This window comes from Buttiauxella sp. (genome assembly GCF_049686335.1).
GTDB lineage: Bacteria > Pseudomonadota > Gammaproteobacteria > Enterobacterales > Enterobacteriaceae > Buttiauxella.
The window spans coordinates 173,015-230,685 of the sequence record NZ_JBAVHX010000004.1; the positions used below are offsets into that span (position 1 = coordinate 173,015).

Annotated in this window: 51 protein-coding genes (2 of these 51 running past the window's edge); 32 read left to right on the forward strand and 19 right to left on the reverse strand. The window is 50.6% G+C overall.

All coding sequences use genetic code 11. The annotated features are described in order from the left end of the window. The 4 genes from rstA to tus all read left to right on the forward strand — a co-directional run. Nucleotides 1-635: the 3' portion of a two-component system response regulator RstA gene (gene rstA / locus WBL83_RS01125; protein WP_424587412.1), read on the forward strand. 94 nt of this gene lie to the left of the window's left edge; 635 of the gene's 729 nt are visible here — the last part of the coding sequence; the start codon falls outside the window, past its left edge; it ends in the stop codon at nucleotides 633-635. Nucleotides 636-1,118: 483 nt separating this feature from the next. Next, nucleotides 1,119-3,248, forward strand: a complete 2,130-nt coding sequence (locus WBL83_RS01130) for an EAL domain-containing protein (protein WP_424587413.1) — start codon at nucleotides 1,119-1,121, stop codon at nucleotides 3,246-3,248. 184 nt (nucleotides 3,249-3,432) lie between these two features. Next, nucleotides 3,433-4,749, forward strand: coding sequence for a two-component system sensor histidine kinase RstB (gene rstB / locus WBL83_RS01135; protein ID WP_424587414.1), 1,317 nt, complete (start codon nucleotides 3,433-3,435; stop codon nucleotides 4,747-4,749). A gap of 99 nt (nucleotides 4,750-4,848) precedes the next feature. Continuing rightward, nucleotides 4,849-5,778 (forward strand): DNA replication terminus site-binding protein, encoded by a 930-nt coding sequence (gene tus, locus WBL83_RS01140; protein ID WP_424587415.1) that lies wholly within the window; start codon nucleotides 4,849-4,851, stop codon nucleotides 5,776-5,778. Nucleotides 5,779-5,796: 18 nt separating this feature from the next. On the opposite strand, the gene fumC is transcribed toward tus, so the two are convergent. Both fumC and fumA read right to left on the reverse strand, forming a co-directional pair. Continuing rightward, a complete protein-coding gene (gene fumC, locus WBL83_RS01145) occupies nucleotides 5,797-7,194 on the reverse strand; it encodes a class II fumarate hydratase (protein ID WP_424587416.1) in 1,398 nt (465 codons plus the stop codon). A gap of 87 nt (nucleotides 7,195-7,281) precedes the next feature. Then, nucleotides 7,282-8,928, reverse strand: coding sequence for a class I fumarate hydratase FumA (gene fumA, locus WBL83_RS01150; RefSeq protein WP_424587417.1), 1,647 nt, complete (start codon nucleotides 8,926-8,928; stop codon nucleotides 7,282-7,284). Between the two features lie 238 nt (nucleotides 8,929-9,166). Here fumA and manA point away from each other — a divergent pair, with 238 nt between their 5' ends. The 3 genes from manA to WBL83_RS01165 all read left to right on the forward strand — a co-directional run bounded on the left by manA (nucleotide 9,167) and on the right by WBL83_RS01165 (nucleotide 12,721). Beyond that, nucleotides 9,167-10,339 carry a mannose-6-phosphate isomerase gene (manA, locus tag WBL83_RS01155; RefSeq protein WP_424587418.1) on the forward strand — a complete coding sequence of 391 codons (1,173 nt, stop codon included), beginning with the start codon at nucleotides 9,167-9,169 and terminating at the stop codon, nucleotides 10,337-10,339. A gap of 256 nt (nucleotides 10,340-10,595) precedes the next feature. Next, nucleotides 10,596-12,143 carry a YdgA family protein gene (locus WBL83_RS01160; protein ID WP_424587419.1) on the forward strand — a complete coding sequence of 516 codons (1,548 nt, stop codon included), beginning with the start codon at nucleotides 10,596-10,598 and terminating at the stop codon, nucleotides 12,141-12,143. A gap of 206 nt (nucleotides 12,144-12,349) precedes the next feature. Beyond that, on the forward strand, nucleotides 12,350-12,721 hold the full coding sequence (locus tag WBL83_RS01165; protein WP_424587420.1) for a glyoxalase superfamily protein: 372 nt from the start codon (nucleotides 12,350-12,352) through the stop codon (nucleotides 12,719-12,721). A gap of 89 nt (nucleotides 12,722-12,810) precedes the next feature. On the opposite strand, the gene WBL83_RS01170 is transcribed toward WBL83_RS01165, so the two are convergent. Further along, nucleotides 12,811-13,845 (reverse strand): Mal regulon transcriptional regulator MalI, encoded by a 1,035-nt coding sequence (locus WBL83_RS01170; protein WP_424587421.1) that lies wholly within the window; start codon nucleotides 13,843-13,845, stop codon nucleotides 12,811-12,813. A gap of 226 nt (nucleotides 13,846-14,071) precedes the next feature. Here WBL83_RS01170 and malX point away from each other — a divergent pair, with 226 nt between their 5' ends. The 4 genes from malX to add all read left to right on the forward strand — a co-directional run bounded on the left by malX (nucleotide 14,072) and on the right by add (nucleotide 18,578). Then, on the forward strand, nucleotides 14,072-15,658 hold the full coding sequence (gene malX / locus WBL83_RS01175) for a maltose/glucose-specific PTS transporter subunit IIBC (protein ID WP_424587422.1): 1,587 nt from the start codon (nucleotides 14,072-14,074) through the stop codon (nucleotides 15,656-15,658). A gap of 41 nt (nucleotides 15,659-15,699) precedes the next feature. Beyond that, nucleotides 15,700-16,872, forward strand: a complete 1,173-nt coding sequence (locus tag WBL83_RS01180) for a MalY/PatB family protein (RefSeq protein ID WP_424587423.1) — start codon at nucleotides 15,700-15,702, stop codon at nucleotides 16,870-16,872. Nucleotides 16,873-17,009: 137 nt separating this feature from the next. Continuing rightward, a complete protein-coding gene (gene iraP / locus WBL83_RS01185; RefSeq protein ID WP_424587424.1) occupies nucleotides 17,010-17,345 on the forward strand; it encodes an anti-adapter protein IraP in 336 nt (111 codons plus the stop codon). 231 nt (nucleotides 17,346-17,576) lie between these two features. Next, entirely contained in the window at nucleotides 17,577-18,578 is a 1,002-nt protein-coding gene (add, locus tag WBL83_RS01190) for an adenosine deaminase (protein WP_424587425.1), read from the forward strand. A 29-nt stretch (nucleotides 18,579-18,607) separates the two neighbouring features. Here add and WBL83_RS01195 read toward each other — a convergent pair whose 3' ends face one another. Both WBL83_RS01195 and WBL83_RS01200 read right to left on the reverse strand, forming a co-directional pair. Beyond that, the gene (locus WBL83_RS01195; RefSeq protein ID WP_424587426.1) at nucleotides 18,608-19,606 is read right to left on the reverse strand and encodes a bile acid:sodium symporter family protein; all 999 of its coding nucleotides are present in this window, start codon (nucleotides 19,604-19,606) and stop codon (nucleotides 18,608-18,610) included. 122 nt (nucleotides 19,607-19,728) lie between these two features. Continuing rightward, a complete protein-coding gene (locus tag WBL83_RS01200; RefSeq protein ID WP_424587427.1) occupies nucleotides 19,729-20,439 on the reverse strand; it encodes a YnfC family lipoprotein in 711 nt (236 codons plus the stop codon). Nucleotides 20,440-20,615: 176 nt separating this feature from the next. Between WBL83_RS01200 and WBL83_RS01205 the strand changes: the two genes are divergently transcribed. The 10 genes from WBL83_RS01205 (at nucleotide 20,616) to clcB (ending at nucleotide 31,006) form a co-directional block, all read left to right on the forward strand. Continuing rightward, entirely contained in the window at nucleotides 20,616-20,918 is a 303-nt protein-coding gene (locus WBL83_RS01205) for a DUF1161 domain-containing protein (protein ID WP_424587428.1), read from the forward strand. A 232-nt stretch (nucleotides 20,919-21,150) separates the two neighbouring features. Next, nucleotides 21,151-23,592 (forward strand): selenate/tellurate reductase subunit YnfE, encoded by a 2,442-nt coding sequence (gene ynfE, locus WBL83_RS01210; RefSeq protein ID WP_424587429.1) that lies wholly within the window; start codon nucleotides 21,151-21,153, stop codon nucleotides 23,590-23,592. Between the two features lie 10 nt (nucleotides 23,593-23,602). Continuing rightward, nucleotides 23,603-24,220, forward strand: a complete 618-nt coding sequence (locus tag WBL83_RS01215; protein WP_424587430.1) for a DMSO/selenate family reductase complex B subunit — start codon at nucleotides 23,603-23,605, stop codon at nucleotides 24,218-24,220. A 1-nt stretch (nucleotide 24,221) separates the two neighbouring features. Further along, on the forward strand, nucleotides 24,222-25,079 hold the full coding sequence (locus tag WBL83_RS01220; RefSeq protein WP_424587431.1) for a dimethyl sulfoxide reductase anchor subunit family protein: 858 nt from the start codon (nucleotides 24,222-24,224) through the stop codon (nucleotides 25,077-25,079). 47 nt (nucleotides 25,080-25,126) lie between these two features. Next, nucleotides 25,127-25,765, forward strand: a complete 639-nt coding sequence (gene dmsD / locus WBL83_RS01225; protein ID WP_424587432.1) for a Tat proofreading chaperone DmsD — start codon at nucleotides 25,127-25,129, stop codon at nucleotides 25,763-25,765. Nucleotides 25,766-26,119: 354 nt separating this feature from the next. Then, a complete protein-coding gene (gene osmY / locus WBL83_RS01230; RefSeq protein ID WP_424587433.1) occupies nucleotides 26,120-26,836 on the forward strand; it encodes an osmoprotectant ABC transporter permease OsmY in 717 nt (238 codons plus the stop codon). Between the two features lie 22 nt (nucleotides 26,837-26,858). Continuing rightward, nucleotides 26,859-27,761 carry an osmoprotectant ABC transporter substrate-binding protein OsmX gene (gene osmX, locus WBL83_RS01235; protein ID WP_424587434.1) on the forward strand — a complete coding sequence of 301 codons (903 nt, stop codon included), beginning with the start codon at nucleotides 26,859-26,861 and terminating at the stop codon, nucleotides 27,759-27,761. A 9-nt stretch (nucleotides 27,762-27,770) separates the two neighbouring features. Then, a complete protein-coding gene (osmW, locus tag WBL83_RS01240; RefSeq protein ID WP_424587435.1) occupies nucleotides 27,771-28,418 on the forward strand; it encodes an osmoprotectant ABC transporter permease OsmW in 648 nt (215 codons plus the stop codon). Continuing rightward, entirely contained in the window at nucleotides 28,418-29,563 is a 1,146-nt protein-coding gene (osmV, locus tag WBL83_RS01245) for an osmoprotectant ABC transporter ATP-binding protein OsmV (RefSeq protein ID WP_424587436.1), read from the forward strand. Before osmW ends, osmV begins: the two co-directional genes overlap by 1 nt. Before the next feature lie 138 nt (nucleotides 29,564-29,701). Then, nucleotides 29,702-31,006: a voltage-gated ClC-type chloride channel ClcB gene (gene clcB, locus WBL83_RS01250; RefSeq protein WP_424588011.1), complete on the forward strand. Its 1,305-nt coding sequence runs from the start codon at nucleotides 29,702-29,704 to the stop codon at nucleotides 31,004-31,006. On the opposite strand, the gene bioD is transcribed toward clcB, so the two are convergent. The 3 genes from bioD to WBL83_RS01265 all read right to left on the reverse strand — a co-directional run bounded on the left by bioD (nucleotide 30,959) and on the right by WBL83_RS01265 (nucleotide 34,055). Beyond that, complete coding sequence (gene bioD, locus WBL83_RS01255; RefSeq protein ID WP_424587437.1) at nucleotides 30,959-31,654, reverse strand: dethiobiotin synthase; 696 nt, start codon at nucleotides 31,652-31,654, stop codon at nucleotides 30,959-30,961. The genes clcB and bioD overlap by 48 nt on opposite strands. A gap of 157 nt (nucleotides 31,655-31,811) precedes the next feature. Next, nucleotides 31,812-33,029 (reverse strand): sugar metabolism global transcriptional regulator Mlc, encoded by a 1,218-nt coding sequence (mlc, locus tag WBL83_RS01260; protein WP_424587438.1) that lies wholly within the window; start codon nucleotides 33,027-33,029, stop codon nucleotides 31,812-31,814. A 117-nt stretch (nucleotides 33,030-33,146) separates the two neighbouring features. Beyond that, nucleotides 33,147-34,055 (reverse strand): LysR family transcriptional regulator, encoded by a 909-nt coding sequence (locus WBL83_RS01265; RefSeq protein ID WP_424587439.1) that lies wholly within the window; start codon nucleotides 34,053-34,055, stop codon nucleotides 33,147-33,149. A 213-nt stretch (nucleotides 34,056-34,268) separates the two neighbouring features. Here WBL83_RS01265 and WBL83_RS01270 point away from each other — a divergent pair, with 213 nt between their 5' ends. Then, nucleotides 34,269-35,519, forward strand: a complete 1,251-nt coding sequence (locus tag WBL83_RS01270) for an MFS transporter (protein ID WP_424587440.1) — start codon at nucleotides 34,269-34,271, stop codon at nucleotides 35,517-35,519. A 74-nt stretch (nucleotides 35,520-35,593) separates the two neighbouring features. Further along, complete coding sequence (locus WBL83_RS01275) at nucleotides 35,594-37,078, forward strand: carboxypeptidase M32 (RefSeq protein ID WP_424587441.1); 1,485 nt, start codon at nucleotides 35,594-35,596, stop codon at nucleotides 37,076-37,078. Nucleotides 37,079-37,130: 52 nt separating this feature from the next. Here the strand turns inward: WBL83_RS01275 and hxsC are convergent, their stop codons facing one another. The 4 genes from hxsC to WBL83_RS01295 all read right to left on the reverse strand — a co-directional run bounded on the left by hxsC (nucleotide 37,131) and on the right by WBL83_RS01295 (nucleotide 40,763). Beyond that, complete coding sequence (gene hxsC / locus WBL83_RS01280; protein WP_424587442.1) at nucleotides 37,131-38,336, reverse strand: His-Xaa-Ser system radical SAM maturase HxsC; 1,206 nt, start codon at nucleotides 38,334-38,336, stop codon at nucleotides 37,131-37,133. After that, nucleotides 38,333-39,790: a His-Xaa-Ser system radical SAM maturase HxsB gene (hxsB, locus tag WBL83_RS01285; protein WP_424587443.1), complete on the reverse strand. Its 1,458-nt coding sequence runs from the start codon at nucleotides 39,788-39,790 to the stop codon at nucleotides 38,333-38,335. The genes hxsC and hxsB overlap by 4 nt, the downstream gene beginning before the upstream one ends. A gap of 215 nt (nucleotides 39,791-40,005) precedes the next feature. Beyond that, complete coding sequence (gene hxsD / locus WBL83_RS01290) at nucleotides 40,006-40,395, reverse strand: His-Xaa-Ser system protein HxsD (RefSeq protein WP_424587444.1); 390 nt, start codon at nucleotides 40,393-40,395, stop codon at nucleotides 40,006-40,008. Nucleotides 40,396-40,442: 47 nt separating this feature from the next. Continuing rightward, entirely contained in the window at nucleotides 40,443-40,763 is a 321-nt protein-coding gene (locus WBL83_RS01295) for a hypothetical protein (RefSeq protein WP_424587445.1), read from the reverse strand. A gap of 315 nt (nucleotides 40,764-41,078) precedes the next feature. Here WBL83_RS01295 and asr point away from each other — a divergent pair, with 315 nt between their 5' ends. Next, nucleotides 41,079-41,402: an acid resistance repetitive basic protein Asr gene (asr, locus tag WBL83_RS01300; RefSeq protein WP_424587446.1), complete on the forward strand. Its 324-nt coding sequence runs from the start codon at nucleotides 41,079-41,081 to the stop codon at nucleotides 41,400-41,402. A 359-nt stretch (nucleotides 41,403-41,761) separates the two neighbouring features. Next, entirely contained in the window at nucleotides 41,762-42,568 is an 807-nt protein-coding gene (locus WBL83_RS01305; protein ID WP_424587447.1) for a trypsin-like serine peptidase, read from the forward strand. Between the two features lie 34 nt (nucleotides 42,569-42,602). On the opposite strand, the gene mdtI is transcribed toward WBL83_RS01305, so the two are convergent. Then, nucleotides 42,603-42,932 (reverse strand): multidrug/spermidine efflux SMR transporter subunit MdtI, encoded by a 330-nt coding sequence (gene mdtI / locus WBL83_RS01310; protein ID WP_424587448.1) that lies wholly within the window; start codon nucleotides 42,930-42,932, stop codon nucleotides 42,603-42,605. Beyond that, nucleotides 42,919-43,296 carry a multidrug/spermidine efflux SMR transporter subunit MdtJ gene (gene mdtJ / locus WBL83_RS01315; RefSeq protein ID WP_424588012.1) on the reverse strand — a complete coding sequence of 126 codons (378 nt, stop codon included), beginning with the start codon at nucleotides 43,294-43,296 and terminating at the stop codon, nucleotides 42,919-42,921. Before mdtJ ends, mdtI begins: the two co-directional genes overlap by 14 nt. Before the next feature lie 530 nt (nucleotides 43,297-43,826). Between mdtJ and WBL83_RS01320 the strand changes: the two genes are divergently transcribed. Then, nucleotides 43,827-44,861: an AI-2E family transporter gene (locus tag WBL83_RS01320; protein WP_424587449.1), complete on the forward strand. Its 1,035-nt coding sequence runs from the start codon at nucleotides 43,827-43,829 to the stop codon at nucleotides 44,859-44,861. 45 nt (nucleotides 44,862-44,906) lie between these two features. Here the strand turns inward: WBL83_RS01320 and pptA are convergent, their stop codons facing one another. Together pptA and WBL83_RS01330 are read right to left on the reverse strand one after the other, a co-directional pair. Further along, the gene (gene pptA / locus WBL83_RS01325; protein ID WP_424587450.1) at nucleotides 44,907-45,137 is read right to left on the reverse strand and encodes a tautomerase PptA; all 231 of its coding nucleotides are present in this window, start codon (nucleotides 45,135-45,137) and stop codon (nucleotides 44,907-44,909) included. 61 nt (nucleotides 45,138-45,198) lie between these two features. Further along, the gene (locus tag WBL83_RS01330; protein ID WP_424587451.1) at nucleotides 45,199-45,951 is read right to left on the reverse strand and encodes an arylamine N-acetyltransferase family protein; all 753 of its coding nucleotides are present in this window, start codon (nucleotides 45,949-45,951) and stop codon (nucleotides 45,199-45,201) included. A 133-nt stretch (nucleotides 45,952-46,084) separates the two neighbouring features. Between WBL83_RS01330 and WBL83_RS01335 the strand changes: the two genes are divergently transcribed. The 4 genes from WBL83_RS01335 (at nucleotide 46,085) to pqqU (ending at nucleotide 54,429) form a co-directional block, all read left to right on the forward strand. Then, nucleotides 46,085-47,191: a LacI family DNA-binding transcriptional regulator gene (locus WBL83_RS01335; protein ID WP_424587452.1), complete on the forward strand. Its 1,107-nt coding sequence runs from the start codon at nucleotides 46,085-46,087 to the stop codon at nucleotides 47,189-47,191. A 112-nt stretch (nucleotides 47,192-47,303) separates the two neighbouring features. Next, nucleotides 47,304-50,399: a beta-galactosidase gene (locus WBL83_RS01340; RefSeq protein WP_424587453.1), complete on the forward strand. Its 3,096-nt coding sequence runs from the start codon at nucleotides 47,304-47,306 to the stop codon at nucleotides 50,397-50,399. Nucleotides 50,400-50,607: 208 nt separating this feature from the next. Next, nucleotides 50,608-52,089, forward strand: coding sequence for an L-asparagine permease (gene ansP, locus WBL83_RS01345; RefSeq protein WP_424587454.1), 1,482 nt, complete (start codon nucleotides 50,608-50,610; stop codon nucleotides 52,087-52,089). Nucleotides 52,090-52,308: 219 nt separating this feature from the next. Beyond that, nucleotides 52,309-54,429 (forward strand): TonB-dependent receptor PqqU, encoded by a 2,121-nt coding sequence (gene pqqU, locus WBL83_RS01350; RefSeq protein ID WP_424587455.1) that lies wholly within the window; start codon nucleotides 52,309-52,311, stop codon nucleotides 54,427-54,429. A gap of 62 nt (nucleotides 54,430-54,491) precedes the next feature. Here the strand turns inward: pqqU and tonB are convergent, their stop codons facing one another. Continuing rightward, nucleotides 54,492-55,211 carry a TonB system transport protein TonB gene (tonB, locus tag WBL83_RS01355; protein ID WP_424588013.1) on the reverse strand — a complete coding sequence of 240 codons (720 nt, stop codon included), beginning with the start codon at nucleotides 55,209-55,211 and terminating at the stop codon, nucleotides 54,492-54,494. A 224-nt stretch (nucleotides 55,212-55,435) separates the two neighbouring features. Here tonB and WBL83_RS01360 point away from each other — a divergent pair, with 224 nt between their 5' ends. Both WBL83_RS01360 and WBL83_RS01365 read left to right on the forward strand, forming a co-directional pair. Further along, complete coding sequence (locus WBL83_RS01360) at nucleotides 55,436-55,732, forward strand: YciI family protein (protein ID WP_424587456.1); 297 nt, start codon at nucleotides 55,436-55,438, stop codon at nucleotides 55,730-55,732. Between the two features lie 145 nt (nucleotides 55,733-55,877). Then, nucleotides 55,878-56,552: an SOS response-associated peptidase gene (locus WBL83_RS01365; protein ID WP_424587457.1), complete on the forward strand. Its 675-nt coding sequence runs from the start codon at nucleotides 55,878-55,880 to the stop codon at nucleotides 56,550-56,552. A gap of 77 nt (nucleotides 56,553-56,629) precedes the next feature. Here the strand turns inward: WBL83_RS01365 and arsC are convergent, their stop codons facing one another. Next, the gene (gene arsC / locus WBL83_RS01370) at nucleotides 56,630-57,055 is read right to left on the reverse strand and encodes a glutaredoxin-dependent arsenate reductase (protein WP_424587458.1); all 426 of its coding nucleotides are present in this window, start codon (nucleotides 57,053-57,055) and stop codon (nucleotides 56,630-56,632) included. A 12-nt stretch (nucleotides 57,056-57,067) separates the two neighbouring features. Next, nucleotides 57,068-57,671: the final stretch of an arsenic transporter gene (locus WBL83_RS01375; RefSeq protein ID WP_424587459.1), read on the reverse strand. It continues 686 nt past the right edge of the window; 604 of the gene's 1,290 nt are visible here — the last part of the coding sequence; its start codon lies beyond the right edge, outside the window; its stop codon occupies nucleotides 57,068-57,070.

Here is a 57,671-nt window from a genome sequence, read left to right on the forward strand (position 1 = left end):
GCCGTGGAGATTGTGCGGAAGCGACTATTGCGCAACATCGTCCGGACCTCGTGCTGCTCGATGTGATGCTGCCGGGTAAAGATGGCATGACGTTGTGCCGTGATTTGCGCCCGCAGTGGGATGGCCCGATTGTCTTACTCACCTCTCTGGACAGCGATATGAACCATATTTTGTCGCTCGAGATGGGGGCTAACGATTATATTCTTAAAACCACCCCGCCTGCCGTTCTGCTCGCACGTCTTCGTCTACATCTGCGCCAGCGCGTTTCTGCACAACAAACCGTCGAAAGCAGCACCAATGCGCTTAAACCTCACAAAGCGATGCGCTTTGGCACATTGTGCATCGACCCGGTAAATCGGCAGGTCACTTTGGGGAGCGAAACCATTACGCTCTCAACAGCGGATTTCGATTTGCTGTGGGAACTGGCTACCCATGCAGGACAAATCATGGACCGCGATGCATTGCTCAAAAACCTGCGCGGCGTGACATACGACGGGTTAGATCGCAGCGTGGATGTGGCGATTTCTCGCTTGAGAAAGAAACTCTATGACAGCGCCACTGAGCCTTTCAGAATAAAAACCGTGCGCAACAAAGGTTACCTGTTCGCTCCTCACGCCTGGGAGAGTGAAGCCTAAGCTTGTGAAGGTGAAATGCTTCACTTTTGAACTCATCACCTATTGAGTCAACGACGCGTTTTCGGAAATGACACTGCTTATGCCGAATTCGCGTCCTGCATATTTTTCTTCCCAACACAGGATCGATTAATTAAGTCCCACGGACTATAGAAACAATCACGTGCGTTATGATAGATTCCACTACAAATAATCTCACCCTTAAAAACACAGATTAATATTTCATAAAAAGAGTGAGTTTATTATTTTAGTGCGTTTATTTTGTTACCAGGCTGTGCTTTATAAAAACAAGACAACACCATTATTGATACAACTCTTTTATTTGTTGTAGGCATGTTATTAACAATAATTAAAAAAGACTATTAAATGCTTTATTTTGGACATTGATAACTTAAATACATGTAGAAAAATAGACAATTTCAGTACCGCCTTTAAAACCAAAATATGGGTTTCAAAACTCAGTGACTTGCTTAAAAACAACCCTTAATGAGCTTAATTGCTTTAGGTAATTTTGTGATAAAAGAGTGGCTTCACAACAACATTCTGCGTCGTTTAAATAACAGCCAGGTCAAGTTATTAAACAATCGCTATGCCAATGCCATTATCGCCAGCACCATGGCTATCGTTCCGATTTCGATTGTACGAGGGCTTGTGATCACGGCTTCGGTAATCTGTGACACTGCGGGATTTAACCACGCCGCCGTTTGGTTCATGCAGTTGCAGATCGGTTTTTTGGCCCTGGCACCGCTGGTGATGAACATCTATATCGCCGTGCACTGGGCTGTGAGAAATCGTAGTTCCCAAATTTACTGTATTGCCCTTAGCATCAGTACTCTGATGATTTTCCGTCGCATACTGGATGATAATGCCCAGTTTTACCTCGACATCAGTATTCCCATGGCGCTGGCATCAGGACTCATCGGCAATGTGTTGCAGGAGATCGTCAGTAAAAAGCTGCTCAAAATCCGTAAATGGAATGATAACAATAACGTTACGGTAATCTCCTTTTTTGCCACGCTGGGAATTATCGCCCTCTTTAGCAGCATCATAAAATTAGGTGCTGATATTTATGTCGCAAATGCGATGCATTTCTTTAGCTCTTTGTCAGTCTATTTTTATCCGACCGATTTTTTACACGGCATTTCGTATGTCTTATTGCGCAGCGTGCCCTGGTTCTTTGGCCTGCACGGTTATTATCTATTTATGGACATTGATGTCGCGTTTAATGCTGCGGCAAAAGTTAACATCAGCGAATGGCATGCGGGACATAGCGCGCTCAATATTCTCAGCCCTGTGTTCTATGACATGTGGTGTAATTCTGGCGGTACCGGAAATACGCTCAGCCTGATTATCTGTATTTTAATGCAGAAAAAGAGTCTGCACCGACGCTTACTGAGTATCGCCGCCCCGATGGCGCTGTTTAATATCAATGAACCACTGATTTTTGGCTTCCCGATTGTCCTCAATCCGGTAATGATTATTCCCTTTGTTCTGACGCCGTTAATGGCCTATTTGTTGGCATACGGCGCGACCTGGATGGATTTCATCCCGCGCATTTCCGAAATCGTCAGTTGGTCAACACCGGGTCCACTTAAAGTGTGGTTAGCCAGCGGCCATTCAATCAGCGCCGTCATACTTTATCTGCTGCTGCTCGTCCTTGGGGTGGTTATTTATCGCCCGTTCGTCAAAAGCTCGTTCAGCCAGTCTGTAGCTGCAAACACTAACCCGGATTTGCTGACGGGTGAGATGAAAGTCAATCCTCCGGCTGACTTCGAGATGGTGCCAAATTACACCCATGTTGTTGAGCACAACAGCCATTTAGAGGCCCAGCGGCAAATTGAGAAGCTGCAAACCAGTGGGCAATTCATCCTCTATTTCCAGCCACAGGTACGGATTGCGGATAACAAAATTGTCGCCCTTGAAGTGCTGATCCGCCACCAAAGCGACTCCGGGAAAATCACTCCACCTGTATTTCTGAAATACTATGAGCAGACCGGCATGATGCCGGAGATTGATTTCTGGGTGATGGAACATGCCCTGGATTATGTTCGCGAGCATATGTCAGACAGCGAAGCAATGACGCTATCAGTGAATATTTCACCTCAGACGCTGATCGACTATCGGCTGCTCAGCGTAGTTCGCAAGGTGATGGCGACTCCCCTGCCGGCTGGCTGGAGCCTGGAGTTTGAGATAACCGAATCACAAAAGGTTCAGGATCCGGTTCGGGTTGCTGACGTGCTGGAAGAACTGCGCGGTCTGGGGATCAAGATTGCCCTGGATGACTTTGGCTCCGGATACTCAACGCTGCATTATCTGACACGCTACCCGCTGGATAAAATCAAACTCGACCGTTCCATGGTGCTGGGTTTAGCTAAACCGGACGGATTTAGTTTCCTGCAACAGGTCGTGAAATTATGCGCGGTGATTCAGTGTGAAATCCTGATTGAGGGTGTGGAAACTCAGGATGAATTAGAACTGGTGCAAAAGGCCGGAATCGAGTTGTGTCAGGGTTTTCTCTTCTATCGCCCGCTACCGGGAAATGCGGTTTGCCCGTTGCTGAAGGAACCTCGCCCGCAATCCGTTCACACTCTTCAACCGATTACCGTTGCGGGGTAGCGCCCTCCTTTCACCAGGGATATTCCTGACTTCTGCATGCCAGATATTGTAAGCAGGGACAAACCCTGCTTACATAGCCAGCCAGATGGGGCATGAAGACGCTACCACGACGTCGCGCTTGTCCCCATAGCGATCCTGTTTTGCAGGATGCTGCTACAACCAACTGATAAGCCGGTGATTTTCGTTGAAAAAGTTATTTATTCAGTTCTATCTCTTGCTGTTCGTCTGCTTCCTGGTAATGACCATGCTGGTTGGCCTGGTGTACAAATTCACCGCCGAGCGTGCTGGCCGTCAGTCGCTGGATGATTTAATGAAAAGCTCGCTGTATTTGATGCGCAGCGAGTTGCGAGAAATCCCACCGCGCGACTGGAACCGCACCATCAAAGACCTCGACCTTAACTTGTCGTTTAAGCTACACATCGAGCCGATAGACAAATTCAGGCTCGATGAAATGACCATGCGCCATTTGCGCGATGGGGAAATTGTCGCCCTCGACGATGAATACACCTTTATCCAGCGGATCCCGCGCAGCCATTATGTTTTGGCCGTCGGTCCGATTCCCTATCTCTTCTTCTTGCATCAAATGCGTTTGCTGGATGTCGCGCTGATGGCGTTTATCGCGATCTCCCTCGCCTTCCCGGTCTTTATCTGGATGCGCCCGCACTGGAAGGACATGCTGAAACTGGAAACGGCAGCGCAAAGATTAGGCACAGGGCATCTTGATGAGCGTATCCATTTCGACAGTGCTTCAAGTTTTGAGCGATTAGGCGTGGCATTTAATCAGATGGCTGACAGCATCAACGCGCAAATTGCCAGTAAGAAGCTGCTAATTGACGGCATCGCTCATGAGTTGCGAACGCCGCTGGTGCGCCTGCGTTATCGCCTCGAGATGAGCGACAACCTGACGGAAGCCGAATCGCTGGCGCTAAACCGTGATATTGGTCAGCTCGAAGCGTTGATTGAAGAGCTGCTGACTTACGCCCGCCTCGACCGCCCACAAACCGAGTTGCAACTGGCCAGTGTGGATGTCCCTCGCTGGCTCGACGAACATATCGCTGATGTGAGAATCATTCATCCTCAGCTCGATATTCAGCTCGATACCCCGTCAGCGGGTAATTTTGGGTTGATTGATCTGCGCCTGATGGAGCGTGTGACCGACAATCTGGTCAATAACGCGCTGCGTTACAGCAAGGAGAAGTTGCGAATCAGTCTGTGGCTCGACAACAAAACCGCGATTTTGCAAGTTGAGGACGATGGCCCGGGCATTCCAGCCGAAGAGCGTGAGCGGGTATTTGAACCGTTCGTTCGCCTCGACCCTAGCCGTGACCGTGCCACTGGCGGATGCGGATTAGGACTTGCGATCGTTCATTCTGTCGCGACAGCGATGGAAGGTTCGGTGGGTGTGGATAGTGGCGCACTGGGTGGCGCGCGCTTCCGTTTTAGCTGGCCAATCAAAACTGAATCCCCTTTAGCATTAGCATCCGTCACACCTCGCCGCTAAAAATCCATTTTCCCCTGCCTGACCATCACAACGCCGATGGTCAGGTTTGTTTCCCTGTGTTATAAATCAATAAGTATGTTGTAACTAATGGGTGACAGAATGGCAAAATATGATTTGATTGAGCGCCTGAACAGTACCTTCCGCGAGCTTGAGCGCGATTTACATCAGCTTCGTGAGCAACTCGACAGTTACCGACTATTGGTTGGCCGTGTGTTCACCTTGCCGACCGTGGAGAAAGGGAAGGAGCATGATGCCGTCAGCAAAATAGAAGTCACGCAGTTACTGAGTCGAGCGGCCCATCAGGCCACCCTTTCCCACTACACACGATTGTTTATCCAGCAGCAGTCGGAGAAAACCAGTAGCAAAGCCGCTGTCCGCTTGCCTGGGGCTGTTTGTTATCAGGTTGATGAGACAGAGCGCGAGCAAACGCTGGCTCTGATTGAGCGCATTAATCTGCGCAAACAAGAGTTTGAAAACATTGTCAGTGTGGAGTCAGGTTTAGCCAGCGTGCAACGTTTTGAATGGGTGCATCGCCAGCTTCCAGGGCTAATCACGCTCAACGCTTATCGCACTATTACGTGGCTTGATAACCCAACCACGCTCAATTTTGGCTGGGCGAATAAGCAAATCATCAAGAACTATTCGAAGCGTGAAGTTATCGACATCCTTGAAAAGAGCCTGAAAGCGAACCGCGCCGTGCCTCCGTATACTCGCGATCAATGGGCGGAACAAATTACGCGAGAACTCAATGATATCAGCCGTTTGTCGGATTATACGCGTCTGAAAATTAAGCGCCCCGTCAAGGTACAGCCTGTGGCTCGCGCCTGGTATCAGGCACGCAAAAAACAGGTGCAACATGCCTGCCCTTCGCCGCTGATCGTATTGTGTAATCCCGACAACGGCGAGACGCTGCCAGATATTGGGGAGTTACTGAATTATGATGCGGATAATATTCGCCATCGCTATAAGCCGGATGCGCAACCCTTGCGGCTGGTGATCCCGCGCCTGCATCTGTATTGCGAAGAATAGAAGCAGGCGCGATAACGCTTACTGTTTCATGCTGCCGACCATCTCTTCCGGGCGCACCCAGGCATCAAATTCGTCTTCGGTGAGATAACCCAGTTTTAAGGCTGACGCCTTCAACGTCAGCCCTTCTTTATGGGCTTTTTTGGCGATTTCTGCGGCCTTGTCGTAGCCGATATGTGTGTTAAGCGCCGTCACCAACATCAGCGATTCATTGAGTAATTGCGTAATCCGGTCACGATTCGGTTCGATTCCCACCGCGCAATGCTCGTTGAAGCTTTCCATGCCGTCAGCCAACAAACGCACCGATTGAAGGAAGTTATGAATTACCATCGGGCGATAAACGTTAAGCTCAAAGTTACCGGAAGCACCACCCATATTGACCGCAACATCATTGCCCATCACCTGGCAACACAGCATGGTCATCGCTTCACACTGGGTAGGGTTGACCTTTCCGGGCATGATTGAGCTGCCGGGTTCGTTTTCAGGAATAGCGATCTCGCCAATCCCGCAACGCGGCCCTGAGGATAACCAACGCACATCGTTGGCAATTTTCATTAACGATGCCGCCAGCCCTTTTAATGCACCATGGGAGTGAACCAGCGCATCGCAAGTTGCCAGCGCTTCAAATTTATTCGGCGCAGTGATAAACGGTTGGCGCGTTACCTCAGCCAGTTCTTTTGCGACGCGTACCGCGTATTCAGGATGGGTATTCAGCCCGGTTCCCACTGCCGTCCCGCCTAATGCCAGTTCTGCCACGTGCGGCAAACTGTTGTCGATATGTTTGAGGTTATGTTCAAGCATCGCCACCCAGCCGGAAATCTCCTGGCCGAGAGTTAACGGTGTCGCATCCTGCAAATGGGTACGGCCAATCTTGACGATGTCGCGGAAAGCCTCAGCCCTGGATTGTAACGTCGCTTTTAGCACATTTAATTGCGGGATAAGCTGTTCGCGTACCGCAATGACTGCCGCAACATGCATCGCTGTGGGAAAGACGTCATTGGAACTTTGACTCTTATTCACGTCGTCGTTGGGATGAACTTTGCGTTCCATCCCGCGCACGCCGCCAAGAATTTCGCTGGCACGATTTGCCAGTACTTCGTTCATATTCATGTTGCTCTGAGTCCCAGAGCCTGTTTGCCAGATGGCGAGCGGGAACTCGTCGGGATGTTGGCCTGCCAGCACTTCATCGGCCGCCTCGATAATGGCTTTCCCTCGGGTGGGTTCCAGCAAGCCGAGATCCATGTTCACCTGCGCCGCAGCCCGCTTGGTTAACGCCAGTGCGTGGATCAGTGCTGTCGGCATTTTCTCTGTGGAAATGCGGAAGTGCTCAAGAGAACGCTGGGTTTGTGCGCCCCACAATTTATCTGCCGGGACGTCAATTGGGCCCATTGAGTCTTTTTCACTACGAACGGTTGCCATTTCTTTCTCCTTAGATTTGAGCCGTCCTCCAAAATAATTCGATGAAGGAGGATAAAAAAAACCGCCCTTATGGGCGGTTTGAGAGAGTTACTTCACGCATCGCGTACATTGCGAGGCGTGTATTTTCTGGAAGAAGTCATTGCCCTTGTCATCGACCAGAATAAACGCCGGGAAGTCTTCGACTTCGATTTTCCAGATAGCTTCCATCCCCAGTTCAGCGTATTCGACACAGGTCAGGCTCTTGATGCTTTGTTGCGCCAGAACTGCCGCCGGGCCGCCGATACTACCCAGATAGAAACCACCGTGTTTGTGGCAGGCATCGGTCACTTGTTGGCTACGGTTACCTTTCGCCAGCATCACCATACTGCCGCCATTGGCTTGCAGCAGATCGACATAGGAATCCATACGCCCTGCGGTTGTTGGCCCTAATGAGCCTGATGCATAACCGTCTGGGGTTTTGGCCGGACCTGCGTAATACACCGGATGATCCTTGATGTATTGCGGCAAGCCTTCGCCGTTGTCGATACGCTCTTTGAGTTTAGCGTGGGCGATGTCACGTGCCACAATAATCGTGCCGCTTAACGAAAGACGAGTAGAAACAGGGTATTGCGACAACTGTTTTAAGATTTCACTCATCGGGCGATTCAGGTCGACTTTAATCGCCTCACCTTCCCCCGCCTGGCGCAGCTCCTGCGGAATATATTTGCCAGGGTTATGCTCGAGTTTCTCAATCCAGATACCGTCACGGTTGATCTTCGCTTTAATGTTGCGGTCAGCGGAGCACGAGACGCCCATACCTACCGGGCATGACGCCCCGTGGCGCGGCAAACGCACAACGCGAATATCGTGGGCGAAATATTTGCCACCAAACTGCGCACCCAGTCCCAGATTCTGCGCTTCCTTCAGCAACTCTTCTTCAAGCTGCACATCGCGGAACGCCTGGCCGTGTTCGTTACCTTCGGTTGGTAGCCCGTCGTAATATTTGGTGGACGCTAGTTTGACCGTTTTGAGCGTAGCTTCAGCTGAAGTCCCGCCAATCACAAACGCGACATGGTACGGCGGACATGCGGCGGTACCGAGGCTACGCATTTTCTCGACCAGATAATCTTTCAGGCGGCCTGGGCTTAGCAGCGCCTTGGTTTCCTGATACAGGTAAGTTTTGTTTGCTGAACCGCCGCCTTTGGCGATGCAGAGGAATTTGTACTCGGCACCGTCGACGCTGTACAGGTCGATTTGCGCTGGCAAGTTGGTGCCGGTGTTGACCTCTTTATACATGTCCAACGCGGCGTTTTGTGAGTAGCGCAGGTTATCTTCGATAAAGGTGTTGTAGACGCCGCGAGAAAGCGCTTCTTCATCACCGCCGCCGGTCCAGACACGCTGACCTTTTTTACCCATAATGATTGCCGTGCCGGTGTCCTGGCAGGTCGGCAGAATGCCTTTCGCAGCGATTTCGGAGTTGCGCAGAAATTGCAGCGCGACGTACTTATCGTTTTCGCTGGCTTCAGGATCACTGAGGATATCGGCCACTTGCTGTTGATGGGCCGGGCGCAACATGAAAGAGGCATCGTGGAAGGCGTGTTGGGTCAGTAACGTGAGGGCTTTGGGGTCAACTTTCAGGACTTCCTGCCCTTCAAACTCTGACACTGAAACGTAATCACTGCTGAGCAAGTAGTATTCAGTTTCGTCTTTTTTTAACGGGAACGGCTCTTGATAATGAAAGGCTTTATTCGACATTGTTCTCTCACTTACGACATCAATAATTATCGTTTTGATCCTTAGACCCTATAGATTTCAAGTTGCGGGTTGGGAGCGCAGCCAACATCCCTGCGGCTTGAAACATAACGGGTATAACATCGTACACAAATTTTTAACAAAAACTGAGACTAATACGACTTTTTGATCCCCTGGTTACTTCATCTCAGATAATTGGTTTAATAGCCGGAACTTTATCTCATTACTACAGGGCTTGATAATGCAAAAACTCATCAACTCAGTGCAAAACTATGCATGGGGAAGTAAAACTGCGTTAACGGAACTTTATGGCGTGCAAAATCCGCAAAACCTGCCCATGGCAGAGCTGTGGATGGGCGCACACCCGAAAAGCAGCTCAAAAATTCTTGAAAATGACCAACCGCGTTCACTGCGTGATGTGATTGATGCAAACAAGCCCGCACTATTGGGCAAGGCCGTTGCAGAGCGTTTCGGTGAGTTACCGTTCCTCTTCAAAGTGCTGTGTGCCGATCAACCTCTTTCCATTCAGGTTCACCCAAACAAAAAAGCCTCTGAAATTGGCTTTGCCAAAGAGAACGCGGCGGGCATCCCCTTAGACGCAGCCGAGCGTAACTATAAAGATCCAAACCATAAACCCGAGCTGGTATTCGCGTTAACGCCGTTCCTCGCCATGAATGCGTTCCGCGAATTTTCCGACATCGTTTCACTGCTGCAACCTGTTTCAGGTGCGCATCCTGCTATCGCTCATTTCCTGCAAGAGCCCGATGCTGAACGTTTGTCGAAACTTTTCGCCAGCTTGCTGAACATGAAAGGTGATGAGAAATCCCTTGCGCTGGGCGTATTAAAAGCCGCACTGAACAACCAGCAGGGTGAACCATGGGAAACCATTCGCGTCATTTCTGAGTTCTATCCGGACGACAGCGGTTTGTTCTCGCCGCTGCTGCTAAACGTGGTGAAACTCGAGCCGGGTGAAGCGATGTTCCTGTTCGCCGAGACCCCGCACGCTTACCTGAAAGGGGTGGCGCTGGAAGTGATGGCCAACTCCGATAACGTGTTACGCGCCGGTCTGACGCCAAAATACATCGACATCCCCGAGCTGGTCGCCAATGTGAAGTTTGAACCTAAACCGGCGGCTGAATTGCTGACCCAACCCGTGAAACTGACAGGCGAGCTAGACTTCCCTATTCCGGTTGATGATTTCGCGTTCTCTTTGCACGATCTCAGCGCTCAACAAACCAGGCTTGTACAAACCAGTGCGGCTATTGTGTTCTGTACCGAAGGCGAAGCGGTATTGAGTAAAGATCAGCAACAACTGGTGTTGAAGCCAGGTGAATCTGCATTTATCTCTGCGGAAGAATCACCGGTCTCTATCAGCGGCGTCGGCCGTGTAGCACGCGTCTATTCTAAAATCTGAGTGTAAGTAACTTACTGATCTTTTACAGATACATTGCTAAGCTTTAATGGACACGTTTCTTAAATGCGACACCCGAGCATCTTCAAGATGCAGGTAGGCGGCAAGCGAATGAATCCCCATGAGCTTACTCAGGTAAGTGATTCGGGTAAGTGAGAGCAGCCAGCAACCCTGCTGCTTGAAGGGCGACGGGTGTACGGCATTTCAATCGTCTGCCGGAGGACTACCGGCAGACGCACTTTATATGGACGACGACAGAATGAAAAAATCACTGGTTGCTGTAGGTGTCATTGTAGCTCTGGGTGTGGTGTGGACTGGCACGGCCTGGTACACCGGTAAACAGCTTGAAGGCCGCATGGCTGAGATGGTGGGTAACGCTAACGCCGAATTGAATAAAGCCTCGCCTGAAGCGGGTTTAACGCTAAGCTACCAGGACTATCATCGTGGTCTGTTCCACAGTTCAATGCAGTTGGTCATCAAACCAACCGCGGGAATGACCAGTGCTCTTCTTAAGCCTGATCAAAGCATCGTTTTCAATGAAACGATTGATCACGGTCCTTTCCCGTTCGCACAGTTAAAAAAATTCAATCTGCTGCCGTCCATGGCATCAGTTCATACCACGCTTGTGAATAACCCGACCACTAAGCCTTTGTTTGATATTACTAAAGGCCAGTCGTTTATCGATGCGCAAACGCGTATCGGCTATAGCGGTGATACCTCTTCCGATATCGATTTGCTGCCGCTGAACTACGTGAAAGGTGATGAGAAAGTGGCCTTCAGCGGTGGTCACTTCAAAGCCGATGTCGATGGCAAAGGTGACAAGATTTCTGTCAGCGGTGAAGCGCAAAGCGGGCTGGTCAACACCACCAATGAATATGGCCAGCATGTGCAGATGACCTTTAACGGCATCAAAACCGAAGGTGATAGCAGCCGTAGCGAATTCATCGAGCGTATTGGTAGCCAGAAAGCGTCTATCGAGAAACTTGCCATCTCCGTTGAAGGCAAAGAGATGGCGGTTATTGAAGGCTTCAATATCAATGCCAAATCTGAATTGCAGGAAGATAAAAAACATCTTTCCGGCCAAATCGATTACACCCTGGACTCCCTTAAAGTGCAGAGTCAGGATATTGGCAGCGGCAAACTGACCATCAAAATCGGCAACCTCGATGGCGCAGCGGTTCAGGAGTTCAGCAAAAAGTACAATGCTGAGTCGCAAAAACTGCTGGCAGACCCAGCAACTGCGCAGGATCCAGAAGCTTATCAGCAGAAAATTGTCGAACTGTTTGCTGCTAATCTTCCATTGCTATTAAAAGGCGATCCGGTGATTACCGTGGCACCGCTGAGCTGGAAAAATGCAAAAGGTGAAAGTAGCTTTAACCTGTCACTGTTCCTGAAAGACCCGGCGCTGACGACCACTGAGCCAACCACGCCGGAAGAGCAGCTGAACCGTGTGGTGAAATCGCTGGATAGCAAGCTTGTGATCCCAGTGGATATGGCAACCCAGCTTATGACGCAGGTAGCACAGCTTGAAGGCTACCAGCCTGCCGAAGCCGCTAAACTTGCCGACCAGCAAATCAAAGGCCTGGCCGCGATGGGGCAAATGTTCCGTGTGACCACAATGGAAGATAATAACGTGGTTTCCAGCCTGCAATATTCGAATGGCCAGGTGACGCTTAACGGACAGAAAATGGCGCTAGGTGATCTGGTGGGTATGTTCGGCATGCCAGGCCTGGACTCACAAGCGGCTCCAGCACCGGAACTGGAAGCACCTGCTGTGCCTGCTGTGCCTGCAGTACCGCAGCAGTAATATTGATTTAAAGTATGTTAAAAGCCTCCTTCGGGATAACGCCGTTAGTTTAAGAACCAGATTTCCGGGGCGACCACCGGGTTTGGCGTCCCTCCGGGAACCAAATCCCGGCGTTTCCCCTAATTCATTGGCTTAAGTGAACGGCGTTATCCCTTGGGAGGCTTTTTCGTCTATCACGACGTATCACCTTGATGACCGGAGAATAGATGTTATCTACCGTCTCTTTCACTAAATCCATCCCCATCCTGCGTATTTTCGACGAACGAAAAGCGCGTGAATTCTACCTGGATTTTCTGTCGTTCAGCATTGAATTTGAGCACCGCTTCGAACCCGGTTTACCGCTGTATATGGGCATTGCCAGAAACGGTTTGCAGTTACATCTTTCTGAACATCATGGCGATGCGAGCCCAGGAGCAACGATATTTATCCCTGTGCAGAACATCGAGTTATTCAGGGATGAATTGCACCAGAAGCAATACGGATATGGCCGCCCGGAAATTGTTCAGCAAGATTGGGGGAAAGTGATGGAAGTCTATGATCCCTTTAGCAACCGGTTACGATTCTGCGAGAGTGAATGAATACTTAAAGCCCCTTTGTCTATCAAGGGGGCTTTTCATTTGTTACAGCTTTACCCAACGTTGAGCACCTGTAAGCTTACCCATCACGTTTAGCTTTTTCGCACCACTAATCTCGCGGGCATTATCTGGCTACGCACTTCTTCGTTATCATTTTGTACCCGTTTGAGGATCCGTTGCCCGGCGCTTCGGCCGATTTCGCGTGCAGGCGTAGACACCCAGGTTAACGGTAAATCATCCAGCTCGTCATCCATCACCTCGGCGAATGCAGCCAGTGCGACGTGCTGGTCATAATAACTGTCAATGCTCCCCTCGCCGCTTTGCCGTCCGGCACGCAGTAAACCAAACCAGGCACCCATCGCCACGGTACTGTTGTGGCAAAGCACCGCGGTGATGGTCGGGTTATGTTGTAAAAGCGTGGTTATCGCATCGGCGGCCTTCTTCTGACTGGGTTCGCATTCGATTATCCATTCACTATGGAAAGGCAAACCGTATTTCAGCAAGGTGGCGCAATAGCCGCCAACACGCTCGGCTCGCGTTAATGAGGAACCGTCCCCGCCCAGCCAGGCAATTCGCTGATGGCCACGCTTGATAAGGTGTTCGGTCACCAGCTGCGAGGCCTGCATGTTGTCCGGTCTGATAATATCGGCCTCGTCGAGGTAACTGGCTCGCGAGACAAACACCAGCGGCAGACTTTTTTGTTCGGCAACAGTGCGCATATCCGCGCCCTGTCCTGCCGCGCCGGCAACAATAATGCCGTCCACCCCCTGAGAAACCAGTGTCTCAAAGCAACGCTGCATGTGCTGACCCTCAGCGCCGCTTTGTGTCAGAAACAGCAGTTTGCCCTGCTTTTCCAGCTCATCAGTCAGCCCTGCCGTGAGTTCTGCATAAAAAGGATTACACAGATCACGCACGATCAAACCAATCACGCCACTCTGACCGCCACGCAATGAGACGGCTTGCCGGTTACGCACGAACCCCAGTTTTTCTATGGCTTCGTTCACACGCTGTCCGGTCGCCCCAGAGATGCGCCCTTTGCCGCTGAGTACCAGAGAAACCGTGGTAACAGACACTCCCGCAGCCTCAGCCACTTCATTGATCGTTATTTTCTTTTCTTGAGTCGTCATCAGCGAGACGAACCCTCCATGAAATGACACCCGTCATTGAGCCTGATGTGCTGAGAAATAACGGATGAATACAATTGGATAAAACGTTTAATCCGAATGTGCATATTAGGCACTCTACTCCGCTTTGGATCTGTGAGCTAACGCGCAATAAAGCTTGGTAAAACGTTTTATCATCCGCTTCGTTTTGTACCCCTACTCATACTTTAACCAAGGTCAAGGAGTCGTTATGGCGGCTAATACACCACAAAAAATTACGCTTTGGGAGTTTTTTCAAAACCTTGGCAAAACCTTTATGTTGCCTGTGGCATTGCTGTCGTTCTGCGGCATCATGCTCGGCATCGGCAGTTCGCTAAGCAGTCACGATGTGGTGACGCTGTTACCGGCATTAGGGAATCCTGTTCTACAGCTCATTTTCACCTGGATGGGCAAAGTGGGCTCGTTTGCCTTTAGCTTCTTGCCGATTATGTTCTGTATCGCGATCCCTCTGGGGCTTGCGCGTGAAAACAAAGGGGTTGCGGCGTTTGCCGGTTTTGTCGGTTACGCCGTCATGAACCTGGCCGTCAACTTCTGGCTGACGGCTAAAGGCATTCTCCCAACCACAGACGCCGCGATCCTCAAGGCGAACAACATTCAGAATATCCTCGGTATCCAGTCTATCGACACCGGTATTCTAGGTGCGGTGATTGTCGGGGTGATTGTTTTCCTGCTGCACGAACGTTTCCATAATGTTCGCCTGCCGGACGCGCTGGCATTCTTTGGCGGTACTCGCTTTGTGCCCATCATCACAACTGTTGTGATGGGTCTGGTCGGTCTGGTGATCCCTCTTATTTGGCCGGTGTTTGCCGCAGGCATCAACGCGCTGGGCAATATGATTAACAGTGCAGGCATGTTTGGACCAATGATTTTCGGCACTGGCGAGCGTCTATTATTGCCGTTTGGTTTGCACCACATTCTGGTGGCGCTGATTCGCTTTACGGAAGCTGGCGGCACGCTGGATGTTTGCGGACACAGCGTCAGCGGTGCGTTAACTATCTTCCAGGCACAATTGAGCTGCCCGACTTCTCACGGTTTTGCTGAAAGTGCGACTCGCTTCCTGTCGCAAGGTAAAATGCCTGCCTTCCTTGGCGGCTTGCCGGGTGCTGCATTAGCGATGTACCACTGCGCGCGCCCGGAAAATCGGCACAAAATTAAAGGCCTGCTGATTTCTGGTGTGATTGCCTGCGTTATCGGCGGTACCACTGAACCACTGGAGTTCCTGTTCCTGTTTGTCGCTCCGGTTCTGTATCTTATCCATGCTCTGCTGACCGGTCTTGGCTTTACTATGATGGCGGTTTTGGGTGTCACTATCGGTAATACTGACGGTAACATCATCGATTTCGTGGTATTTGGTATTCTGCACGGCCTGGCGACTAAGTGGTATCTGGTGCCGGTTGTGGCCGCGATTTGGTTCTCGGTTTACTACGTCATCTTCCGTTTTGCGATTACCCGTTTCAACATCAAAACTCCGGGTCGTGATGTCGAAAGCACAGTAGAAAAAGCGGTTATCGGCCAGGTAGGTAAATCGGGTTATAACGTGCCAGCCATCCTTTCAGCACTAGGTGGTGCCGACAATATTGTCTCACTGGATAACTGCATTACGCGTCTGCGTTTATCCGTGAAAGATATGTCACTGGTGGACAGTGCCGCGTTGAAAAACCTGCGCGCCATTGGCGTGGTGCAACTAAACCAACATAATCTGCAAGTGGTGATTGGGCCGCAGGTCCAGTCGGTAAAAGATGAAATGGCGCATCTGATGCAAACTGCTCAGGCGTAAATCACAGTGGGCGCTCCGGCGCCCATTTGTTGTGAGGTGATATGTTCGATTTTTCCACCCCCGTTGACCGACATGGAACCTGGTGTACCCAGTGGGATTATGTCGCAGACCGTTTCGGCGCCGCCGATCTCCTGCCCTTTACCATCTCCGATATGGATTTCGCTACCGCTCCGGTCATTCTCGACGCCTTACAAAAGCGCTTGTCTCATGGCGTTTTGGGTTACAGCCGCTGGAAGAATGACGAGTTTCTTGGGGCGATTGCGCACTGGTATCAGACACGTTTTAACAGTGTGATTGATAAAGAGGCAGTAGTTTACGGCCCGTCGGTTATCTACATGGTTTCGCAGCTGATTCGCCAGTGGTCAGAACCGGGTGAAGCGGTACTGATCCATACTCCAGCATACGATGCGTTTTACAAGGCCATCGAAGGGAATCAGCGCCAGGTTTTGAGCGCGCCACTGCATAACACTGACGGTGGCTGGATGTGCGATATGGCAGCGCTGGAAGCGCAACTGGCAAAACCTGAATGCAAAATCATGCTGCTATGCAGCCCGCAAAACCCGACCGGAAAGGTCTGGACGCGCAGCGAACTGGAAACCATGGCGACGTTGTGCGAGCAACATGGCGTCAGGGTTATCAGTGATGAAATTCATATGGATATGGTCTGGCAAGGCCACACGCATACTCCATGGAGCGACGTCGGCCAGGGCCAGTGGGCGCTGTTCACTTCTGGCTCCAAGAGTTTCAATATCCCGGCATTAACCGGTGCCTACGGCCTGATTAACGACGCCAGTGAACGCCAGCAATATCTGAATGTGCTGAAAGGCCAGGATGGGCTGTCATCCCCCGCGATCCTCGCGGTAGTCGCTCACATTGCTGCTTATCAGGAAGGTGGCGTTTGGCTCGATGCACTGCGCGCTTACCTGCAAAGCAATCTTCATTATGTGGCAGACACACTTAACCATGAGTTTGCGCAACTCAACTGGCAGCCGCCGCAATCAACCTATCTGGCGTGGATTGATTTACGCCCACTCGGAATAGATGACAACGCTCTGCAAAAAGCGCTAATCGAGCAGCAAAAAGTCGCCATCATGCCGGGATATACCTACGGTGAGGAAGGAAAAGGCTTTGTGCGCCTGAATGCCGGTTGCCCAAGGGTTAAACTTGAAGAAGGCGTGAAGCGCCTTGTTGCGGCGATAAAGTCGCTTCAGTAACGTTCAGGGGAGGAAACTCCCCTTTTTCATAGTACCCTGAGAGTGGTGAGCAATCACAACATGGACTATTTTGTTTCTCATCAGCCAAATCTCGCCCTTATGTCTTTAAGGGTTTTATCTGGAATAAAAGGTCTTATATGAAAAACTTGATACTGGGTGTGATCGCAAAAATTTCAAAAATGGATGCCGAAGCGAAGCAGCTTGCGGCAAAAGTCGAAGCTCAGTCTTTGCTTATCGGGGCCTTATTACTGACCATTGGTAAAAATGGCGGCATGAATGAGATGCTTGAAAATGTCAGAAAGGCCATCAATGCCGCTTTAGATGCGGCTGATACGCCTTTAAAAACGGATGCAGAACTGTTGTTAAATGAATTCAACAATCTTCTTTTGTTAACCCAACTGCTGGAAACAAACGATGCTGAGATTGATATTAATGCCCTGAGAAGCATGCCTGGCGAAACAGCGACTGACTGAGTGCTCGTTATGGGCTGGAAGCCACGCTTTCAGCCTGTTATTCAGCTTCATTTTTGAATCCAAAAAAAGCACCAGCAAAGGGTAAATGGCACAGAAATGTCTCATGAAGCAGATAAGCTGAAACTGGCTAGCAAGTAACTCATTGTTTAGTAAGTTTTATATGATGCTTTTACACTATGACTCTGTAGCATTTATAATGTATCGCACTTTAATCAATAAAAGAGTGCGACCATGATTGATACCACCCTGCCGTTAACCGATTTGCACCGCCATCTTGATGGTAATATTCGTGCACAAACAATCCTCGATCTAGGCCGCCAGTTTAATTTGCCACTTCCGGCTGATTCTCTTGAAGCACTTCGCCCTCATGTACAAGTCGTGGAAACCGCGCCTGATTTGGTCAGTTTCCTGCAAAAACTCGACTGGGGCGTCAAAGTCCTGGCCTCTCTCGATGCCTGCCGCCGTGTGGCATGGGAAAATATTGAAGATGCCGCGCGCAACGGCCTGCATTATGTGGAGTTACGCTTCTCGCCGGGCTACATGGCGATGACGCATAACCTGCCTGTCGCCGGTGTGGTAGAAGCGGTGATTGAAGGGGTTCGTCAGGGCTGTCGCGATTTTGGTGTTGAAGCGCGTTTGATTGGCATCATGAGCCGTACGTTTGGTGAAGCCGCGTGCGAAGCGGAGTTAGATGCACTGCTGACGCATCGTGACCACATTACTGCACTGGATCTTGCGGGAGATGAACTGGGCTTCCCGGGCAGTTTATTCCTGAACCACTTTAACCGTGCGCGCGATGCTGGCTGGCATATCACCGTTCATGCAGGCGAAGCGGCTGGCCCGGAAAGTATCTGGCAGGCAATTCGTGAGCTGGGTGCAGAGCGCATCGGCCACGGTGTTAAAGCCGTTGAAGATCCGGCGCTGATGGATTTCCTCGCTGAACACGGTATCGGTATCGAATCCTGCCTGACATCCAATATTCAAACCAGCACCGTGGCATCGCTGGATAAGCATCCGTTGATCACCTTCCTCGATAAGGGCGTGCTGGCGACCATTAATACTGATGACCCGGCGGTCCAGGGTATCGATATTATTCATGAATATAACGTGGCGGCCCCGCAAGCGGGTCTGAGCGCGGCACACATCCGTACCGCGCAAGAGAATGGTTTGAAAATTGCCTTCCTGAGTGAAGCGGAAAAGCAGGCGCTAATCGCGAAAGTTCGGGCCGCTTAAGCCTCTTTATCCTTCGTCAAACGCTTGAGTCAGGAGACTGACTCAAGCGCTCTTTTTTCCTTCGCCGTTTTGCGCGCATAGCGCTGCGCCAGCACCGCACAAACCATCAATTGCACCTGATGGAATATCATCAGCGGCAGGACCATCATCCCAACCGCACTGGCCGGGAACAGCACATTGGCCATCGGCACACCGTTGGCGAGGCTTTTCTTCGAGCCACAGAACACAATGGTAATTTCATCCGCCGTGTTGAAACCCATCAGCCGCGCCACCCAGGTGTTAAACACCAGCACAATCGCCAGCAATACTATAGAGCATCCCAGCACAGCTAATAACGCGGTGCCATTCACCTGCTGCCAGATACCTTCCACTACCGCCTCACTGAAAGCCACATACACCACCAGCAAAATAGATGACCTGTCGGTCATGCTAATCAGCTTTTTATGTTTATCAACCCAGCGGCCAATCAGCGGGCGCGACAAATGCCCCACCACAAACGGCACCATCAGTTGCAGGACAATTTTGCCAATGGCATGCAGCGTGTCGGTGGTTCCTTCCTGGGTATTCATTAATGCGCCGACTAAAATCGGTGACAGGAAAATACCCAAAATGCTGGATGCCGAGGCGCTACACACCGCCGCCGCCACGTTTCCGCCCGCGACTGACGTGAAAGCGATTGCCGACTGCACGGTTGCTGGCAACGCGCAGAGGTACAGGAAGCCCATGTACAGCGGTTGATTAAGGATGGCAGGGGAAATAAAGCTCATCGCCAGCCCCAGCAGTGGGAAAAGTACAAAAGTACTGAGGAAAACCACGAGGTGGAGTTTCCAGTGCCCGATGCCTGCCACAATCGCATCACGGGAAAGTTTTGCCCCGTGCATGAAAAACAGCAGAGCAATCGCCGCCGTAGTCAGATATTCGAATGCGGTTTTGACCGCGCCTTCGCAGGGAAAAAGCGAAGCCACGACTACCACGGCTATCATAATCAGCAAAAAAGTATCGATTTTCAGACGTTGCAACCAGTTCATCCTGCTTCCTTCAAACCTTGAGCATTCATAGTTTTGTAGGGTGGATAAGCGCCAGCGTCATCCACCATTTCTGTCGGTTGACGCTGTGCTTAACCGACCGACGAAAGCGACCCAACCCAAATTTAATAGTAATTGATACTATTTTTGATGGTGTACGTTTCTATCTTCGGCGGCTTCGCATTGGGGTCAGTGATATTTAGCTCACATTCCAGCGGATTAAAGTGGCCGTCGTAGTCGCAAGTTTGTTTTATCTGCGCGATAGCTTTGCCGTTGAGGGTACTTTCTGAAGTGAAATCGAGTTTTTTCTTCAGGTCACTGCCGGTTTTGGCGGTGATGCTCAGAGTCTCGTCATTCGATTTGGTGGTTTTGCCTAACGGATAACCTTCAGAATCATAACGGTAGACTATCGATGCCTCTTTACTCTGGGCGGCGACCACAAAGCCTTTATCGTCGGTTTCATAAGTGACGGCAGCCTGAGGTAATTCTGCCAGCTGGCATTTACCCTGCAATTTCACGCGTCTTTCATGGCTTACGGCATCGATATAATAGTTAGCATTCAGCACAAGCGTAGCGCCGGTGTTATTTTCCAGGTCATGAAATTCAAGTTCGTTAAAACACCCTTCTTCCGACACCAGACCCACCACGCGTTTAATCACCTCGCCCTTCTGGTTGATAAGCGTTTGGGTGAAATCTTTGACCGGCCCGCGTAACGGATCGAAGTCGAATTCATTGGAGAAACTTGCCATTTCTGGCGTGTAGGAGAGCGTAGTATTCTGATTATCACAGCCGACAACAGAGGCTGCCAGCGCACAGAGAATAATGATTTTCTTCACGTAAGTCCTGTCCCCGACTTGAAATTTTATAGACCCATTAGCATTCGATTTGCGGCCTGGCGGCCAACACCCCTGCGGCCTGGAGGATGATGGGTATCATCATGATATAAGCAAATACAACACTTTACACTACAGGTACTATCCTTATACAACATCCCTAACATAAGGAAGAGATGATGAAACACGCTATTTGGCTGGGTGTATGTCTTTTAATCGCGACGACCCCGGTACTCGCGGCACAGACGTCATGCGATACCGTTAAGGCCGACATTCAGCAAAAGATCATGAAGAACGGTGTTCCCGAATCGGGGTTCACTTTAACGATAGTGCCAAATGACCAGGCTGATCAACCCGATGCACAGGTCGTAGGTCACTGCGCTAATGATACCCAGAAAATTCTTTATACGCGTACCAGCAGCGGCAACTATCCCGTTAGCGGTGGAAATACTCAGGACGGTTCGCGAACCGAACCTCAGTAATCATTCCCTCGGGGCGTCATCGCCCCGTTTTTACTTCATTAATCTCTGCTTTCACTTTCATTCAAAACTCCGCTCTAACTTTGATGCGTGTTAACTCACCCTACTCCTAAATGAGTAAAACTCATTTCAGCCGAAAATATTCGCTGAGTAAGCAATAGTCGGCAACGTCGTCATAAAACAACATCTACAACAATGACATCCCGAGCCCGTAAAACGCCTCATGGAGTGAGTTATGTCGAACCAATGTAACCCTGACGGTATTAGCCGTCGAAACCTGATGAAAACTAGTGCGATAAGTGGACTGGCGCTTGCAGTGAGTGGACTCTCCCTGCCGTTTGGTCTGCGTGCCGCCGCCTCCGCTGTCGGTGCTGCGGTGAATCCGGCTGCCGCAGATAAAGTCGTCTGGGGCGCCTGCTCCGTCAACTGTGGTAGCCGCTGTGCGCTACGTTTACATGTCCGTGATAATGAAGTCACCTGGGTGGAAACCGATAACACCGGCGATGATGAGTATGGCAATCATCAGGTGCGGGCTTGCCTGCGTGGTCGTTCGATCCGCCGCCGGATTAACCATCCTGACCGCCTGAACTACCCGATGAAACGCGTAGGTCTTCGCGGTGAAGGGAAATTTGAGCGAATTTCATGGGATGAAGCGCTGGATACCATCACCCAAAGCCTGAAAAGCACGGTAGAAAACTACGGTAACGAAGCGGTCTACATCAACTACACCTCGGGAATTGTCGGGGGTAACATCACCCGCTCCTCGCCATACGCGTCGTTAGTGGCTCGCCTGATGAACAGCTACGGCGGTTTTCTCAGCCATTATGGCACCTACAGCACCGCTCAGATTGCCTGTGCCATGCCTTACACCTATGGCACCAATGACGGCAATAGCACCTCGGATATCGAAAACAGTAAGCTGGTGGTGTTGTTTGGCAACAATCCTGCCGAAACCCGCATGAGCGGCGGCGGTATCACTTACTTCCTGGAACAGGCGCGCGAGCGTTCCAATGCACGCATGATCGTCATCGACCCGCGATATACCGATACCGCTGCCGGTCGTGAAGATGAGTGGCTGCCGATTCGTCCGGGCACCGACGCCGCCCTGGTTGCCGGTATCGCCCACGTTTTAATTAACGAAGACCTCGTCGACCAGCCATTCCTCGATAAGTACTGTGTTGGCTACGATGAGAAAACACTGCCTGAAGGCGCACCCACCAACGGTCATTACAAAGCCTATATTCAAGGCCTGGGTGATGACGGCGTGGAAAAATCTCCACGCTGGGCGTCAGCGATTACCGGTATTCCGGCAGATAAAATCATTAAGCTTGCTCGTGAAATTGGCAGTACAAAACCTGCGTATATCACTCAGGGTTGGGGGCCACAACGCCAGGCAAACGGTGAGCTGACTTCGCGAGCCATCGCCATGTTGCCAATTTTGACCGGAAACGTGGGGATTAACGGCGGTAACAGCGGCGCACGTGAATCGACTTACACCATCACCATTGAGCGGATGCCGGTATTAGAAAACCCGGTGAAAACGCAGATTTCCTGCTTTAGCTGGACTGATGCGATTGCCCGTGGTCCGGAGATGACGGCCAAACGCGACGGCGTGCGCGGTAAAGATAAGCTCGACGTGCCGATTAAGTTCATCTGGAACTACGCCGGTAACACCATTACCAACCAACATTCCGACATCAACAAAACTCACGACATTCTGCAAGATGACAGCAAGTGCGAGATGATTGTGGTCATCGAGAACTTTATGACCTCTTCGGCGAAATACGCTGACATCCTGCTGCCGGACTTAATGACCGTCGAACAAGAAGACATTATCCCTAACGATTACGCCGGGAATATGGGTTATCTGATCTTTATCCAGCCTGCCACCCAACCGAAATTTGAACGCAAGCCGATCTACTGGATTACCAGTGAAGTGGCTCGACGACTGGGGCCAGACATTCACCAGAAATTTACCGAAGGCCGCACTCAGGAACAATGGCTGCAGTTTTTGTACGCGAAGATGCTGGCAAAAGATCCGCAATTGCCGTCGTATGAAGCATTACGCAGCATGGGGATTTATAAACGTAAAGATCCGAATGGCCATTTCGTCGCGTATCAGGCTTTCCGCAACGATCCGGATGCCAGTCCATTAAAAACGCCTTCTGGCAAAATCGAAATCTACTCAAGCCAACTGGCAGAAATCGCCGCCAGTTGGGAGTTAGAAAAAGACGAAACCATCAGCCCTCTACCCGTTTATGCCTCTACCTTCGACGGCTGGGATGCGGCCGAACGCAGCTCATATCCGCTGCAACTTTTTGGCTTCCATTACAAAGCGCGTACCCATTCAAGCTACGGCAACATTGATGTGCTCAAAGCCGCCTGCCGCCAGGAAGTGTGGATTAACCCGATCGATGCGCAGGCTCGCGGTATCGCCAGCGGGGATATGGTGCGGGTGTTCAATGGGCGCGGCGAATTACGCATTCCGGCGAAAGTCACACCGCGCATCATGCCGGGTGTCACCGCTATGGGCCAGGGAGCCTGGCACGAAGCCAATATGAGCGGCGACCGTATTGACCACGGTTCGTGCATCAACACGCTGACCACGCAACGCCCTTCACCGCTGGCGAAAGGGAATCCGCAACACACCAATCTGGTTGATATCCAAAAGGCGTAAGGAATAGCGAATGACAACCCAATATGGTTTTTATATTGATTCCAGTCGTTGCACCGGTTGCAAAACCTGCGAGCTGGCCTGTAAGGACTACAAAAATTTATCCCCGGATGTGAGCTTTCGTCGCATTTATGAGTATGCCGGTGGCGACTGGCAGGAAGACAACGGCGTCTGGCAGCAAAATGTGTTTGCCTACTACTTATCCATCGCCTGCAACCATTGCGAAGATCCCGCCTGCACCAAAGTGTGTCCAAGTGGTGCGATGCACAAACGCGAAGACGGTTTTGTGGTGGTAAACGAGGAGATTTGTATTGGCTGCCGTTACTGCCACATGGCCTGCCCATACGGCGCACCGCAATACAATGCCGAAAAAGGCCATATGACCAAATGCGATGGCTGTTATTCCCGGGTCGCGGAAGGCAAAAAACCGGTTTGTGTTGAGTCGTGCCCATTGCGTGCGCTGGATATGGCACCCATTGACGAACTGCGTCAAAAATACGGCCAGCAAGCGGCGATTGCTCCGCTGCCATCAGCGCATTTCACCCGGCCAAATATTGTCATTAAACCCAACGCCAACAGCCGCCCTTGTGGGGATAAAACCGGTTATCTGGCCAATCCTCTGGAGGTATAAGATGGGAAGCGGATGGCATGAATGGCCGTTAGTGGTATTTACCGTACTGGGCCAGTGCGTTGTTGGGGCTGTCATTGTCATGAGTCATGCCTGGAATCGCGCCAGCAATAACAGTGAGTTGCAGCATAAAATGTTACGGCCAATGTTCTTTATCTGGCTGTTGATGGGCATTGCGTTTATTGCTTCGGTGATGCATCTCGGCTCACCGTTACGGGCGTTTAACTCGCTGAATCGTATTGGCGAATCGGCTTTAAGCAATGAAATTGCCAGTGGTTCGGTGTTCTTCGCCGTGGGTGGTTTCTGGTGGCTGATTTCGATACTGAAGAAAATGCCTGCTGGTCTTGGCAAAATCTGGCTCTTCATCACTGTGTTGTTGGGCGCGTTTTTTGTCGCGGCGATGACCCGTGTTTACCAGATTGATACCGTGCCAACCTGGCATAACGGTTACACCACGCTGAACTTCTTCCTCACCATCTTACTGACCGGCCCGCTGCTGGCGGTGCTGTTACTGCAAAGCATCGGTTACGAATACCGCAGCCGCAGACTGGCAACACTGAGCGTTCTGGCGTTATTCATCACCATTGCCGTTGTCGTATTGCAGGGCAGCGAACTGGCAAGTATCCAGAGTTCGGTGCAACACGCCAGCGCGTTAGTGCCGGATTACGCGACACTTCAGATATGGCGTATTGCACTGATAGCGCTCGGTTTAGGTTACTGGATTTGCTCAATGGTACGCCGCACACCGGCCAAAACAGCCAGTTTGTTGTTCGGATTCCTACTGGTGGTTGCGGGTGAATGCATTGGTCGTGGGATTTTTTACGGCCTGCATATGACAGTCGGCATGGCGGTTGCAGGGTAATTGGTACAAAATGCGCGGGAAAACCCGCGCAATTAAGGAAATGAAGAATGTCTAAAAGTACGTCGGCAACGACACAACGCCTGGCGACAATCGCCCTGACAGGAAGAGTCCTGGGTGCGCTTTACTATCAAGAACCGCAAAGTCGGGACGTCGCCTCGCTGTACGCCTCCCTGGCTGACCCGAAATGGGTCGAACAATGGCCAGTGCAGCACGATGAACTGGCAGCGATTGCACAACGCATGACCGACGGGTTGGATTATCCGGAAGAATCATTAAGCGAAGCCTGGCAACGCCTGTTTATTGGCCCTTACGCATTGCCTGCCTCCCCCTGGGGTTCGGTTTATCTCGATAAAGAAAACGTGCTGTTTGGTGACTCAATGCTTGAACTGCGCCGCTGGATGCGCAAAAACGATATTTCCAATGAGCAAGAGAGCAACGAACCGGAAGATCACATCGGTTTGTTACTAATGCTAGCCGCCTGGCTTGCTGAAGAAGGCTTGCAGCAGAAAGTCGATGAACTGCTGGCGTGGCATATTCTGCCGTGGAGCGGGCGTTTTCTGGAGCTGTTTATCGCCAATGCCGAACATCCGTTCTATCAGGCATTAGGGGAGTTGAGCCAAATTACCCTGGCTGACTGGCGCACAGACCTGCTGATTCCGGTCGCAACTAAAGAATTGCACGCCTAAGGATCTGAGAAGCGGTGGATGACGCTTGCGCTTATCCACCCTACCAATTCAACGGTGTTGAAGGTCGGATAAGCGCAGCGTCATCCGACATGAACGCTCCTTCCAATCACACTATAAAGTTACACCGTAACTTCCCGCAATCAATTTTAAGACAATTCTTTACTTTCCTCATCAAGCGAGGCGGCACAAGGCCAACCCCTTAATTTCCCTGGTAATCATGAGCCTGATAATTTCCTCATAAACTGGAATCCTTCCCGTCACGTTGCTATAGGTCAAAACACCCTGCCGACACAAGGCATAACAACAGGCGACCCAACATGTCGCTATAACGTGCACCCAGGGAGACGCATAGCAATGCGAAACTTATCGTTAATTAACCGTACTTTGTCAGGCGCCTTAGCACTGATAATCGTGCTCGGCTTACTTATCTGGGGCATCGGCCCTGAAAACATCGCCGCGCGTAAAGTCGATTTACTGTATCTCGGGCAACAGCACTTAATACTGGTGTTCAGTTCGATGGCGCTCGCGCTGTTAGTTGGCATCCCAAGTGGGATTTTGCTCAGTCGCCCTTCCGCTCGTCGTTGGGCTGAGTATGTGATGCAAATATTTAACGTCGGCAATACCTTGCCGCCTTTAGCCGTACTGGCGCTGGCGATGGTGTTCATCGGGATTGGTGACAAACCGGCAATCATCGCGCTGTTCCTCGCCTCGCTGCTGCCGATTGTCCGCAACACCTACTCAGGTTTGTGCGGAGTTCCGTCTTCGCTTATCGAAGCGGCTAATGGGATTGGCATGACGAAATGGCAGCGCTTGCGTCAGGTCGAGTTACCCAACGCGTGGCCGGTCATGTTATCTGGGATCCGCATTGCCACGGCGATTAACGTCGGTACCGCACCGCTGGCATTTTTGATTGGTGCCAGCAGTTACGGCGAGCTGATTTTCCCGGGAATCTATCTCAACGATTTCCCAACGCTGATTTTGGGCGCTGCCGCCACAGCACTGTTTGCCCTGATCCTTGATATTGCACTCGCAGGTTTAGGCCGGGTTTTAAGCCCTCACACTGCGAAATAACAACAATAAAAAGGAGCAATTTATGATCCCGTTTAAACCGTTGCTTGCCGCATTAACCGCAACGCTATTACTGGCTGGCACAGCGAAAGCCGCCCCAATTGTCCTTGCGACCAAAAGCTTTACAGAGCAGCATATTTTGTCGGCCATGACCACCGAGTATCTGCGCAAAAAAGGTTTTGATATCACGCCGCAAACCAACATCGCCACGGTGATTTCGCGTAATGCGATGATCAACAAACAGGTGGATATGACCTGGGAGTACACCGGTACTTCGCTGATTATTTTTAATCACATCAATAAACGTATGACACCGCAAGAATCGTACGACACGGTCAAAAAGCTTGATGCGAAGCTGGGTCTGGTGTGGCTGAAACCTGCGGATATGAACAACACCTACGCTTTCGCTATGCAGCGTAAACGTGCCGAAGAAGAAAACATTAATACCATGTCAGAGCTGGTGGCGAAAATTGAACAAGTTCGCAAGACCGACCCTGATAACAACTGGATGCTGGGTCTGGATCTGGAGTTCTCCGGCCGTAGCGATGGTATGAAGCCGTTGCAACAAGCCTACAAAATGCCCTTAGACAGACCGCAGATCCGTCAGATGGACCCGGGTCTTGTGTATAACGCCGTGCGTGATGGGTTTGTTGACGCAGGCCTTATTTACACCACTGACGGGCGTGTTAAAGGCTTTGATTTAAAAGTGCTGCAAGATGATAAGGGCTTCTTCCCAAGTTACGCTGTCACGCCTGTAGTACGCAAAGATACGCTGGCAGCCAATCCAGGCCTTGAAGAGGCGCTCGATACCCTCTCCAGTCTGCTGAACAACGACGTGATCTCCACCCTGAATGCCAAAGTGGATATCGACCATGAAACTCCACAGCAGGTGGCGCGTGAATTCCTGCAACAGAAAGGTTTGCTCTAAGGAGGCACCATGGAAACGTTGCACTATATGATTGATAACGCGGGATATCTCGGCAGCCTGACGCTGCAGCATCTGTGGTTAGTGTTAATGGCCGTGGGTCTGGCGATTGTGATTGGTGTGCCGCTGGGAATTTTAATCGTGCGCCATAAATGGCTCGCCACGCCGGTGCTGGGTATCGCCACCATCGTTCTGACCATTCCGTCTATCGCCCTGTTTGGCCTGATGATTCCGCTGTTTTCGATGGTCGGTCAAGGGATTGGCGTTTTACCCGCAATTACCGCCGTCTTTCTCTATTCCCTGCTGCCGATTGTGCGTAACACCCATACCGCCCTCGATAGTCTGCCACCGGGCTTGCGCGAAGCGGGTCGCGGGATTGGCATGACATTCTGGCAACGCCTGCGCTGGGTCGAAATCCCGATGGCGCTTCCGGTCATCTTTGGTGGAATTCGAACCGCCGTGGTCATGAATATCGGCGTGATGGCCATTGCCGCAGTCATCGGGGCGGGCGGTTTGGGCTTGCTGTTGCTTAACGGTATCGGAAGCAGTGACATCCGCATGTTAATTGCTGGTGCCGTCATGATTTGTGTTTTAGCCATTGTACTGGACTGGTTGCTGCATCGTTTGCAGTTGGTACTGACACCGAAGGGGATTCGATAATGATAAAACTGGAAAATCTCACCAAACAATTCGTTCAGAAGAACGGCCAGACATTTAACGCGGTTGATAATGTCAGCCTGAATGTGCCAGAAGGCGAAATGTGTGTGCTGCTCGGCCCTTCCGGCTGCGGCAAAACCACTACTCTGAAAATGATCAACCGCCTCATTGCCCCGACCGGCGGCAATATTCTGATTAACGGGAAAAATACCAATGAGCTGGATACCGTGACACTACGCCGCAATATTGGCTACGTTATCCAACAAATTGGTCTGTTCCCCAATATGACGATTGAAGAAAACATTACCGTCGTGCCGCGCATGTTGGGTTGGGATAAAGCCCGCTGCAAAGAACGCGCCAGCGAATTGATGAGTATGGTGGCGCTGGATCCGAATAAATTTCTCAATCGTTACCCGCGTGAAATGTCCGGTGGGCAGCAACAACGTATTGGCGTGATCCGCGCACTGGCGGCGGATCCTCCGGTACTGCTGATGGATGAGCCTTTCGGTGCGGTCGACCCCATCAACCGTGAAGCGATTCAGAATGAGTTTCTGGAGATGCAGCGTCAGTTGAAGAAAACCGTGATGCTGGTTAGCCATGATATTGATGAAGCGCTGAAGTTAGGTGACCGTATCGCCGTGTTCCGTCAGGGGAAAATTGTACAGTGCGCAAGCCCTGACGAATTGCTGGCCAAACCTGCCAACGAATTTATTGGCTCGTTTGTCGGCCAGGATCGCACGCTCAAACGCCTGCTGTTGGTACAGGCTGGTGACGTTACCGATCAACAACCGACGATTACCGCGCGCGAATTTACGTCGTTACCGGAAGCGTTCTCCACCATGGATGACAACGATATGCGTTCCATTACCGTAGTCGACAGCGAAGGTAAACCGTTAGGCTTCGTGAAACGCCGCGAGGCGCGTGGAGCAACAGGAGCGTGTGCGGATTTACTCCACCCGTTCCGGGTTACCGGTCGTGCGGAAGACAACTTGCGTATCGTGTTGTCGAAACTCTACGAGCACAACATGGTCTGGATGCCGATTACCGACGAGGATGGTCGCTACAGCGGTGAGATTTCGCAGGATTACATTGCCGATTATCTCAGTTCGGGCCGTACGCGTCGGGCATTGAATATCGGGCAGCCGTAAATGTTTTTGTCGGATGACGCTACGCTTATCCGACCTGGAACGAACAATTTGTAGGTCGGGCAAGGCGTAGCCGCCCCCGACATAAACTGGTGTAAACGGTGGATGACGCTTGGGCTTATCCACCCTACAATGCTTGCCATGCAGCGTTTATCCCATTTACACCACTTTCCTGACATGAAAGGCATGCTACGACGGCTCATCTTCGCCGTCGGGATTGGTGTCGCTTCGGCACTGGTGGTCTGGCTGTTTCGCCAGTCGATGTATTTTCTTGAAGGCCTGTTCTTAGGCGACCACAGCGGTAGCCTGGTTGCCGCCGCCGCTGCACTGCCACCGTGGCGAAGATTGCTCACCCCCGCTCTGGGCGGGTTGCTTGCCGGTACGCTACTTTGGTTATGGCAGCGGGCTACGCGCCAGCGCCCTTGCGCCCCCACCGACTATATGGAAGCCATTGAAACGGGTGATGGTCGGCTGGATGTTTCCGCAAGCCTGGTGAAATCGGCGGCGTCGTTGATTGTGGTCGCCAGCGGAAGTGCCATTGGTCGTGAAGGGGCGATGGTGCTGCTGGCAACCGTTTTTGCTTCGGTATTCGCCCAGCGCTTCTCGCATAAAGACGAATGGAAGTTGTGGGTCGCCTGCGGTGCCGCCGCCGGGATGGCCAGCGCCTATCACGCTCCGTTAGCGGGCAGCTTGTTTATCGCAGAGATTCTGTTTGGCACGCTGATGCTCGCCTCCCTTGGCCCGGTGGTGATTGCCGCTGTCTGCGCCCTGCTGATGACGCACTTGTTAAACGACGAGCAGGCGTTGCTTTATACCGTCCGTACGCTGAGTGCCCCGTTGCCAGTTCAATATATCCTTATGGCATCACTCGGTTTACTTGCGGGTCTGGCCGGGCCTCTGTTCCTCTGGCTGATGGCGCAAAGCAGTAAAATGTTCCAGCGTTTACAGCTATCGCCACCGTTGCAGCTCGCGCTAGGGGGATTACTGGTTGGCCTGCTTTCGCTTATCACGCCGCTGGTTTGGGGGAATGGTTACAGCGTGGTGCAGTCATTTCTTTCGCAACCGCCTGCGATGCTATTTGTGGCTGGCATTCTGGTTTACAAACTGGCAGCGGTGCTGGCAAGTAGCGGTTCAGGTGCACCTGGAGGCGTGTTTACCCCGACGTTATTTGTCGGCGCAGCATTAGGCATGTTTGTCGGGCAATGGTTCGGAATATGGACGTGGGCCGGGGATGACGTGGCGATTTTGCTGGCACTAACGGGAATGGCAACACTGCTGGCCGCCACCACGCATGCACCCATAATGTCTACGCTGATGGTTTGCGAAATGACGGGGGAGTTTACACTGCTCCCCGGTTTACTGGTGTCGTGCGTGATTGCTTCAGCACTGTCGCGTTGGTTACGCCCGCAGACGGTCTACCGACAGAGCGCCGCTAAGACGGGATAAATCGATGTAGTTTGCCAGGTCGCGCTGTTCGGCACGCGGCAAATAGGGCAATTCACCCACCAGCGGCCCCGGCAGTTTCTTACTCAGCACATCGATGATTTCAGCGTAGTGTGCAAGCCCTGGATTGATGCGGTTCGCGACCCAGCCAATCAGCGGTAAGCCGTCATTCGCAATCGCCTGAGCCGTCAGCAAAGCGTGATTAATACACCCTTCCTGAATACCCACCACCATCAATACCGGTAATTGCTCCTGCACTACCCATTCGGATAACGGACGTAAATCATTCATCAGACTGCGCCAACCGCCAGTGCCCTCAATCACTACGTGATCTACCTGCCCGGTTAAATGTTGCAGCCCGTCAGACAGCAGCGAGTAGTTGATTTGGCAATTGTGGCTCACGCTGCTTTCTTCCTCGCTCAGCGCGATAGGATTGATGGCTTCATACGGCAGTGAGACAGTTGAAACACTTTGCAGAACTAACGCATCTTTATTGCGCAGGCCTTCTGGCGTCTCTTTACTCCCTTTGGCTACCGGCTTATAGCCGACAACACTTTTGCCGCTGGCTGCAAGAGCCTGCAACAAAGCGCGAGAAACCACAGTCTTCCCGACTGCGGTATCGGTACCCGTTATAAAGAAACGCGTAAGCATGACTGACTCCCAAGGCAATGCTTCAAATACCCGTCGCCTGAATTTTGCAAACGGATATTTGTCATTAGAAATTGAATAATTCAGGAGTGAAAGTCTAAAAGAATAGTGATTCGGTCAGATTGAGATAGCGCAATTTTTAGTGGATCAGCCCACAACATTACCCTTGCAGCAGGCGAATCAATAACGATCCGTTATACATTGCGTCTTTTACCAGCGCCGCGCCCGCCATGGTTCCACGGTGATTATACTGGGTACTTTCCACAATCATGTGCGCGCTGTAGGCCGGAAGCGCCTGCTGGCGAATACAGTCGGTAATCGCGGGATGCAGGATTTCTGCGGCTCGGTTGAGCGGAGAACCAATCAGGATTTTTTGTGGATGGAACAAATTGACCATAATGGCCAGAATTCGCCCGACATTGGTGCCGACGCCAAGAATTATGTCTTTCGCCAGCAGGTCGCCGTTTAGCGCGGCATCACACAGCGACTCCACGGTCAGCGGCTGTTCATGCAACATGGAACCCATCGACTGACTCATTCGCAATTGAGCCAGCTCAAGCACACTGTCGATGCTGGCAATGGTTTCAAGGCAACCGTTATTACCGCAATAGCAGCGTTTGCCGTACGGGTCGACCTGAGTATGACCAATTTCTACCAGGCTGCTGCTACCCGCGTGGAGCAGTCGGCCATCGGTAATGACACCCGCACCGACGTTATTATCAATCACCACCTGAATCACATCACGCGCGCCCTTTGAGGCACCAAACAACCCTTCGGCCATGGTCCACGCGCTGATGTCGTGTTGCACATACACCGGCACGCCAGTGTAGTTTTCGAGGATCTCGCCCAGCGGCATATCGCAGACTTCATAAAACGGCATACGATGGACGATACCGCGCTTGGTGTCGATAATCCCGGGCATGGTTATCGCAATCGCGGTGAGACGTTCGAGTTTCTGCTGATGACGGATAAAGAACTGGTCGATTTGCGCGATGATCCGCTCGATGAGTGGCTGCGTGTCTTCAATACCCAGCGAAACGGTATCTTCCACAATCAGTTTGCTGCTTAAATCATGCAGACCGAGTGAAATTTCTCCACGGCTAATGCGCACGGACAAATAGTGCCATGCTTCCGTTTCCAGCATCAGCCCCACAGCAGGACGGCCCCGGCTGCCCGGATCCTGAATTTCAGTTTCCTGCACCAGATGCGCTTCTATCATTTCACGAACAATTTTCGTGATGCTGGCAGGAGCGAGTTGCGCCAGACGAGAAAGATCGATTCGCGACACCGGACCATGGGTATCAATCAGACGATAAACAACGCCCGCATTGGTTTGCTTAATCTGATCTATATGGCCCGGTTGGCTATCAGCAACCACTTGCGACTCCCTTTATTTTCGCGCTTCGAAATAAACTTTGGGCTATGGTGAAACACTTCAACCAAAGGAGTCAAATATTTACGTAGGGTTGTGATTTACCGCACAAATTAGGACGTTTTAAGCGCCTTTTGCTACCGTTATTGAAGAAGTGAGCAATGTTGAGATCCGAAGTGCCGCAGCTGACAATTCGCGATGTTTGGGCCACACCAGCCACATTTCTGACTGCGCTTCGGGCTCTGCAATGGGCAACCACACCACTTCCGATAAACGGACACGTTTAAATGATGCCGGAAGAATCGACACCCCCAGCCCCGCAGAGACCAGACCGATGATGGTCATCGCCTCGCCCACTTCCTGCGTGATATAGGGTGTAATGCCGTGGCGCTGCAGCAGGCCGAGAATATCGTCATACAGACCGGTTCCAACGTGTGGATCAAAAAAGACAAACGGTTCGTTTGCCAGTTGTTGCAGAGAAATCATCTTACTTTGAGCCAGTGCGTGGTCGCGATGCACCATCGCCAGCAGTGGTTCTCTTAACACCAGCTTCCAGTCCAGCGTCTCCGGTAGCCGCGTATTGCGCATTAAACCCAACTCAAGTTTGCCGTCGTTAAGCGGCGCGATTTGCTCGCGAGTGTTGATTTCCTGCATCTGCAGATGTACGTCGGGATAGCTGCGGCGAAAAGTCGACAGGCTGTCGGAGACCGTTTTGATAAACGGCGCTGATGAAGTAAAACCAATGCGTAGTTCCCCGGTTTCCCCTTGATGCAGCCTTGCCGCACGCCCTGCGGCAACCTCAACCTGGCTTAAAATCTGCCGCGCATCCTGCAAGAACTGGATCCCCGCCGCCGTCAGGTTGACGCTACGGTTGGTTCGCGCCAGTAACCGGGCACCAATTTGCTGTTCGAGGGTTTGAATTTGCTGGCTCAGCGGCGGTTGTGAGATACGCAGGCGTGCAGCGGCACGACCAAAATGCAGCTCTTCTGCCACTGCCACGAAGTAACGCAGGTGGCGCAATTCGATATTCATATTTTAAACGTATCAATTGAGATTATTAATATATTAGACAGAACATTCCTGATTTTCTACTCTGAAAACAAGACAACAACCGTTCAGGAAGCAAACCCATTTCCAGGTCGGATAAGCGTCAGCGTCATCCGACATTACTTTCGAAAAAGGTGGATGACGCTCTCGCTTATCCACTCTGGGAAATCCATTTAGCAACCTGAGTAAGGATCCATTTTGAGCCGTACAACCCTCGTCGACACTGCTCCGGCAGAAGATGTTGACGACAGACTTTCAACCCAGCCGGTCACTTATATCAAACGGGGCTCGCCCCAGTTCATGCGTGTCACCCTGGCGCTATTTTCTGCAGGACTTGCCACCTTCGCGTTGCTGTACTGCGTGCAACCTGTCTTGCCGGTGCTGTCGCATGAATTTGGCGTCTCGCCCGCCAGTAGCAGTATTTCCCTGTCGGTTTCCACCGCCATGTTAGCCATTGGGCTGCTGTTTACCGGGCCACTTTCTGACGCCATCGGCCGCAAACCGGTGATGGTCACCGCGTTACTGCTCGCCTCAAGCTGCACGCTGCTCTCCACAATGATGACCAGCTGGCACGGCATATTAGTGATGCGAGCCCTGATTGGGTTATCGCTAAGTGGAGTCGCCGCGGTGGGCATGACCTATCTGAGCGAAGAAATTCACCCCAGTGTGGTGGCTTTTTCCATGGGGCTGTATATCAGTGGCAATTCGATTGGGGGCATGAGTGGCCGTCTGTTAAGCGGGGTGCTGACCGATTTCTTTAACTGGCGCATCGCGGTGGCTGCCATCGGCTGTTTCGCGCTGGCCTCCGCTTTGATGTTCTGGAAAATCCTGCCTGAATCGCGACACTTCCGCCCTTCTTCGCTACGCCCTAAAACGCTGTTTATTAACTTCCGGTTGCACTGGCGTGACCAGGGATTGCCGCTGTTATTCGCCCAGGGCTTTTTGTTGATGGGGGCATTTGTCACCCTGTTTAATTACATTGGTTATCGCCTGATGCAAGGTCCGTGGTATTTGAGCCAGGCGGTGGTGGGTTTGCTGTCGGTTGCCTATCTGACCGGGACCTGGAGTTCGCCAAAAGCGGGCGCCATGACCGCAAAATTTGGCCGGGGCCCGGTGATGATCTTCTCCACGGCGGTAATGCTGCTCGGTTTGGTGCTGACCGTGTTCTCTCCGCTGGCAATTATCTTCATCGGGATGCTGCTTTTTTCTGCCGGATTTTTCGCTGCGCACTCGGTCGCCAGTGGCTGGATTGGCCCGCGAGCGAAACGTGCTAAAGGGCAAGCCTCTTCGTTATATTTATTTAGTTACTACCTTGGCTCAAGCCTTGCCGGGACGCTCGGTGGTGTTTTCTGGCACCAGTTTGGCTGGGTCGGCGTGGCGACTTTTATTGGCTCTCTTTTGGTCATCTCATTATTGGTCGGCACACGTTTGCATCATCGCGCACATTAACGCTTCCACGGCCTCGTTTTCGGGATGGCTTTTTGCTATTTTCGCTTGCGTAAATCATCTCTTCACGAGGCACTATGGAAAAGCAAAACTACAATCACCTCACCCGCACCTTCCAGCGTCTTTCCCGTTTTGGACACCTCTCCGCCATCGCTGGCTGGGACATGTTCACCAATATGCCACCGAACGGCAGTACCGCTCGCGGCGAAGCCCTGGCTGAACTCAGTGTTTTGCAACACCAAATCCTGACCGACAAAAAAATCGCCACGCTATTGCAGGCTGCGGTACAGGAAGATCTGAACGATGTTGAACGAGCCAACCTTCGTGAAATGACCCGCCAGTATCAGGAGGCGATTTTACTGCCCGCTTCGCTGGTAGAAGAAAAATCGCTGGTCGGTACGCGCTGTGAACATGGCTGGCGCACACAACGCCCCGCCAATGACTGGCAGGGTTTCTCCGCCAATTTGAAAGAAGTCGTGCGTGTAAGCCGTGAAGAGGCGCAACTTCGTGCCGAAGCGAAAGGCAAATCCCGCTACGACGCGCTGTTAGATATTTACGAGCCGGGCATGACCAGCGCCAAACTCGATATTGTATTCGGTGATTTACGTAGCTGGTTGCCAGAGTTGCTGCAAAAAGTGGTGGATAAACAGGCGAAAGAGCCCGTAATAACGCCGAAAGGCCCGTTCGCCACACATGACCAACGCGAGTTAGGTCTGGAAACCATGAAGTTGCTGGGCTTTGACTTTAACGGCGGCCGACTGGATGTCAGTGCGCATCCGTTCTGCGGCGGTGTGCCGGAAGATGTGCGCATTACCACACGCTACGATGAGTCTGATTTGGTCAGCGCACTGTTTGGTGTGATTCACGAAACAGGCCATGCACGTTACGAACAAAATCTGCCGCGTGAATGGCCTGGTCAACCGGTCGCGCTGGCCCGTTCGACCGCAATCCACGAATCACAGAGCCTGTTCTTTGAGATGCAATTGGGGCGTAGTAAAGAGTTCCTGAAACTGCTGTTGCCGATGGTGACCGCGCGTTTCGGCAAACAACCTGCGTTTGAAACAGGCAACTTTATTGCCGTGAATCAGCGTGTTGAGCGCGGGTTTATTCGTGTCGATGCCGATGAAGTGAGCTATCCGGCGCACGTGGTTTTGCGCTATGAAATTGAGCGTGCACTGATTGATGGTGACATTGAGGTTGAAGATATTCCTGCGCTTTGGGATGAGAAGATGCAGCACTGGTTGGGGCTGTCTACCAAAGACAACTTCCGCAATGGTTGTATGCAGGATATTCACTGGACTGATGGTGCGTTTGGTTACTTCCCATCGTACACACTGGGTGCGATGTATGCCGCGCAACTGTTCAATGCCGCCAGAGTGGCCTTGCCACAGCTTGAGGCAGATATTGCCGAAGGTAACTTCAGCGCGCTGTTCGACTGGTTGCGTCAGAATATCTGGCAGCACGGCAGTCGATTCACTACCTCTGAACTTATCATCAACGCCACTGGCGAAGACCTTAACCCGTTGTATTTCCGCAAGCATTTAGAAGCGCGATATTTGTAGCCTTCTAGTAGGTGCAGCATAGTGCAATTGCTGCACCTACTAAAATTACTTCCTAATGAAAAGCTACAATGTGATGTGTAAGCGGAAACTTTTCCGTCGATGAACTGAAGAAACCACAGCAGATTGCCTGTTTACTACAACTTGAACATTCCGGATGATAGATGTTCTTGAAATCGCTAATACTTTGCACACAATGCTGATGAGCGTCACTATTCACCACACATAGTGGCAAATTAAATATTCGTGTTTCAATGCCATATAGATCAAGAAGTTTAACCGCTTTTGAGAGAGTATCTTTGTACTCCCATGGATCAATGTGCAATTCTTTGCGATTCATCTTCGCAAAACCCATGTTCTCCATGCCCATTAGAGCAACATGTTTAACAAAAAATAGATTTCGGCTAATAAACTCTGCTAATTCAACAAGATGTGGAATTGTTTGCCTATGAAGCACGACTCTTAATTCGACCGCAATTCCATATTTATAGCAATTCAATAGACCCGCCATAGTCTGATCAAATGCCCCATGACTTTGCACAATATAGTCATGAATATCAGAAACATGTGCAAAGAGTGGAATACCTGCCAACATATTTCCTTTTGCCGCACTAGAAATATCAGCTACATTTTTTTCGTAGCAGAAAGAGCGTCCGTTCGTTAAAAGATGAACAAGTGTGTCGGGCATTTGACGGGTGATATCTTCAACAATATTCACTAACCCTTGTTTCAACATAGTCGGTTCTCCTCCAGTAATACAAAGAGTTGCCGGTATATGCTCTTTTCCTATCAGATTTAGTACCTGATTTATTCTCCCTTCACATTGATTATCAACATTTATTTTTTGTGGTTTCGGTGGTTGAGGACACATAATGCATAAGTTGTTGCAAGATTCGGTGACTAAAAAAGCATTGTTCCCTGAAGCTACTCGATAGTTACGATGAATTCTGCCCTTCACACTGACTGTAATCACATCACCAGAAGTGAATATCGTATTTTCGGTGACCAAAATCACTGAGCAATTAAGGTCCGACTCCAGTAAATATCGCTGTGGGTGTGTTTGCGAACAAATCACAGCCTGGCAGGCTAGCTGGCCAATATCATTAAGCTTGTGTTCCATGCTGAGAAAAAAGAGATCATTTTCTAAAAGCCCTTTTTCCTCAGTAACCACCTTCCCGAGCAAAGGCCTTGTCAGTCGTATCGTTTCAACAGCCTGACAAAAAAGGAAAAGATCGTCCTTCGTTGATGTTTCACTGTTCATTTTGCGCCCCATTGCAACAGTATTTCTCTGGTTTGCGGATCGGCGCCTACTAACTTCTTAATAACCATCTGGATGATGCTCTTATTTTTCACACAGAACTCATCTTTCCCTGGCCGACCATAAATTGAGCCCGTAACCTGATAACGTCTCACTGGATCTGCGCCGCAGTAAGGAGAGAAAGCACAATCGCTGCAAACTGGCAGGCTATCATTCACACCTGCCGCAGCAATTCTCTGCATAACAGATCCAAAAAATAGCTCTTCCCGAGTATTTTCAAGAATGTTTCCCATACGGAAATACTGATCACCCGTTTCAGCCATCATGCGGCTCTCATCGCTCGGATAAATGTTGCCATCGTAATTGTACAACGTGACACCAAAACCTGAACCACATGGTGACTGTAGATCCACAAAGCCTGTTGCCCATGGGGTAATCAACTTCTTAAGAATCAGGGCAGCATAAGACTCGCGGAAGATAGTCCCTTGTTTATTAAGTTCAATGATGTAATCAAGGGATTGCTCATAAAAACTCAGGAAGCTAGCAGAGTCATAGCCAATTTTGTGGAAATATTTTTGTGCAAATCCGTAAGGGTTAAGTTCACGAATAAAGATGCTACGGAAACCTTGACGCACGTATTCATCAATAATTTCTTTGTGTAGATCAAGGCTTTGCCTGGTGGTTGTCATCAACGCGCTAACCTGGTTAAATGCTCCTTTGTTTTTAATTTTATTAAGGTTATCAACTAACGGGACATATGCCCCTATGCGCCCAAACTTACGATTGTGATTATGTAACTCCTCAGGACCATCTAACGATGTACTAATCGAAAAGTTATGGGCAATCATGAAATCGAGGTCTTCGTCGCTTAGCTCGCACAGATTGGTACAAACGACAAACTGAATATCTTTATCCGTGTTTTTCTCTTTAACTTGTTGAACGGCCTTTTTAATTAACGGCATCGTTAAGGTGGATTCACCACCTTGAAATTCTAATGTTAGCTTAGATGAAGGCATGGATAAAAACAGGTCAATGCTTTTATCCAGAACCTCTTCACTCATATCATAATAGATATGGTCTGACTGACACGATTTGCGAGAAGCCTGGCAATATACACAGGAGTTATTGCAGCGAACAGTTAATACAAAGATGTGTAATTGTGAAAAATTCTCTAAGAATGATTTTTTTGTTTTGTATTTAGATGCCAACAGATCTATTTGTGTGTTGGTTGTATCCGTCGAAATAAAATGTCTGGCTTTCAATTGAAAGTAAATTTGTTCATCTACTATTCTTTCTTTCGCCAACAAGGTTTTTAGTGTGTAGGAATCGAGACACAACCATTCACCATAATCTGTTGATAGAAAATATTGATCTTCATCGATTTTTGTAAATCGAAAAGGTAACAGAGTATAGCTTGTTGAACTAAACGCTTCTTTTGATCTGAATTTAACACTCATTTTTAATTTTTTCCTGAACGCTTAATTCGAGTATATTGTTCAAAAATGAGTTAATGATTTCCATTTGTTGCCCCTGAAAAGCATCACTAACACATAAATTCAAATGTATTTCATTATCGAATGTGCAACTACCCTTCAGATAATCTGAAAACTGCTCCAGCATATTTTCAATTGACTCTTGGGTATAGAAATTTACCGCCAACTGTATTTTCATATCAAACAGCCGAAATCATAATGTTGAATTTATCTTCTACTTCGCGCCCTTTTGACACCAGCTCTGCCGCAGGAGAAAAAGCTTTCCTGATAATCTCTTCATGTATTGCCTGTGTCTCTGTCAGCAAAATTTGGCGCAACTGGTTATCGTGCAGTTCTTCGAGAAATTGCTGCACAGGAAGCTCTTTGCTCTCAGCCTTATTTGATGGGTCAGCTTTGGAGTAAAAATAAACAACATACTGCTCAGTGGAAGGACTCGTTACATGGATATAATAACTATCCGTTAGCATGTAACATGTTTTCATGATCGCACGATCGCAATAAATAGCTCTATCTAACATCAGTGCAACATAGTCGCCTAAATCATTATTACCTTTTTGTATCGGACTCACATATCCCCCTTCAATTTAAAATAGCCAGCTCAAGCTGGCTATACGTTTTAACAAGTAGATCCAGGTGTGCAAGAATAATGACTTGAATGGCTTGCGTGACTTGAATGACTATAATGAGCTGCGAATGCTTCACCTTCTAGCGCAGGCTTATTAAGAATCACAGCGGAAGTGTTACCTGTCGAATTGGTATTTTTTGTTGCTGATTCATGAATAGCAGGTTTTAAAACAGTTGCATCAGTAGAAGCATTTGCTTGAATACTTACGCCTGACAGCATCGTAGCAATCACCCCTGCAATAACTGGGCCTGTTTTACTTTTATATTCCAGTTCTTCTAACGTAATTTTAGAAACTTTAGGTAGTTGTTTCATTCATCTTCCTCACGAAAAAACGACAATAGATTTATTGCCGCTCAAAAAGAATAATTTAAAATACGTTTTCAATCTTTCTGTTTATTATTAGTCGTTTTGATATAGGTCAGATTTTGAGTCACGAATTCATTGGTAATACAAGTAAAGATAGGCTCTGTTTTTGTGCGATTTCAAACTTATCTCCCCTCCCCTTGCTTTGTACATACCGTTACACGCCGACACCAATCACTCACTGACCCTCTTGATCCACAAGTTTATAGTTCATCTCAACGGCCCCGCTGGGGTTTAAACATAAACAAATTCGAGGATGTCGAGATGAAAAAAGTATTAGCTCTGGTTGTTGCTGCTGCAATGGGTCTGTCCTCTGCTGCTTTTGCTGCTGAAACAACAGCAACTCCAGCACCGGCGGCAACTACTGCTGCTAAAGCACCTGCTGCAAAAACCACTCATCATAAAAAACACAAAAAAGCAGCTACCGAGCAAAAAGCTCAAGCCGCTAAAAAGCACCACAAAAAACCTGTAGCAAAAGCTGATGCTGCTAAACCTGCTGCGCAAAAAGCCCAGGCTGCTAAAAAACACCACAAAAAACCTGTAGCAAAAACTGAAGCGGCTAAACCAGCCACTCAGCCTGCTGCATAATAAGCCTGAGGCTAATGACAAATTTCCTTCGTAGGTCGGATAAGCGCAGCGCCATCCGACAAAACGGGCGGAAATAGTGGATGGCGCATTCGCTTATCCCCCTACAACTCCTGTTTAGTGACTTTTGTCAGCAATCTGAAACACCCGGTTCGCCGGGTGTTTACTTCCGGAGCCTGGATGATGTTGCGACGCTATAGTTTTGAAATCATCCTCACGCTGCTCATTCTTTGCGGCATTATTACGCTAAGCTTCTGGCTATAATGACTTTTTGCTCCCACTTTCTGTGCGACCCGTCTATAGTTAATCCATTCGCTGGGTTTATATAAAAATCAAAATTAATCGCCCCATCAGAGAGTGATATGCGCAAAAAAGTTGTGTTGTTGTTAGGAGTGTTGTGTTTTTTACCCGCCCTTTCCCACGCTGATGACGAAAGCGCAGCTGACGTCAAAACGCTGTTTTTTGGTAAGGATGACCGCACCCGTGTGACCGATCCTGCCAGTTCTCCGTGGGATGCGATTGGCCAGCTCGAGACTGCCAGTGGTAATTTGTGTACCGCGACCTTAATTTCCCCCCATCTGGCGTTGACCGCCGGACATTGCCTGCTGCAACCGCCGCGCGGAAAACCTGACAAAGCCATCGCTTTGCGATTTGTTTCGCATAAAGGCACATGGCGCTATGAGATTCATGGCATTGAAGGCAGAGTGGAGTCGTCGCTCGGCCGCCGTTTGAAAGCAGATGGAGATGGGTGGATTGTCCCGCCGGGCGCGGCTCCCCATGATTTTGGCCTGATTGTGTTGCACAATCCGCCATCCGGTATCACGCCGTTGCCGCTATTTGAAGGCGACCGCGACGCGCTCACCGAAGCGCTTAAAAACCAGAACCGAAAAGTCACGCAATCGGGTTATCCGGAAGATCATCTGGACTCCCTTTATACCCATTCCGATTGTCTGGTGACGGGCTGGGCGCAGAAGACGGTACTCTCACACCAGTGCGATACCTTGCCGGGGGATAGCGGCTCACCGTTGATGCTGAAAACAGATAATGGCTGGCAGTTAATTGCGGTGCAAAGTTCGGCACCTGCGGCTAAAGACCGCTATCGGGCAGATAACCGCGCGATTTCTGTGACGGGTTTTCGTGATGAGTTACAGAAATTAGCCATTCAATAACTTCACCGCCCGGTATTCACGCCGGGCGGTTTTTTTAAGCCAGTTTAATTAACACCATACCGGTGAGTAATAAAACCAGGCCAATCCAGCCTTTACGATTAAGCCGTTGACCAAACAAAATCCAACCAGCCGCCACCGTGGCGATAATACCGAACCCGCCCCACAACGCGTATGCCACTGACAATTCAATACCTTTTACCGCTTGTGACAGCGCGCTGAAGGCCGCCAGTACTGCACATAGCGACATCACGCCATAACCAAAGCGGCGGAAACCATCAGAGTGTTTCAGGAAAATGTTGGCCATAATTTCCAGGACGATTGCCGCCAGCAACCACAGTGCGTGTACCCATTCAAACGATGGCATGTTCGCTATCCTTTGTTGGTTTCATGGGCTTTTCTTTTTTCGTCGCAGTGCCTGATTTAATCAGCGCGATCCCGACCACCAGCGTCGTGAGTCCCATTATTTTCATCAGAGAGACGGACTCATCAAACAGCAGAACACTGAATAAGGTAATAAATAAAATACCGATACCTTCCCACATGGCATACGCCACGCCGAGGGCGATCTTTTTAACCGAAAAAGATAATAAAATATAAGATAGCGTGATCATCAACAGCATGAAAATATAACCTAAGTTATCATCGCTGACGCTTGACCATTTCATTGATAAGGTGCCGGTAATTTCCGCAGCAATCGCCAGTGCTAATAAAATCCAATAGATCATGATTTCTCTCCTGATAGAGAAAATAGTGGGACTAAAACAAAAAAATGTGTGGACTTATTCCCTAAATAGTTCGAGTTCCAACAAGAGGACCAGACCGTATATTCCCTCGCAGATAGAAAATTATGCGATTAGGACGAGCGGCAGCGGTCAATGCAGTTGGGCAAGAAGTCGTTTGGGAAAAACAGGAGATCGGATCTAAAGCGCGTTGCGCCAGTGTTGTTCACCGGAAAGGGAAAAGGCAGAAGAAAAAGAAGGTGCTTGATGGATTTCTAACGTTTTGAACAGCTTGTTCGTAAGCATAATGTCCATAGTTTTCACAACTCATCCGCGTTGTTGCTTCTCATCAGTTGCGGATAGTAAATTGTCCTCAGTAGTTATACATACTCAATTTGTACCATATCTAAGAATGTTCTTGCTCTCCATTTTCAATTCTTTACGAAAACTAAACTAAAAATAACGGTGTATTACTGATTTGCGCCCCCGTATTATACGATTAATTAAGGAACGAATTATTGTGAGGGAGACCGTCAATAGTGGCAAAACCCATTATTACGTTAAGTGGATTAAAAGTCGTCATCATGTTGGGGATGCTAGTCATCATCCTGGCGGGAATAAAAGTGGCGGCGGATATGATCGTTCCGTTTATTCTGGCACTGTTTATTGCCATCGTTCTCAACCCGATGATACGTCGGCTCGAACGCATGCATGTCCCGCGTGTGCTGGCGATCACCATGGTTATTTCGGTGATTATCTTCTTCGTTTTGCTGTTGCTGGCCTATCTTGGCACCACTCTCTCTGAGGTGACACGGACGCTGCCGCAGTATCGTGCCTCGTTTATCTCGCCGCTGCAGGCGCTGGATCCGTGGCTGCAACGGGTCGGTATCAAAGTGTCGGTGGATGAACTGTTTAAATACATCGACCCCAATTCAGCGATGACGCTCGCGACAAGCCTTGTCACTCAGCTTTCCAATGCCATGTCCTCAATCTTTTTATTGCTGCTGACCGTGGTATTTATGCTGATTGAAGTGCCGCAATTACCGATAAAACTTCAGCAATTGATGTCGCGTCCCGAGGAAGGGATGGGTGCGATTCAGCGCGCGCTGGACAGCGTCAGTCATTATCTGGTGCTGAAAACGGTAATTAGCCTGGTCACTGGTCTGGTAGTGTGGATTATGTTGATGACGCTTGATGTACGTTTTGCCTTCGTCTGGGCATTTCTCGCCTTCTCGCTCAATTACATTCCCAATATCGGCTCGGTACTGGCCGCTATTCCTCCTGTCGCACAAGTCCTGGTATTCGGCGGATTATACGATGCGCTAGTGGTGGTTGCCGGTTACCTGGCGATTAACCTGGTGTTCGGCAATATCATTGAGCCACGCATGATGGGCCGCGGTTTAGGGTTATCGACGCTGGTGGTGTTCTTATCGTTAATATTCTGGGGTTGGCTGTTGGGACCCGTGGGCATGTTGCTATCGGTTCCGCTGACCATCGCGGTGAAAATTGCGCTCGAGCAAAACGAAGGTGGCAAACGAGTTGCCATGCTGTTGAGTGATGTGACAAAAAGCTAATCAGTCAGAGCCGTTCGCCCTTGGGGAGCGGCTCCAGCCTTGTGTTTACAGGGTGTAACCCGGTTTTTTGGCAAGCGTATCGAGAGCCGGAGCGATCTCTTTATCGTAAACGTCTTCTTTCCAACGATCTTTCTGGATAGGGGTTAACGCCACAGACAGTGATTCATCCGTTGAGTTGAAATGCTTCTTCAGTACGTCACAAATATCAGCGGCCAGCGCTTGTTTTTGCTCGTCAGTCAGTTCACGTGGAAAGTGTTTTACAGTGATATGCGGCACAGTGGTTCTCCCCTTTATTGGAAACAATATACTTACGTTAAGCGCCCGTTGGTTGCAACCGTTACGGTAGACAAATCGCTGCAAATTCAGCAAGGCTGAAACCATGGCGCGGGTGACTGACCTGCAGGCCGAATTTATCCTGCAGCAGTTGATATAACTCGTCAGCCTCATCTATGGTTCGAGGCTGCCCGTCATTAAATTGTCGATCGTTTTGCGTGAGCGTCGCGCCATCCGGTTTCTTCAGGCACATCATTAAATGATGACAGAAATGCGACTTCGGCCAGGTCGAAACATAATGATTGGCGACCTCAAAGTCTGACGGGTATTGGGGCTGTAAATCGAAGCGATACAACGGCTGCCAGCTATCTTGCTGGTGAAAACTGAGCAAATAGTCGTCATCTACCAGCGTTAACCGGTAATCACCAAAGTCGGTGGTTTGCACGACATCCGCTTCGAGACGCAGCGCTGAGGTCAGCGTTTTACCGCCAAAACCCACATCTGCTATATAACGTTGCTGATTAATCGTGATGAGTAATAAGCGATGGGTGCGAGGCGGCATCTCGGCAGGTTGCGCTATCAATACTCGCGCACCTAAGTCTTCGACCACAAAGCCGATTTGCTCAAGAGCCGCATGCAGCAATGCATTTTGCTCGTAGCAGTACCCCCCTCGCCCAGCGACCACCAGTTTTTCAAATACCGATTCAATATCTAAGTGGATTTCGCGCCTTAGCAGAACATCGATATTTTCAAACGGGATGGCGCATGTATGCAGCAGATGAATGCGTTGCAAGGTGTCGAGATTCGGTTTTGCCATGCCCCGGGATCCGATGCGCGTGAAATATGCCTGCAGGTCAAAAGCCATTATCTCAATCTCTTAAAAACGGATGACTTCACTATAATGCGTTTTTTTGTGCGCAAATGATCGATAATGCCCTACAAACCGGAATATGAGCGCTATAAGGAAACCCGCCGTGAAAACCAAATCGATGACGCTTTACGATGTGGCGAAACATGCCAATGTTTCCTATCAAACGGTCTCGCGCGTTATCAATCAGGCGGAGCACGTTTCTGACAAAACCCGGCGTAAAGTCGAAGCGTCAATGCAGTCGCTTAATTACGTTCCCAACCGCGTAGCACAGCAACTGGCGGGGAAACTGAGCCAGAATATTGGCCTGGTGACCAGTAATTTATCCCTGCACGCCCCGTCACAAATCGCCTCTGCCATAAAGTCTCAGGCCAGCAAACTTCACTTTAATGTGATGATGTCGATGATTGAGCAGCCTGATTTGGATGCCTGTAAAAATGCAGTCAACAATTTGCTTTCGCAGCGCGTGGACGGCTTGATCGTCAACATCCCACTGGAAGATGAGCAAGTGCGAGCCGTCACGGAGATGTGCGGTAACGTGCCTGCGTTATTCCTCGATGTCTCGCCCGCGCTGATGATGAACAGTATTACTTTTGATGTGACGGCCGGTACGCAACTGGCGGTTGATCATCTGGTTGCGCAAGGCCACCAGCATATTGCTTTGCTCAGTGGGCCGCCGACCTCGGTTTCCGCCCGTATGCGCCTTGAGGGATGGCAACAGGCGCTGGCGCAACACCAGTTAAAGACCTGCGCGCAACTGCAGGGAGACTGGAGTTCGCATTCGGGTTATCTCCAGACGCTTGCGCTGCTGGGGCTTAATGTCACCTTCACCGCCCTGTTGGTCGCCAACGACCAGATGGCGTTAGGCGCTTTACGCGCGCTGCATGAGTCGGGGTTATCCGTGCCAGGCCAGGTTTCGGTGATTGGCTATGATGACACCGAAGATAGCGCCTGTTTTATCCCGCCGCTCACCACCATTAAACAAGATTTTAAAGCGCTGGGAAGTGCCAGCGTCGACCGTCTGCTTAAACACATTCATGCACCGAATCAACCAGTGCAAGCCTCAGTGCTGCCGGTCACGTTAATTGAGCGTAAAACCACTGCCGCTCCGGATACCTTTGCCACGTCGCCGCAGCAGCTTGCCGAGGCACTGACGGTGCTCGCCCGACAGGTTGCGCGGCTGAAGTAATTTCTGTGAATCGCCTCACCTGAAACTGTTTTGCTGCTTTACTTTGCTGTGCACAAAAATCATAGTGATTGAAATTGTGAGCGCATCGCAAAAATACAAAGGAACCTCCAGCATGACTATTCAATCGGGTACTGTCGCCGCATCACTGGCAGCGATTCTTGGCCGCCGCGACTGGGAAAATCCAGCCGTCACGCAACTCAATCGTCTGGCCGCTCATCCGCCGTTTGCCAGCTGGCGTGATGAACAGGCCGCGCGCGACGACATGAAATCTGAAAGCCTGATAAGCCTGAACGGTGACTGGCAGTTCAGCTACTTTACGCAGCCCGAGAAGGTTCCCGAAGGTTGGCTTGAGGCGAACTTACCTGATGCCCAGACCTTACCTGTGCCATCCAACTGGCAGATGTATGGTTTTGATGCGCCGATCTACACCAATGTTACCTACCCGATTCCAGTCACCCCACCATGCGTTCCTGAAGAAAATCCCACTGGTTGTTACTCGCTCACATTTGACGTCGAGCCTTCGTGGTTAGAAAGTGGGCAGACGCGGATTATTTTTGAGGGCGTGAACTCTGCTTTTCACCTGTGGTGCAATGGCCACTGGATTGGCTACGGGCAGGACAGTCGCCTGCCGTCTGAATTTGACCTCAGTAACGTGCTGCATGTCGGGGAAAATCGCATTGCGGTGATGGTGCTGCGTTGGTGCGACGGGAGTTATCTCGAAGATCAGGATATGTGGCGCATGAGCGGGATTTTCCGCGATGTGACGCTGCTGCATAAACCCGTAACCCAGCTGAGCGATGTGCGCATCGCGACGCATCTTAATGAAGATTTTAGCCACGCTATTGTTGAAACGCAGGTAGTGGTCAAGGGTGAAATCGACAGCGCACTGCAAGTCTGCGTGCAATTGTGGCTAGGCGAACAGTGCGTAGGTGAAAAACAGCAAGCACTCGGCAGTGAGATTATTGATGAGCGTGGTGCCTATAGTGACCGCACTACGCTCAAAATCCCGGTTGCCAATCCGCTGCTGTGGAGTGCTGAACAGCCCCATCTTTACCGCGCGGTGGTGGTTTTGCGCGATAACCAGGGGGCGACGATAGAAGCAGAAGCCTGGGACGTTGGCGTGCGAAAAGTCGAAATTCATCAGGGATTGTTGAAGCTAAACGGCAAACCTTTGCTGATCCGTGGCACCAACCGCCACGAACATCATCCGGTAAATGGCCAGGTCATGGACGTTGAAACCATGCGCCAGGACATTTTGCTGATGAAGCAGCACAACTTTAATGCTGTGCGCTGCTCGCATTACCCCAATCATCCGCTGTGGTATCGCCTGTGTGACCGTTACGGGCTGTATGTGGTGGATGAAGCGAACATTGAAACCCACGGCATGGTGCCGATGAATCGTCTGAGTGACGATCCGGTGTGGCTGCCCGCGATGACTGAACGCGTGACGCGCATGGTGCAACGCGACATCAACCATGCTTCGATTATCATCTGGTCGCTCGGCAACGAGTCGGGACACGGTGCGAATCACGACGCACTCTATCGCTGGATAAAATCAGTCGACCCTACGCGGCCGGTGCAGTACGAAGGCGGCGGCGCCAACAGTGCCGCCACCGATATTATTTGCCCGATGTATGCCCGCGTCGACCAGGATCAGCCCTTCCCGGCGGTACCAAAATGGTCAATTAAAAAATGGGTCGGCATGCCGGATGAAACCCGCCCGCTAATCCTCTGTGAGTATGCCCATGCCATGGGTAACAGCTTTGGCGGCTTCCATAAATACTGGCAGGCGTTCCGTCAGTATCCACGTTTACAAGGTGGTTTTGTCTGGGACTGGGTAGACCAATCGCTTATCAAACATGACGAGCACGGCGTGCCGTTTTCCGCATATGGCGGTGATTTCGGCGACAGGCCAAACGATCGCCAGTTCTGCATGAATGGCCTGGTATTTGCCGACCGCACGCCGCATCCGGCGCTGTATGAAGCCCAACAAGCACAGCAGTTTTTCCAGTTTGACCTTCATCGCGAAAGCCCGTTGCGCCTTGAAATCACCAGCGAATATTTGTTCCGTCACAGCGATAATGAGCGTTTGATTTGGCAGGTTTCGCAAGCGGGCACGCCGCTCGCCGAAGGTGAAGCGCCGTTAGATATCGCGCCGCAAGGTAAGCAGGTTATCGTCCTCGATTCACTCCCTACCATGACGGAAAGTGGCGACGTCTGGCTGACGGTAAAAGTGCAGCACATTAACGCCACGCAGTGGTCTGAAGCCGGACATATTTGCGCCTGGGATCAGTGGCAACTTGAGGGTGTACTGCACGCCACGCTGCCGCCGGTTAACGGCGAAGCCCCGACGCTTGAAGCCAGCCCCTGTCATTTTGATATCCGCCATGGTCGCCAGCACTGGCAATTCAAGCGTGAAACCGGACTGCTGAGCCAGTGGTGGAAAGCGCAGCAACCCACGCTGTTACAGCCACTCCAGGATCAGTTCACTCGAGCTCCGTTAGATAACGATATCGGTGTCAGTGAAGTGACGCGCATTGATCCCAACGCCTGGGTCGAGCGCTGGAAAGCGGCGGGCATGTACCAGCTTGAATCACAGCTGGAATATTGTGAAGCGCAAGCGCTGGCCAGTGAAGTCCAGGTGCTTACGGTGCATCGCTGGCTGCACGACGGAAAAACCTTATTTGTCAGCCGCAAATTGTGGCGAATTGACTGCCAGGGCGCACTCCACATCAGTGTGGATGTTGACGTCGCGTTTGGTACCCCGCCACCTGCCCGTATCGGGCTGACCTGCCAGTTGGCTCAGGTTGAAGCGCAGGTGAACTGGCTGGGATTGGGGCCGCATGAGAACTACCCTGATCGTCAGCAATCCGCTCTGTTTGATTACTGGCAGCGCCCGCTTGAAGCGCTATATACCCCGTATGTTTTCCCGACGGAGAATGGCCTGCGTTGCGATACCCAGCGCCTGGAGTATGGCGACAATCTCTGGCAGGGGAAATTCCACTTCAATATCAGCCGCTTCAGCCAGCAACAATTGCGCGAAACCTCGCATCGTCATTTGTTGGTAGAAGAACCGGGAACATGCCTGAATCTGGATGGTTTCCATATGGGCGTAGGCGGTGATGATTCCTGGAGCCCGAGCGTGTCGCCGGAGTATTTGCTCGATAAACAGCATTATCACTACGAGATCAGCTGGCTACGTAGTTAAAACCTCGTCTCTTCCCAGGCAACGCGGATTTTCCGTGTTGCCATTTCGTAACATTTTTTTCTCCTTCCTCCCTTCTTTTTCGACAAAAGTGATTAGCGTCCGTTAACAATCCTGTATAGGATTTAGCGCCCGATTTGCTATGGCGCTGAATTTATAAAAATGTCAGGCAAATACACGGGGATCTTTTCAACAAGGGAACAGGGTAAACATGCAAACAACACAAAAAACGGAAGCGGAAAAACACGCGGCCAAACGGCGCTGGCTGAATTCTCACGATTCCGGTTATCACAAAGCGATGGGCAACCGTCAGGTTCAGATGATTGCCATCGGCGGCGCCATTGGTACCGGCCTGTTTTTAGGCGCAGGCGCGCGTCTTCAAATGGCAGGCCCTGCGTTAGCACTGGTCTATCTGGTGTGCGGGATCTTCTCATTCTTCATTCTGCGCGCACTGGGTGAACTGGTATTGCATCGCCCTTCAAGCGGCAGTTTTGTCTCATACGCCCGTGAGTTTCTTGGGGAAAAAGCCTCTTATGTCGCCGGCTGGATGTACTTCGTCAACTGGGCGATGACCGGCATTGTCGATATCACCGCCGTGGCACTGTATATGCACTACTGGGGCGCATTCGGTGATGTCCCGCAATGGGTGTTTGCCCTTTGTGCGCTGGGGATTGTCGGCACCATGAACATGATCGGCGTAAAATGGTTCGCCGAAATGGAGTTCTGGTTTGCATTAATCAAAGTTCTCGCCATCGTGGTCTTTTTGGTCGTCGGTACCATATTCCTCGGCAGCGGTAAAATGCTTGATGGCAACGCGACCGGCTTTCACTTAATAACCGATAATGGCGGATTCTTCCCCCATGGCTTGCTGCCCGCTTTAGTGCTGGTTCAGGGGGTGGTGTTTGCCTTTGCTTCGATTGAACTGGTGGGCACCGCCGCAGGCGAATGTAAAGACCCGCAGACCATGGTGCCGAAAGCGATTAACAGCGTTATCTGGCGTATCGGTCTGTTTTACGTCGGTTCAGTGGTTTTACTGGTGCTGTTACTGCCGTGGAATGCCTATCAAGCAGGGCAAAGTCCGTTTGTGACATTTTTCTCCAAACTCGGCGTGCCTTACATCGGCGACATTATGAATATGGTGGTGCTGAGTGCTGCGCTTTCCAGCCTCAACTCAGGCCTCTATTCCACCGGGCGTATTCTGCGTTCGATGTCGATGGGCGGTTCTGCGCCTAAATTCATGTCGAAGATGAGCAAGCAGCAGGTCCCTTACGCGGGAATTCTGGTCACGTTGGGTGTGTATGTGATTGGCGTGCTGTTAAATTACCTGGTGCCGTCACAAGTGTTCGAAATCGTCCTCAACGTTGCGTCGCTGGGGATTATCTCTTCCTGGGCGTTTATTGTGGTTTGCCAGATGCGTCTGCGCAAAGCGATTAAAGAAGGCAAAGCAGCAGATGTCAGCTTTAAATTGCCTGGAGCGCCGTACACTTCATGGCTGACGTTGTTATTCCTGTTTAGCGTGCTGGTGCTGATGAGTTTTGATTATCCGAACGGGACTTATACCATCGCCTCTATTCCGTTGATTGCTTTGCTGCTGGTGCTGGGCTGGTTTGGTGCCCGTAAACGAGTGCGCGAAATTGCCAGTCAGGTAGATTTCCACCACGAAGAAAGCACCACGTTGAAGGATAAGGGTTAAGTCACTTTGCTTTAAAAAAGATAGCTACGCTTAGATGGGTGGCTATCTTTACCTCCCACCAATCATTCATGCCAACAATTCTTGCCAGAAATCGCCGCCGCATTAACGTTATGTGCCGTTAACACTTTTCAAACATTCATCACAAGTATTAACATATACACTAGAATGTTCCAGATGGTTCGTCTGGAGCGTAAATGCTCCCACCTGTGAAAATGTCTGATGAAAATTGTGCAACATGGAAAGATCTCCCTTCCACTGATACTCGTCCCGGCGCTGTCGTCTTTTGCCCTTCCTGCGCTCGCAGCAGAAGACACGATGGTCGTTACCGCAACGCAAGGGACGATTTCCGAGCTGGATACCCCTGCGGCAGTGAGTGTCATTAATGGCGACGATATGCGTCAGGCCGCACCACGCGTGAATCTTTCAGAAAGCCTGAGCAGCATACCGGGCCTGCAAGTCCAGAACCGCCAGAACTATGCGCAAGATTTGCAGCTTTCGATTCGTGGATTCGGCTCGCGCTCAACGTATGGCGTGCGCGGAATACGCATGTATGTGGATGGTATTCCCGCCACCATGCCCGACGGGCAAGGCCAGACCTCAAATATCGATTTAAACAGCGTTGAAAGCGTTGAAGTTTTACGCGGTCCCTTCTCTGCGTTGTACGGAAACTCCTCCGGCGGCGTGGTGAATGTCACCACCACCACTGGCACGCAGCCCCCGACCTTTGAAGCCAGTAGCTATTACGGCAGTTTCGGTAGCTGGCGCAACAGCATCAAAGCGACTGGCGCAACGGGTGACGGCACCCAGGCGGGCGATGTCGATTACGCCATTTCTGCTTCGCGCTTTACCACTCACGGTTATCGTGACCACAGCAGTGCACAAAAGAATCTCGGCAACGCCAAATTGGGCGTGCGTCTTAACGAAGCCAGCAAATTGACGCTGATGCTCAATAGTGTCGATATTGATGCCAATGATCCGGGCGGCTTAACCGAGCAGGAATGGCATGACAACCCGACTCAGGCACCGCGCGCTGAGCAGTACAACACGCGCAAAACCACCAAACAGACCCAGGCCGGGCTGCGTTATGACCGCCAGCTTTCTGCGGACGATGATCTAAGTATCATGGCTTACGCGGGCGTGCGCGAAACGACGCAATATCAATCGATTCCTGTCGCACCGCAGTTAAATCCGACTCATCCGGGCGGCGTTATCGAGCTTTCACGTCACTATCAAGGAATTGATTCACGCTGGACGCATCGTGGGAATTGGCTGTCCGTTCCGGTGACGTTTACCACCGGTCTTGATTACGAAACCATGTCGGAAAAGCGCAAAGGTTATGAAAACTTTGTGGTAGAAAACGGCTCCACAGTTTTGGGTGAGAAAGGCGATTTGCGCCGTGACGAACGCAATCTGATGTGGAACGTCGATCCTTACCTGCAAACCGCCTGGCAGTTGACTGATAAGTTGAGTCTGGATGCGGGTGTGCGCTTTAGCTCGGTATACTTCGACTCCAATGATCAGTACATCACCACGCTCAATGGCGATGACAGCGGCGATGCGAGCTATCACAAATGGCTGCCAGCCGCGGCGCTGAAGTATGCCGTCACTGACGCATGGAATATTTATACCTCCGCGGGTCGCGGCTTTGAAACGCCAACCATCAACGAGCTTTCGTATCGGGATAATGGCCAGTCCGGTCTGAACTTTGGCTTAAAACCGGCCACCAGCGATACCATTGAAGTCGGTAGCAAAACCCGACTCGGCAATAGCCTGTTGACGGCGGCACTCTTCCAGACCGACACCGACGATGAGATTGTCGCTGACCAAAGTAGCGGCGGGCGCACAACTTACAAAAATGCCGGTGAAACACGACGTCGCGGGATGGAGCTTTCCGCTGATAGCCAGCTTGGCTATGACTGGCGTGTCAAAATGGCGTGGACTTATCTCGATGCAACTTATCGCAGCAACGCCTGTGGTGCCGACAATTGCGAGGGAAATCGCATTCCCGGTATTGCACGCAATATGGGCTACGCGTCGCTTGAATACGCACCACCAGAAGGTTTCTATGCCGGAGCTGACGTGCGATATATGAGTGATATTCAAGCCAATGACGAGAATACTGCCCAGGCGCCAACTTATACCGTTGCCTCGCTGAACAGTGGTTACAAACTGCGTATTCAGGAACGCTGGATGCTGGATGTCTGGGGTCGCGTCGATAACTTATTCGACCGGGAATATGTCGGGTCCGTCATCGTTAATGAAGGGAATGGTCGTTACTTCGAACCTGCACCAGGACGCAATTATGGCGTGGGTGTGAATCTGAGTTACACCTTCCTGTAAGCCATCGTAGCAACAAAAAACGGAACCCTGGGGTTCCGTTTTTTTGCAGCACTGGAGTTCGATTACTCCATTGTGGCGCCACCGTTAAGCTTGAACACCACGTTGACAATCAAACCCTGGCCTGGCTTACCGCTTTCGTAACGCCATTTTTTCATCGCCATTTTCACTTCGCGCTCAAACATGTTGGCAGGCTGCGCAGAAAGAATACTCACGTTACTCACGCTACCATCGGCACCCACATCAAACTTCACGCGGACTTTACCTTCAATGCGTAAGGCATGGGCGCGGCTCGGATATTGAGGCGAATTACGGCTAAGGGCTCGTGGGCCAGTCGCAACCGGTGCAGTCGACGCCACTGGCGCCGTTTTAGCCACAGGTGCCGGACGAGCAGGTGCCGTATTGGTGACAGGCGCAGTCGGACGTGTTTCTACCGGTTTAACTTCACGCTTCGGCTGCTCAACCTTTTTCTCAGGCTTCGGCTTCGGTTTTGGCTTAGGTTTCGGCTCTGGCTTATGAATGACAACCGGCGCTTCTTTCGGCGGCTCAGGAATCGGTTCAGGCTCAGGCTCGGCTACCGGCTCTGGTGGAGGCTGCACAACTTCAGGTTGTGGCGGTTCCAGCTCCGCGGGAGCCACCATGGTGACAGTGATAGGCTGTGCAGGCGATGGCAACTCAATAACCTGATGTACCGAGGTATAGAGCAACCCCGCGACAACAGCACCATGTAGCATAACCGAAAGCGCGGTCGGCCATGGAAAGCGGCGAGGTAAATCAAGGGTCATTGACGTCATAATGGCTTAGGTCTCTTAAACAGGCGTCAATTTTAAATGCAAATAGCAATCATATTCAACAACGCATCGAATAAAGTGACGCATTTAACTGGCGGCTGGCTGAATTTCCCCCATTCGGGACCGCGATTTAACATCTTGTTTATCTTTCAATTGCAGTCTTAGCGCCATTCACTTACCGTATTTTACATACCTCATATCAATAAGGAGTGCTGCACGTGCTGTATGTCATTTATGCGGAAGATAATGCCGACTCTCTCGAAAAGCGGTTAGCTGTGCGCCCTGCCCACCTTGCACGCCTGCAACTTTTACGCGATGAAGGTCGCCTGTTAACCGCAGGGCCAATGCCTGCCGTTGATAGTAATGATCCGGGTGCTGCAGGTTTTACCGGTTCAACGGTGATTGCAGAATTTACATCACAGGAAGAAGCGCAAGCCTGGGCCGATGCCGATCCTTATAACGCTGCGGGTGTGTATAAGACTGTCGCGATTAAGCCTTACAAAAAGGTTTTTTGATTTGATATTAAAACCAATAATATCAATCAAATAAAACATACTTCACTAATAATTTTTAATTAAAGGGCACAGATAAGTACACATTGTATTTTGAAGTGCCTTTTTTATGGTTTCCTATACTTCCTGTATCAATCTGGAGGTGGCCATGTGTGGACGCTTTACTCAAATCCAATCTCGCGACGACTATCTTGCTTTTCTTCTCGAAGAAGCGGAAGAAAACATACCCTATGATCCTGAGCCGATCGGTCGATATAATGTTGCTCCCGGCACAAAAGTTCTTCTACTGAATAATCGTGACGGCACCCTTCACTTAGATCCCGTTCACTGGGGGTATGCTCCAGGGTGGTGGGACAAGCCACCACTAATAAACGCCAGAGTCGAAACAGCGGCCACCAGCCGGATGTTCAAACCACTTTGGAATCATGGCCGGGCGATTGTGTTTGCTGACGGTTGGTATGAGTGGAAGAAGGAAGGAGACAAAAAGCAGCCCTATTACATCTACAGGAAAGACAGGAAGCCGCTCTTCTTTGCCGCGATTGGTAAGCAGCCGTTTGATATGGGGGATGAGGCGGAGGGATTTTTGGTTGTGACGGCGGCGGCCGATAAAGGCATGGTTGATATTCACGACCGTAGGCCTTTGGTATTTGCACCTGAAGCGGCACTGGAATGGATGAATCAAGAAACCGCTGGAGCTCAGGCCAACGAACTGGCTCATGATGCCGCGTTGCCGGCAGATGAATTTACCTGGCATCCGGTAATACGGGCTGTAGGGAATGTGAAAAACCAAGGCGCAGATTTAATCAGAAATATTGACCCTTAATAAGGGCTGTCAGCTTTGAGCGAGGAGCTGACGCCCGCATGAAGCAAACAGGCGCCAGATAATATGAAGTGGAAAGATTACTTAATTCTTTTCCCTGTTTCATCAATGACCTTTTCGCCATCCTCTTTAGTAAAAGAGCCTTTCTGACCTTCAGGGAGAATTTCCAGCACAATTTCTGAGGGACGGCAAAGACGCGTGCCAAGTGGCGTCACTACAACCGGCCGATTAATCAGGATCGGATGCTGAAGCATAAAATCAATCAACTGCTCATCAGAAAATTTGTCTTCATCAAGACCCAACTGCTCATAAGGTTCAACGTTCTTACGCAGTAATGCGCGTACTGCAATACCCATATCTGAAATCAGTTTGATAAGTTCAACACGAGTCGGTGGTGTATCGAGATAATAAATAATGGTTGGTTCGTTACCACTGTTACGGACCATCTCCAGTGTGTTACGTGAGGTGCCGCAGGACGGGTTGTGATAGATGGTAATGTTGCTCATATCAGTATCTCCTTACAAAGTGACAGAGAGCCGCCACGCCAGCGCGGCCAGAGTGACGAACAGCACGGGCAGGGTCATGATTATGCCGGTGCGGAAGTAATACCCCCAGGTGATGGTCATATTTTTCTGTGCCAACACATGAAGCCACAGCAGGGTTGCCAGACTCCCAATAGGGGTGATTTTAGGACCTAAATCGCAGCCAATCACATTGGCATAAATCATCGCCTCTCTGACGACGCCGGTAGCAGCACTTCCGTCAATGGACAATGCACCAATCAGCACCGTCGGCATATTGTTCATTACCGACGACAGGAACGCAGTCAGGAAACCGGTTCCGAACGTAGCAGCCCATAAACCTTTGTTTGCCAGCATATTGAGTACAGCTGAAAGATACTCAGTGAGTCCGGCATTCCGCAGGCCGTTGACGACCAGATACATACCCAACGAGAAAATCACGATCTGCCAGGGCGCATTACGCAGCACTTTGCCGGTATTAATGGCATGGCCACTCTTTGCGACCACGAACAGCACTGCTGCGCCAGCTGCTGCTATCGCGCTGACGGGGATCCCCAGCGGCTCCAGAATAAAGAAACCTACCAATAGGAGCAGCAGAACA

Excerpts from the sequence above, each read along its gene's own strand:
- WBL83_RS01130 (WP_424587413.1), top strand. The coding sequence starts at position 1,119 with ATGAGCTTAATTGCTTTAGGTAATTTTGTGATAAAAGAGTGGCTTCAC.
- tus (WP_424587415.1), top strand. The coding sequence starts at position 4,849 with ATGGCAAAATATGATTTGATTGAGCGCCTGAACAGTACCTTCCGCGAG.
- fumC (WP_424587416.1), bottom strand. The coding sequence starts at position 7,194 with ATGGCAACCGTTCGTAGTGAAAAAGACTCAATGGGCCCAATTGACGTC.
- fumA (WP_424587417.1), bottom strand. The coding sequence starts at position 8,928 with ATGTCGAATAAAGCCTTTCATTATCAAGAGCCGTTCCCGTTAAAAAAA.
- manA (WP_424587418.1), top strand. The coding sequence starts at position 9,167 with ATGCAAAAACTCATCAACTCAGTGCAAAACTATGCATGGGGAAGTAAA.
- WBL83_RS01160 (WP_424587419.1), top strand. The coding sequence starts at position 10,596 with ATGAAAAAATCACTGGTTGCTGTAGGTGTCATTGTAGCTCTGGGTGTG.
- WBL83_RS01165 (WP_424587420.1), top strand. The coding sequence starts at position 12,350 with ATGTTATCTACCGTCTCTTTCACTAAATCCATCCCCATCCTGCGTATT.
- WBL83_RS01170 (WP_424587421.1), bottom strand. The coding sequence starts at position 13,845 with ATGACGACTCAAGAAAAGAAAATAACGATCAATGAAGTGGCTGAGGCT.
- malX (WP_424587422.1), top strand. The coding sequence starts at position 14,072 with ATGGCGGCTAATACACCACAAAAAATTACGCTTTGGGAGTTTTTTCAA.
- WBL83_RS01180 (WP_424587423.1), top strand. The coding sequence starts at position 15,700 with ATGTTCGATTTTTCCACCCCCGTTGACCGACATGGAACCTGGTGTACC.
- iraP (WP_424587424.1), top strand. The coding sequence starts at position 17,010 with ATGAAAAACTTGATACTGGGTGTGATCGCAAAAATTTCAAAAATGGAT.
- add (WP_424587425.1), top strand. The coding sequence starts at position 17,577 with ATGATTGATACCACCCTGCCGTTAACCGATTTGCACCGCCATCTTGAT.
- WBL83_RS01195 (WP_424587426.1), bottom strand. The coding sequence starts at position 19,606 with ATGAACTGGTTGCAACGTCTGAAAATCGATACTTTTTTGCTGATTATG.
- WBL83_RS01205 (WP_424587428.1), top strand. The coding sequence starts at position 20,616 with ATGAAACACGCTATTTGGCTGGGTGTATGTCTTTTAATCGCGACGACC.
- ynfE (WP_424587429.1), top strand. The coding sequence starts at position 21,151 with ATGTCGAACCAATGTAACCCTGACGGTATTAGCCGTCGAAACCTGATG.
- WBL83_RS01215 (WP_424587430.1), top strand. The coding sequence starts at position 23,603 with ATGACAACCCAATATGGTTTTTATATTGATTCCAGTCGTTGCACCGGT.
- WBL83_RS01220 (WP_424587431.1), top strand. The coding sequence starts at position 24,222 with ATGGGAAGCGGATGGCATGAATGGCCGTTAGTGGTATTTACCGTACTG.
- dmsD (WP_424587432.1), top strand. The coding sequence starts at position 25,127 with ATGTCTAAAAGTACGTCGGCAACGACACAACGCCTGGCGACAATCGCC.
- osmY (WP_424587433.1), top strand. The coding sequence starts at position 26,120 with ATGCGAAACTTATCGTTAATTAACCGTACTTTGTCAGGCGCCTTAGCA.
- osmX (WP_424587434.1), top strand. The coding sequence starts at position 26,859 with ATGATCCCGTTTAAACCGTTGCTTGCCGCATTAACCGCAACGCTATTA.
- osmW (WP_424587435.1), top strand. The coding sequence starts at position 27,771 with ATGGAAACGTTGCACTATATGATTGATAACGCGGGATATCTCGGCAGC.
- osmV (WP_424587436.1), top strand. The coding sequence starts at position 28,418 with ATGATAAAACTGGAAAATCTCACCAAACAATTCGTTCAGAAGAACGGC.
- clcB (WP_424588011.1), top strand. The coding sequence starts at position 29,702 with ATGCAGCGTTTATCCCATTTACACCACTTTCCTGACATGAAAGGCATG.
- bioD (WP_424587437.1), bottom strand. The coding sequence starts at position 31,654 with ATGCTTACGCGTTTCTTTATAACGGGTACCGATACCGCAGTCGGGAAG.
- WBL83_RS01265 (WP_424587439.1), bottom strand. The coding sequence starts at position 34,055 with ATGAATATCGAATTGCGCCACCTGCGTTACTTCGTGGCAGTGGCAGAA.
- WBL83_RS01275 (WP_424587441.1), top strand. The coding sequence starts at position 35,594 with ATGGAAAAGCAAAACTACAATCACCTCACCCGCACCTTCCAGCGTCTT.
- hxsC (WP_424587442.1), bottom strand. The coding sequence starts at position 38,336 with ATGAACAGTGAAACATCAACGAAGGACGATCTTTTCCTTTTTTGTCAG.
- hxsB (WP_424587443.1), bottom strand. The coding sequence starts at position 39,790 with ATGAGTGTTAAATTCAGATCAAAAGAAGCGTTTAGTTCAACAAGCTAT.
- WBL83_RS01295 (WP_424587445.1), bottom strand. The coding sequence starts at position 40,763 with ATGAAACAACTACCTAAAGTTTCTAAAATTACGTTAGAAGAACTGGAA.
- asr (WP_424587446.1), top strand. The coding sequence starts at position 41,079 with ATGAAAAAAGTATTAGCTCTGGTTGTTGCTGCTGCAATGGGTCTGTCC.
- WBL83_RS01305 (WP_424587447.1), top strand. The coding sequence starts at position 41,762 with ATGCGCAAAAAAGTTGTGTTGTTGTTAGGAGTGTTGTGTTTTTTACCC.
- mdtI (WP_424587448.1), bottom strand. The coding sequence starts at position 42,932 with ATGCCATCGTTTGAATGGGTACACGCACTGTGGTTGCTGGCGGCAATC.
- WBL83_RS01330 (WP_424587451.1), bottom strand. The coding sequence starts at position 45,951 with ATGGCAAAACCGAATCTCGACACCTTGCAACGCATTCATCTGCTGCAT.
- WBL83_RS01335 (WP_424587452.1), top strand. The coding sequence starts at position 46,085 with ATGAGCGCTATAAGGAAACCCGCCGTGAAAACCAAATCGATGACGCTT.
- WBL83_RS01340 (WP_424587453.1), top strand. The coding sequence starts at position 47,304 with ATGACTATTCAATCGGGTACTGTCGCCGCATCACTGGCAGCGATTCTT.
- ansP (WP_424587454.1), top strand. The coding sequence starts at position 50,608 with ATGCAAACAACACAAAAAACGGAAGCGGAAAAACACGCGGCCAAACGG.
- pqqU (WP_424587455.1), top strand. The coding sequence starts at position 52,309 with ATGAAAATTGTGCAACATGGAAAGATCTCCCTTCCACTGATACTCGTC.
- tonB (WP_424588013.1), bottom strand. The coding sequence starts at position 55,211 with ATGACCCTTGATTTACCTCGCCGCTTTCCATGGCCGACCGCGCTTTCG.
- WBL83_RS01365 (WP_424587457.1), top strand. The coding sequence starts at position 55,878 with ATGTGTGGACGCTTTACTCAAATCCAATCTCGCGACGACTATCTTGCT.
- arsC (WP_424587458.1), bottom strand. The coding sequence starts at position 57,055 with ATGAGCAACATTACCATCTATCACAACCCGTCCTGCGGCACCTCACGT.